Here is a 43,309-nt window from a genome sequence, read left to right as displayed (position 1 = left end):
AAGGTTATATCTGCTGAGCAAAGTCCTGCATCCACACCTTGGCTAATATCGCCAGGACAGGTAATGGTCGGATTGGTGTTATCAGGTACAGTAGAAACTTCAAAACTATCCGAAATAGTACATCCATTTGAATCTGTGACTGTAACTGTATATGTTGCTGCAGAAAGATTAGATAAATCTTCTGAAGTTTCTGAATTACTCCAAGCATATGTGTAAGGTTGTGTACCTCCAGAAATGCTAATGTCTATAGCTCCATTTGTATCGCCAAGACAAGCTACATCGGTAATACTTTCTATAGAAAGCTCTAATTCATCTGGTTGGGTAATGGTTACATTTATAGTATCTGAACAATCATTATCATCTTTTACATAAACGATATAATTATTTGCGCTTAGATTACTGAATGTACCAGTAGTATTAGTAAAATCAATATTATCTAAACTATATGTATAGGGTACATTTCCACCTGTTGCGTTAATTGTAAATGATCCATCAGATTCTCCATTACATGTAACATTTTCTCTGTCCGCAGTTACTTCTGAAAGTGAAATATTGGTAATAGTAACATCAAATCCACAAGTTAATACATCTGTGCTACCATCTGGATATGTGTATGTAGCTGTGTAAGTAACACCAGTTGTACCATCAGGAAATAAGTCTCCTGGGTTATAATTTGATGTCACAGCAAAATTTACGCCATCCAAACATGCTGTATCTAATAATACGGCATTGTAGTAAATTCTATCTACTTCAATTTTATCTCTTGCATTTAAATTAGTACCATTATCATCAAAACTAAACCTTAATCTATAAGCTCCACTTGGAATGGAACTTGGTATGGTTATGGTTTGCAATCCATTTGATGAAAGCCCAGTAACGGTATCTGAAAAAACAACTGTGTTATTATCAAGAACTTCCAATGTCCAATCGAAAATACCACTTGGAATAATAATTTCCATGTTTATAATTACTCCTGAAGTTGTATCAAAATAGGATAATGGTGCAGTAAAATTAACATCTGTACCACTAGATTGAAATAATCTTAAATTATTATTACCAATTCTTTGTACTCTATTATAGTCCCAACAGGTATTACCACTTTCGGGCAAATCAAATTCTACATTAAAAGAATAATTATCACCTGGAGAAGACGTACAGCATTGGTAAGAAAATTGAGGTGGCAACCATGAAAAAGGTGTGCCAGAACCATCTATACTACATGCTGTATCTATGGTTGGAGGACAACCATCAACAATAATTTGACATGGTATAGAGTCAGGTTCTGTAACTGTAGCTGAATTGTTTGCAGTACAGCCATTAGCATCAGTTATTAATACACTATAATTACCAGCTGCTAAACCTGTGATATTTTGATTTGTTGAGCCATTATTCCATAGGAAAGTATATGGGGCAGTACCACCGCTTACTGATAAATAAATAGCTCCTGTTGTATCTCCATTACATAAAACATCATCAATTGTACGTGTTGAAGACAATTCTTGAGATGGCTGGTCTATGGTATAATTTTGTGTAATTGTACAACCGTTAGCATCAGTTACTGTAACGGTATAGTTTCCTGCAATGACATTATTTAAATCTTCAGTTGTATCACCATTATTCCAAGAAAACGTATAAGGTGTTTTACCACCGGATACAGAAATATCTATATTTCCTGTTGCTTCTGTTCTACAAGATACATCTGTTGCAGTTCCTGTAAGTTCTAAATTATCTAAGATAATAGGGTTCATAGGAAAGTCATTTTCACATTGTGAAAACATACTTCTGATAGATAAACTATAAGAACCTTCAGGTAAATTTGTAAAATCTGGAGAACTTTGGTAAGTGCCATTATTTAATGAATACTCATATTCTGCATCTAATGGGCTAGTTACCGAAATTATAAAGTTATCGCTATTTGGATCACAATCTATATTAATAGTTGGTTCAGGTGGTAAATCAACAAAAGATAAGGTTACCGTAGCCTGATCACAAACAGATGTGTTTGGTGCAGGTAAGCATACTTCATAATCAAATACAACATCCCCAGTATATCCAGCAGAAGGCACATAAGTATACGTTCCATCAGTATTTAAATTAAAAGACTGTCCAGCTGGTGTAGGACCAGATATTAAGCTATATGTTGAATTATCAGGTACATTATTAACTAAATCTAAATCGCCACTATAGCCTGTGTCAATACAATTTAGTTCTTGTTGATCAACAGCATATTTTTGTAGTAAAAAGAATTTACCATCACCATGATCACTTGTTGCTCCAACAAATTCAATTTTAGAAATTTTAGAGCCTGTAGGTGCAATGTCATTTAAATAAAATAAACCAATTGCAATAGTTTGTCCATTTTGATTACAACGACCAGAATGCCAATAATCAGATCCGCTATTTGGTGAAGTAAAATTACAACCGGTGTAATTTCCACTATTTCTAATAAAAGTTTCACCTAATTTTTGTTCAACGCCTCCGCCAGCGGGGATACCCCATATTTCGATATAAAAACAGTTGTTTCCTCCTCGTTCTGTAACGGCTAATACGCCATCTGAGTTAGATGGAATTGCTGGATTATAAAAAATGGTTTGTTTTTGAGCGTTAGTAGTAGCAATAGCGTTAAAATCATTGCAAATGTTTTGGCCATTGGGGTTTGCATAAAAATAATGGTTCAAATTTTTATCCTGAAAAGCTGAAAGCGCTAAGGTGTTCCAATTTGAAACATTACTTGCCGAAGCTGTTGTAACACCATTTTCTATTAATCTGTTTGGACTGTGACCACTTGGTCCTAGTCTGGTCATTTCATAATCTGAAGGAACAACAAAAGTGTTGTACACTGTACTGTTTATGGTAATAGACTCAATAGTAGCTGGGTCGCTTAAGTTAGGCTGTGTATCAGACCATTGAAACGTAACACCTGTCTGTATAGAAGGCGATTGCTGTGCGGTTAGTAAACTAGAAAAAACAATAAAAAAGACTAAAAAGATAGCTTTTGTTATGTTTACGACAGAAATACAATTGTATTTATTTCTCATAATATTGTATATAAAATAACTATAAATATCTGTAATGCTTTTAGTTATAAATCGTTTATTGCCATAGAATGCTATAGCAATAACTATTTATTTCTTAATAACACTATTGTTTTTAACTAAAAAAGAGGGATATATTACTTTAAATGTAATAATGGATAGATTAATATGTTTTTGATTTGGGGTCATAATAATTTTGTATTTTTTAGTAGGTCATTATTTGGTAGGTAAAACAAAAAACGTTATCCGAAACTATTTAATCAAAAAAATATGCTTAGACACTTATAAATTCGACTAAATGCTATTGGTTTGTTGTTCATCGATAATATAATTTGTTTCATCGATTTATGTTATTGTTTAATTAGTTTTATAGTTTTTTAACACTATTAAGGTCATTATTTTATAATTTATGAGACAAATAAAGTTCTTTTTATCGAAAAAAACAACTTTTTGTCGATAAAAAACGCATTTAATCGAATATTTATGAAAAAAGTAATTTTAGTAAGACACGCTAAATCATCATGGAAGCATAATGTTATTGATCATGAAAGGCCACTTAACAATAGAGGATATAGCGATGCGGATTTAGTTTCTAACTACTTTGTAGAAAACAAATTAGATATTGATATTATTGTTTGTAGTGATGCAATACGTACTAAAACAACATTGGATATATTTATTTTAAACTTAAATATTGACAAAAGTATTGTTCATTTAAGCCATGATTTATACGACTTTTCAGGAGAAAACCTTGTTAAGGTTATTAGGAGGTGTGATGATTCTATTACCAATCTTATGGTTTTTGGTCATAATCATGCTATTACTGCTTTTGTGAATACTTATGGCGACCATTATATTGATAATGTGCCAACATGCGGCGTGGTTATTATAGAATTTGATATAGAAAAATGGAATAACCTAAAACCAGGTAAAACTATTAAAACCTTATTTCCTAGAGATTTGAAGTAATTATGTGTTTTTTCAAACATTTAGTAATTTCATAATAGTTTTTTGGCTTATAATTAAGCTTAAATAGAATATATTTGTTTTTCCAATCTAAATTTAAAAAAATCTAAATGACGAAGATAGAAACTGTAAATAACAGCTATGTCAATAGAGAGATAAGCTGGTTGCAATTTAATGCGAGGGTCTTACAGGAAGCTGCAGATGATACAGTACCTTTAATTGAGCGGTTGCGTTTTTTAGGTATTTTTTCTAATAACTTAGATGAATTTTTTAAAGTAAGATATGCTACGGTAAAGCGTATTGTTGAAGCGGGTAAAGATGGTAAAAACCAACTAGGAGGAATAAAAGCTAAGGAATTACTTGAGATTATTACTCAAATTGTTATAAAACAACAAAGTGAAAGTGTCGCTATTTTAAATACAATAGATAAACGATTAAAAGAAGAGAATATTTATATCATAGATGAAACTCAAATTGATGATGTTCAACATGATTTTATTAAAAAGTATTTTATAAGAACAGTAAGCCCTGCATTGGTTACTATTATTCTTAATGATTTAGTAGTGCTTCCTAATTTAAAAGATAGTGGTGCATATTTAGCAGTTCGAATGTTAATGCCAGGTGATAAAAAGCAATTTGCATTAATTGAAATTCCTAAATCTGTAAATAGGTTTGTTGAATTGCCAAAAGAAGGAGATAAGAGTTATATAATCATGATTGACGATTTATTACGTCATTCATTGAGCGATATATTTAACATTTTTGATTACAAAAGTATATCTGCTCACATGATTAAAATAACCAGAGATGGAGAATTAGATTTTGAAAGTGACCTGAGTAAAAGCTTTATTGATAAAATATCAGATAGTGTAAAGCATAGAGAAGTTGGTGAACCTGTTAGGTTTGTATACGACAAAACCATTCATAAGGAAACTTTAGAATACCTTATGTCTAAAATGGGTATTGATGATACTGATAGTATAATACCAGGTGGACGATATCATAATAGAAGAGACTATATGGGATTCCCTAGTTTGGGAAGAACCGATCTTATGTATGATAAAATTGAAGCGTTACCCATAAAAGGGCTTAGTTTTCAAGAAAGTATCTTTAAAGCTATTGCTAAAAAAGATTATTTACTTTATGCACCTTACCAGACGTTTTCTTATGTTGTTAAATTTTTGAGAGAAGCTGCTCTGGACCCAAAAGTAAAAACCATAAAGATTACGATTTATCGTCTTGCAGAAATTTCACATATAGCGAGTTCATTGATAAATGCAGCTATTAATGGGAAATCAGTTACTGTTTCTATAGAGCTTCGAGCTCGGTTTGACGAACAGGCCAATATTGATTACGCACAGCAAATGGAAGATGAAGGTGTGAACTTAATTTTTGGTGTAACGGGTCTTAAGGTACATAGTAAAATGTGTGTTATTGAGCGTGAAGAGGGTAAGAAAATAAAGCGCTATGGTTTTGTTAGTACAGGGAATTTTAATGAATCTACCGCTAAAATCTATACCGATTATACGTTGTTTACCGCTAATCAAAAAATACTTAAAGATGTAAATAAAATTTTTGGCTTCTTTGAAACCAATTACAAAATTAATACCTACAAGCATTTAATAGTATCTCCACATTATACACAAAAGGCGGTTTTTAGGTTAATTGATAATGAGATAGAAAGTGTTAAAAATGGAAAAGAAGGTCTTATCAGGTTAAAAATGAATAGTATATCCAGTTACACTATGATTGATAAACTATATGAGGCAAGTAGAGCTGGTGTAAAAATTCAAATGATCGTAAGAGGTATTTGTTGCTTAATTCCTGGTGTAAAAGGTATGAGTGAAAATATTGAAGTGATTAGTATTATAGATAAATTTTTAGAACACTCAAGAGTTTATATTTTTGGCAATAATGGTGATTCAAAATTATATATATCTTCGGCAGATTGGATGACAAGAAATATTGACAATAGAGTAGAGGTAAGTTGTCCAATTTATGATGAAGAGATTAAGAAAGAAATTATTGAAACGTTTAACATTAGTTGGAGTGATAATGTTAAAGCAAGAGTATTAAACGATTCTCAAGAAAATGAATATAGAATTAATGATCAAGAAAAAGTAAGGTCGCAGTTTGCTGTTTATGATTATTATATTAAAAAATTAGAAAACTAATATATGCTATCAATAAAAAAATATGCTGCCATAGATATTGGTTCCAATGCGGTTAGATTACTTATTTCAAATATTATAGAAGAAAAAGGAAAGCCTGTTATATTCAAAAAAAACTCATTAGTTCGTGTTCCTATTCGTTTGGGTGCCGATGTATTTATAAAAAACAAGATTTCTAAAGAAAACACAAAACGTATTTTAGATACCATGCTGGCTTTTAAATTACTTATGAAATCCCATAAAGTAGTAAAATACAAGGCTTGTGCAACTTCCGCTATGCGAGAGTCTAAGAATGGAAAACAAGTCGTTGATTTAGTTTTAGAGCATTCTGGTTTAAGTATAGATATAATTGAAGGCGAAGAAGAAGCGGCAATTATTGCAGCTACGGATTTGAATAAGTATATAGACCCCAATAAAACGTATTTATATGTTGATGTTGGTGGTGGTAGTACAGAGTTTACCATAATACATAGAGGAAAACAAGCTGCTTCTAGATCTTTTAAAATCGGTACAGTAAGATTGCTTAATGATATGGTTAAGAAAGAGACATGGCAAGAATTGCAAGAATGGATAGGATTGCATGCTAAAGGTTATCATAAAATTGATGTAATAGGTTCTGGAGGGAATATTAATAAAATATTTAAAGTTTCGGGTAAATCTATAGGGAAACCGCTTTCTTATTTTTATATGACATCTTATTATAACATGCTTCAGACTTATTCTTATGAAGAGCGTATAACTGAATTATCGTTAAACCAAGACAGAGCCGATGTTATTATTCCAGCCATGCGGATTTATCTTTCAGCTATGAAATGGAGTGGTGCCAAAAACATTTATGTTCCAAAAATCGGATTGGCAGATGGCATAATAAAAAGTATCTATTACGATACGGTTTCTAGCAATACACAGTAAAATTGTGCATTTTACCCTTTATAATTGTAAAATTTTAATTTTATAATATATATTCGTATCCATATAATTACTTAATAATTATATCCCAAACCTATTAATTATGAAAAAAACATTACTATTAACAGTACTACTTAGTTTTTCGTTTTACGGATTTTCTCAAGACGTAAAGTATGGTGTTAGAGGTGGTTACACAATTTCACATATAGATTTTGATGGTACACCAACAATGGAAAACAAGCATAGAAACAGTGTTTATATTGGTTTTTTAGCAAACATTAGTTTATCCAAAACCTTATCTTTAATGCCTGAATTACAGTTTTCTGCTGAAGGCGCAAAAACTGAAGCACTTAATTTAGATTATATTCAATTACCGATTTTATTAAAGTTTAGAGTAAGCGAAAAAATCCATGCTGGTTTAGGTCCGCAAATAGGAATTAAAGTACATAAATATGAAGATGGGCTTAAAAATTTAGCATATTCTGCAGTTGTTGGAGTAGAGTACCGAATAAACTATGCCATATTTGCTGATGTAAGATATAATTATGGTATTCGAAATATTTTTGATGATAATTTAGGTATAACAGCTAAGAATAGAAATATTCAATTGGGGGTTGGTTATAAATTTTAACCGTGAATAGTCTCTGTTGTTCCAAGATTACTTATAATTTTACTCTCATAATCAAGAAGTTGTTGCCATTTGGTATCAACTTCTTTTTTTTCGCCATATTGTCTAGCAAAGCCTAAAAACATGGTGTAATGATTGGCTTCACTAATCATTAGGTTTCTGTAAAACTCCGCTAATTCTTTATCTTCCAGTTCCTCAGAAAGCAGCCTAAAACGTTCGCAGCTTCTAGCTTCTATTAATGCAGCATATAATAAACGATGTATCAATTGTGTGGTTCTACTACCACCTTTAGGGAAAAACTGTAATAGTTCAATAACATAATCGTCTCGTCTGTCACGTCCTAATGTCCAGCCCCGAGCAATAATTTTATCGTGAACCATTTTAAAATGACTAATTTCTTCTTTTACCAAAGCAACCATTTCCTGTACTAACTCAGTATATTCTGGGAAACTGACTATAAGTGAAATAGCAGTGCTAGTTGCTTTTTGCTCACAAAAGGCATGGTCTGTTAATATTTCTTCAATATTTTTTTCAACAATGTTTACCCAACGTGGATCTGTTGGAAGTTTTAACCCTAGCATAGTTTATATAATATTTTTAGTAAGATTTCTTTGATTAATTTGCATCATACCGTTTTTATCAATTTTCAAAATAAAATCTTTAAACGTATCTGTATTTGGAATATGGAATGATGTATTTAAGTATATATTACTTTTGGCTGAAGCTTCATAGTCTATCCATACATATTGCATAATTGCTTTTGTCCAAAAATCAGGATTTTGAAACTTGTTAAAAAGGGCTTTACTAATACTACTTTTGTTAATTATATTACCATCCTTTAAAACTTCAATTTTAGCCTCAAAATTTTTGTAGTGCACTTTTGTTATAGTGTTTTTTTTATTTTTTACAATTTTAACAATATCATGGTTCTCCAAAGAATTGTACTTTATTTTAATTTGAAAGCCATTTTTTAAAATGGTATCTGTAGCGATTATTATAGGTTGTTCGGGAATGAATTTTATTTGTTGGCTAAATACATTTAAAAGATTCCCTTCATGTAAAACCTCGGCGTTTATTTTGTGTATTCTATCCCTTCCGTCACAGCTTATTAATGTGATTGTCAAGATTAAAAAAAATATTTCTAATCTACTTATATATAGAATTTTAAACATCTAAATCGAAAGTTTTTCTTAAAACATCAATGTTTGGATTTTTGTCCATTAATTTTTCAAATTTATCTTGTGCTGTATAGGCATATTTCTTTTCCATAATTTCATTTACAGAAATAGATAAACTGATATCAAAGTTATTTAAAGTTTTTCTAATAAAGGCTAAAAGATCGTATTGTTGACGTTCTACTTCTACTTTATTTGTGGCATTAGGAAACTCTAAATGGATCGTGTTATCTTTTACTTTAGGAATATCAATAGACAGAATAGACGCTAAATTATGCTTGCCATCTTCCCGTATTTTTTCAATAAATGTATTCCAGGCACTTATGAGTTCTTTTTCGGTAAAAGGTTCTTTTGGTAGATTTTCTTCGTCTATAACAACATCAATCTGTTTAATAAGATGTTCTTTTTTTGCTTTTATACTACTTAAGGAAAGACCAGAAGTACGCTTTGTTTCTTGCTTTAAAACAATTTTTGGAGGTGCTGCAACCTGAAACGATTCTACTACTTTTGAGTTTGTTACTGTAGTTTTAAGTTTCCCTACTTCTACTTTTTTGCTAATAGAATTGGTATCAGCAGATATATCATCATTACTTTTTTGTTCTGAAACTTTTACAGGAATAGGCGTAATACCTTTCTTTTTAAAGTAAGATGCAGGAATTATGTAATGTTTACTATTTTTTTTTTCTCCATCAAAAGTGATAGAGGCAAGCTGCATGATACATAATTCAACGAGTAAGCGTTGATTCTTACTGGTTTTGTATTTAAGGTCGCAATCGTTTGCTAAGTTAATACCTTGCATTAAGAATTGTTGCGAAGTTTTTTTGGCTTGTTCTAAATATTTGGCTTTGGTTTGGTCTCCAACTTCCAAAAGATCTATGGTTTCTGGTGTTTTACTTACCAATAAATCTCTAAAATGCGATGCTAAACCAGCAATATAGTGGTGGCCATCAAAACCTTTAGATAATGTATTGTTAAACTGAAGTAATAATTCTGGAATTTTATTTTCTAGAATAAGATCAGTGCTTGTAAAATAGGTTTCGTAATCAAGCACATTCAAGTTTTCCGTAACGGCTTGCCTTGTCAAGTTTTTACCGGAAAAGCTAACCACTCTGTCAAAAATGGAAAGGGCATCACGCATAGCGCCATCTGCTTTCTGAGCTATAATATGTAAGGCATCATCATCTGCAGTTACATCTTGTTCCTCTGCTATATATTTTAAATATATTTTAGCGTCTTTCACCGTAATGCGTTTAAAATCAAAAATTTGACAACGCGATAATATGGTTGGGATTATTTTATGTTTTTCGGTAGTTGCTAAAATAAAAATACAATGTTTTGGAGGTTCTTCTAAAGTTTTAAGAAATGCATTAAAAGCAGCTTGAGATAGCATGTGTACCTCGTCAATAATATACACTTTGTACTTTCCAACTTGTGGCGGTATTCTAACTTGGTCTGTTAAGCTTCTAATGTCATCAACCGAGTTGTTTGATGCGGCATCCAATTCAAAAATATTAAAAGCAAAATCCTCATCATGGGTTTCTGAACCATCGCTATTAATCATTTTAGCCAAAATACGTGCACATGTTGTTTTTCCGACACCACGTGGACCTGTAAATAATAAGGCTTGTGCTAAGTGATTATTTTCAATAGCATTCAATAAAGTATTTGTAATAGCCTGCTGACCAACAACGTCTTTAAACGCTTGTGGTCTGTATTTCCTGGCTGATACTACAAAGTGTTCCAATTTTACTGAATTTATTTGTATTGATACTGTTTTAATATCTAGCATCTTACGCGATGCTTTTTGATTATGTAACAAAGTTAAAAATTCGGGTTAAAATTAAGAATTCTAAGTATCCAAATTATCTATAGTTATTAACAATTTATGTACTTTTGCACTCAAGTAAATCGCCTTATCGCTTTTGTGCTGAGCTTGTTTCAGCATCTTAATTCTTTTTAACTTTAAAGTTGATTTGAGAAGGTACTGAAATAAGTTCAGCATTTGAGAGGAAAGTCCGAACACCGTAGTGCAACATAGTGGTTAACAACCACCAACCGTGAGGTTAGGAAAAGTGCAACAGAAAGTATGTACAGGTCATGCTGTAGTGAAACCAGGTAAACTCTATGTGGTGCAATGTCATGTAAACCAACGTGCCGATAATTATCGGGAGAGGGTTGCACGCTCGATTGTTGGAGGGTAGACAGCTAAAGTGTATTGGTAACAATGCACTCAGATAAATGATAAGGTATTCCGTTCTTTTTTCAGAATCCCGATAGCTATTGGGATTGAAACGAGTTTAGGATGAACAGAATTCGGCTTATAGATTTACTTTAGTATAAAAAAACCCTTCTTGTGACTCAAGAAGGGTTTTTGGTTAAAAGTTGATTGATTTTGATTATTCTTCTTTTGGCGCATAAGATAAATCTGGACGCATTTCGCCACTATACTCTTCCATACGAGATGTGTAGTTCATAACTTTACTAAAAACTTCCCATCTGTCAGGGCCAAGTAATTCATCATTAGCTTTTCCTCTCGTAGCTGAATCAATTTCATCTTTAGCAGAAATAGAAACCATATAATAGTTCTCCATTTGTCCAAAACCATTTCGATATACGCGATAATATGATTTTGAACCTTTGCTAGTAAAGAACTCTTTTACGGCCTTCATGCCTTCACGCATTTTTTTAGCATTTTCTGGAGTATAGTACATATAAAACCACTTGCGATAGTTTTCATCGGCTGGAGCATCAGCTTTATCTTCTGGCATATAGGTTAGTTCATTGTCTCTTACTACAATATAAGTGCCATGTGAGTCATAGCATTTATCAAAGCGAGTAAACATATCTCCAAATTTGTCACCCATGGCTTTTGCCATATCTGCAAAAGGTCGCTCATCTAATTCAGCCATATTCTCAATAGGTGTAATGTAAAAATATTTAAAATCGTTGCTCATTGCTGTATACCATGTACCTTGAAAGTTATGTTCAACACAGGCTGCATTGAATTCTTTGGCAATTTTTTCATATTCCATAAACTTGGAAGGTCTCACGTTATCTTGATGAATCTGATAAGCCTGTTGTGCTTGTGATACATTACAAGTCAAGCATAAAAATAATACCAATAATACTGTTGTTTTAATTGTCTTCATAATTTTTAAAATTAAGGATTGGTTATTTAAATTTGTTACTCAGCATCTTCAGTTTCTTCTTCTTCTTCAGCAGCAGCAGCGATTTCAGTAAGAGCTTGATTGATACTAGATGTATCATAGTATGCATACTCTTGAGTAATTTTACCATCAACAAATTGCACCGTTAAATGTACTGGAACAGAAATACCTTTCTCGGTTTTATTTGTTTCACCCATCCAAGTCCCCCAGTAATTTACCCAGGTTTCTTTGTTTTTATCAATAATCATTTCATAAACTTCACCTTCATCAGAAAATTTATAAGCAGAAAAATTGGAAAGCATTTGTTTCATTCCAGCCATAAGTTGATCTGGCGATGAGCCTTTGTTAGTGTTATGGAAAATCTTAGCAGAATCAGCGAAATTGGCTTTCCAAGCATCCCAGTTTTGAGCTTCATAAGCTTCAATACCTGCTTTTAAGGTTTCAATTTCTGGAGAAGCTTCAAAATAACGTTGTGGTTGGTTTTGGCAAGCAACAAAAAGAATGATAGCTAGCCCTAATAAAAAAAGTTTTTTCATTGGTTAGTGGTTTTTAATTAATTAATAGTTAACCACAATATAGATAGAAAGTTCATGCTTAAAATTAATTAAACATTAATTACGTTTAAAATTGTGTAGACACTGGGGTACTATCTTAGGGAGGAAACCAATTTACTTAAAAAAAGGGAATTATAAAAATAAAAAGAGATTAAACGATTTCAAAAAAGCTAAACATATTACCACCATAGCTCTTAGAATAACTAAAATTAACTAGTTTTGATAGGTCTGTATGTTTAGAATGTTCAACTATTAATAGGCCATCTTCTAGCAAGATATTATTTTGAAAAACGAGTTCTGGAATTTTAGAAAATTGCTCATCAGCAAAGTCATATGGTGGATCGGCAAAAATAATGTTTGCTTGTATTTTAGTTTTTTCTAAAAATTTAAACACATCACTTTTTATAGTTTGAATAGGCATATCAAACTTTTCAACTGTTTGGTTCATAAATTTGATACAACCAAAATCTTGATCTACAGATGTAATTTGTTCTGTACCTCTTGATGCAAATTCGTAACTTATATTACCCGTTCCAGCAAATAAATCCAATACAGAAACAGCATCAAAATAATACAAGTTATTTATGATATTGAATAACGATTCCTTTGCCATATCTGTAGTTGGCCGCACAGGTAATTTTTTAGGTGCTATAATTTTTCTGCTTTTATATAATCCTGATATAATGCGCATTAAAAACTTTTTAGTAATGTAAAATTTGAATAATTGGTTTTCAGTGTTTTAGTATATGTGTAAGTGTCATTTCTATTTCCAAAGCTAATGTGCCTAATGTATCTATAAGCGATGTTATATAGATTGTCATCTTTAGCAATTTTGCCAATAAAAACTAATTCTAAAGTTTCTGGGTCTAGATTTAGCTGTTCTGTGGTAAAGAGTATGTAGTAAATAAAATCTTCTTTTGTACGATACTCAAAAGTATTGTATAATAATAGTTTTGATTTTTCTACCCCAATAATTTCAAAATGATTTTCGCTAACGTTAACATATAGTTTAGCCGAATCTTCATTTTCTTCTTGGTATAAAATATCTTCTATTAAAATAGTAGAAACATGTTTAAATGTAAAAGTACCAAATCGTTCATATATAAAGTTGTTAATATTTATATATGGCACATACACATTAATACTATTATTTATACTAATTGAGTCATAAGTGATAAAATCAGACTTTAGTATTTTAGAATTAAACTTTAAATAGTCAGCTAGGTAATCTTCATTAAATAAAGATTTTGGAACTAATGTAGACAAGTCATTATCATGAATAACAATAACTTTAGAAAAGGTGTCATTTAAGGCATCTTCTGTTTTAAACTGTTCTTTTAGCTTATCTAAAACTTCTAAAGGATTTAGTTTTTTATTAAAGAACAATTCTTTTAAAACACGTACTGTATTAGAATCTTTGTTTAGTATACAAAAAGAAAATCCACTCAAACTTATTTGAATGGACAATTCTTGATTTTTTATTTTATTTGAACTATTATTCGGCAGAGCCATAAGTTTTAGGCCAGTTTCCAGTTGTATTAACTTCTTCCATAGAACCTACTTTTAGAACATCTCCATTAACACCATCTACAGATACAACTTGGTTTTCTTGCATTACAAGGTCTCTATTTTGATCAGCTAAAATGACATTCTTTTTTACAGAAGCTTCAAACACTGGTATATTTATATCATTTTGTTCAATAAATCCAGCTTCTAGTTTGAACTTTTTACCTTCTGCATTAGGTACGTTCATCATAGTTTTATAACGATTAGAGTTTTTAAATAAAGAGTCTTTAACAGGTTCAAAACCTAATGTATCTATAATTACAATATCTTTAAAAGTATCAACACCATAAGTTTTTGTTAGTACTTCGTCAATAATACTAGAATCTCTACGCTGTGTTATCGTATATTCTGCAGTATCAATAAATTTAACCAAATTATCAAAATTGTTAGCAAAATTACCTGTTACTTGTCTATGAGCAAGTTGTGCATCTCTAATATCTATTAAACTAGAAATTACTGTTTTATAACGTTTGTTTTTTAACTTATTGAATTGAATGGGTTCATATATAGACATATAGGTTTGATACCCTAAAAAACCTATTAATAGCCAAAGTGCAATATTTAAAATTGGTTTAAATTTAGTAGGAATAAATTTGTCAACTAACTTAACCAAGCCAATTGTAACTAATATCACTGCAACTGCAATAAGAATAAATGTCAACATAGTATGTTATTTAATTAAAAGATTGTTATTGGTATTTAGCAAATCTACAATTTTTTTTTAATCGTAAAAACCAAAGCGAGTAAAAATCATTCTATCTTTGGATAATTTATAATATTACACAATCTTAAATGACTGCATCAGAGTTTTATTTACTCACCAAATCACAGTTTCCGTTTCAGCCAACAATAAAGCAAGATATTGTTTTGCAACAGCTTTCTGAATTCATTTTTAGTAAAGCTCCAAATGCACTTTATGTACTTAAAGGCTATGCTGGTACTGGTAAAACAACTATTGTTGGTACTATTGTTACCAATTTATGGAAAGCTAAAAAAAGTGCTGTTTTAATGGCACCCACTGGTAGGGCAGCTAAAGTTATATCCAATTATTCAAAGAAAGAAGCTTTTACAATTCACAAAAAGATATATTTTCCTAAAAAAGAAAAAAATGGTGGCGTAAAGTTTGTTTTGCAACCCAATAAACATAAAAACACCATTTTTATAGTAGATGAAGCTTCCATGATTCCAGATACACCTGGTGAATCTAAGCTTTTTGAAAATGGCTCGTTGTTAGATGATTTAATGCAATATGTGTATTCTGGGCATCAGTGTAAGTTGCTTTTAATTGGTGATACGGCACAATTACCACCAGTAAAATTAGATATCAGTCCTGCACTTGATGAAAATAGAATTGCACTAAATTATAATAAAGAAGTTACTAGAATGGAATTAGACGAAGTGGTCCGTCAAGAACAAGATTCGGGTATTCTTGCTAATGCTACAGTTTTAAGAGAGGCCTTGTCTAATAGCTTTTACGATGCCTTTAAATTCGATTTGGCAGATTTTAAAGATATTGTCAGACTTATTGATGGTTATGAGATTATGGATGCTATTAATGATGCTTATAGTGAATTAGGAAAAGAGGAAACTGCTATAATCGTAAGAAGTAATAAACGGGCTAATTTATACAATCAGCAAATTAGGAATAGGATACTTTTTAATGAAAGCGAATTAACAACGGGTGACTTTTTAATGGTTGTTAAGAATAATTATTTCTGGATTAAACCAACTACTGAAGCTGGTTTTATAGCCAATGGCGATATTATAGAGGTTTTAGAAATTTTTAATATACAAGAGCTTTATGGGTTTCGCTTTGCGGAAGTTAAAATACGGATGGTTGATTACCCAAAAATGCGACCTTTTGAAACGGTATTGCTTTTAGACACAATTAATGCTGAAACGCCATCTTTACCTTATGAGGAATCCAATAGATTATACCAAGAAGTCATGAAAGATTATGAAAGCGAAACCAGTAAGTATAAGAAGTTTTTAAAAGTTAAAGGCAATAAGCACTTTAATGCTCTTCAGGTTAAGTTTTCGTATGCCATTACTTGTCATAAATCTCAAGGTGGCCAATGGGAAACCGTTTTTGTAGAACAACCTTATTTACCTAATGGTATTGATAAAGATTATTTACGATGGTTATATACTGCAGTAACCAGAGCTAAAGAAAAATTGTACCTAATAGGTTTTAGTGATGATTTTTTTGAGGAATATTGATTGGTTTTTAGGTGTAGTTCCAGACAAAAAATATTGGTATACCCTTGCCAAATAGAAACTTACAAGTAATCTTCATGAATCTATGTGTAAGAATCTAAGCCATTCAGAAAAATAATTTAACTTTGATTTACGAACTTTGTAAAAATTAATGGATTTAACCATAGAAACTATAATTAGTGTTTGCCTTGGTGTTGGTTTATCAGCATCGGTTGGATTCAGGGTGTTTCTACCATTGTTTGCTTTAAGTTTGGCATCCTATTTTGATGTCTGGCAACTTAATGAATCGTGGCAATGGATAGGAAGTACAGCTGCATTAATCACTTTAGGTGTGGCTACCATTATTGAAGTCTTTGCTTATTTTATACCATACATTGATAATTTATTAGATACTATGGCAGTGCCATTGGCAGCTTTAGCAGGAACAGCAATTATGTTATCTACGGTTGCCGATTTAAGCCCTGTAATTACTTGGTCCTTAGCAATAATAGCAGGAGGAGGCACTGCCGTTGCAGTGGCAGGAACATCAAGCACTGCACGATTAGCATCAACAGCAACCACAGGCGGGTTGGGTAACCCTATAGTGTCTATGGTTGAAACAGGTGTATCTATTATTATGTCCATTGTTTCTATATTTCTGCCTATTTTTGGTGGTATTCTTGTAATTATTATATTATTGATAATTTTAAAATTATATAAAAAGTTTAAATCAACTAGTGTATAAAACCTATAAAATTATACTATTTTTGAAACGTAATATTTTTAGTAGATGAAAATAATTTCAATGATTCCTGCACGTTATGCAGCATCACGTTTCCCAGGTAAGCTTATGCAAGATCTTGGTGGAAAAACCGTTATAACAAGAACTTACGAAGCTACTGTGGCTACAAATTTATTCGATGATGTTATTGTTGTTACCGATAGTAATATTATTTATGATGAGATTGTAAGTAATGGGGGAAAAGCCATGATGAGTAAAAAAACTCACGATTGTGGTAGCGATAGAATAGCTGAAGCCGTTGAGTTTTTAGATATCGATGTTGTTATTAATGTTCAGGGTGATGAGCCTTTTACAGATAGGGAATCTTTAGTAAAACTTATTGAAGTCTTTAAAAATGACTCTAGTAAGGACGTTGATTTAGCTTCATTAATGGTTCATATTACGGATCTTGATGAAATTAATAATCCTAATACTGTTAAGGTTGTTCTAGACCAATCAAATTTTGCCTTGTATTTTTCACGTAGTCCAATCCCATATCCAAGAGATAAAAATGTTGATGTTAAGTATTACAAACACAAAGGGGTTTATGCTTTTAGAAAAGAAGCTATTTTAGATTTTTATAAATTACCCATGCAATCTTTAGAAGCGTCTGAAAAATTAGAGCAATTAAGATATTTAGAATACGGTAAACGTATAAAAATGGTCGAGACCAATGTACAAGGTGTTGAAATTGATACTCCTGAAGATTTAGAACGTGCAAAAAAATTATGGAAATAAATTATCAAAACATTAAGGTTATTGGCTTTGATGCTGATGATACGCTTTGGGTTAATGAAACCTATTTTAGAGAAGCTGAAATAGAATTTGGTAAACTATTATCGCAATACGAAACACCAAATAAGATTGATCAAGAGCTTTTTAAAATGGAAATTAACAATCTTCCTTTATACGGCTATGGCGTAAAAGCGTTTACATTATCTATGGTAGAATCTGCTTTAGAATTATCAAACTATAATCTATCTTCAAAAACTATTGAAGCTATTTTGAATATAGGAAAACATATGCTTAATAAGCCTGTAGAACTCCTCGATGGTGTAGAAGATGTTTTGAAAAGTTTATCAACTAAATACAGACTAATACTTGCTACAAAAGGCGATTTACTAGACCAAGAACGAAAGCTTGAAAAATCTGGGTTAACTGATTATTTTCATCACATTGAAGTATTAAGCGATAAAAAAGAAGATAACTATTCAAAATTACTAAACCATTTAGATATTAAACCATCTGAATTTTTAATGATAGGTAATTCATTGAAATCTGATGTTTTACCATTAATCCATATTAAAGCCCATGCCATTCATGTACCATTTCATACCACTTGGGCGCACGAGCAAGTTACCGAAGAAGAAACAAATGGAAAAAATTATAAGACGATTAAGAGTTTAAGAGCGTTATTGCAATTATTGAATTAAACAGATGGATGAAGAAATTTTAATAAATCCAAGCATTTTTAAATGTATAGAATTTAAAATAATAGTATTTTTGACATTTGTAAAAGAAAACATGATAAATGAGTTATAAAAACTTTCCAATGGTGCCAAGAGTAATTTTTGGTAGAGGTAGTTTCAATCAATTAAATGATGTTTTAGCTTCAAAACGCTTAGGCATAAATGCACCTTTTATTTTTTTAGTAGATGATGTATTTAAAAATAACTCTTGGTTAACATCTAGGATACAATTGTCCTATGATGATAAAATTATTTTTGTTTCAGCTGAAGAAGAACCTAAAACCTCACAAGTCGATGATCTTGTAGAAGACATTATTTTAATGTCTAAGCAACGTCCTTCTGGTGTTATAGGTATAGGCGGTGGGACATTATTGGATTTGGCAAAAGCCGTTTCTATAATGTTAACAAACGAAGGAAGTGCTAAAGATTACCAAGGTTGGGATTTAGTTAAAAGTAAAGCCATATATCATGTTGGAGTACCAACCATATCTGGAACAGGAGCAGAAGTTTCAAGAACTACAGTGCTTACTGGCCCTGAAAAAAAACTAGGTATAAATTCAGATTTTACGCCCTTTGATCAAGTTATCTTAGATTCAGAACTTACTAGAGGGGTTCCTAAGGATCAATGGTTTTATACCGGTATGGATTGTTATATTCATTGTATAGAATCTTTAACAGGTACCTATTTAAATGCATTTAGTGAAAGCTATGGAAACATGGCTTTAGATTTGTGTAAACAAATATTTTTAGAAGACCATCTTTCTGATATTGAATCTCAGGAAAAATTGATGATGGCTTCGTGGCATGGCGGTATGAGTATTGTTTATTCCCAAGTTGGGGTGGCCCATGCTATGAGTTACGGTTTATCTTATCTACTAGGAACAAAACACGGTATAGGTAACTGTATTGTTTTTGACCATTTAGAAGAATTTTATCCTGAAGGCGTTAAGCTTTTTAAGCAAATGAAAGCCGAACATGGTATTGTATTGCCAAAAGGGCTTTGTGCAGATTTAAGTGATTCAGATTTTAATGTCATGATTAAGGTTGCTTTAAGTCTAGAACCACTTTGGGAGAATGCTTTAGGTAAAAATTGGAAAAAAATAATTACTCCAGAAAAGTTAAAATCACTTTATCAAAAAATGTAGTATGCAATGGTTGGCCAAGCTTATTTATTATAAAATTTTAGGTTGGCATGTTGTTGGTAATACAAGTTTTTCAAAAAATACGATAAAAAAAGCAGTTATCATTGCTGCTCCCCATACCAGTTGGCACGATTTCTACATCAGTATATTATTGCGTGCAATTATAAATATAAAAACAAACTTTGTTGGAAAGAAAGAATTGTTTGTATTCCCAATTGGTTTGTTTTTTAAAGCCTTAGGAGGAGCTCCTTTAAATAGAGAATCTAATGAAAATAAAGTTGAGGCTATTGCTAAGTTATTTATGGATAATGAGGAGTTTAGAATTGCTTTTGCTCCCGAAGGTACTAGAAAAAAAGTAAAAGAATGGCGTACAGGTTTCTACTATATAGCAAAACGAGCACAAGTCCCTATCATTATGTTTACCCTCGATTTTGAGAATAAAGAGAATAGAATTTCAGAACCGTTTTATCCTACGGATAATATAGCAGCAGATTTTCAATATATGCACAATTTTTACAAAGGTGTAAAAGGTAAAATTCCTGAATATTCTTAATTGTCTTGAGCAGTATAATGTGGCATAGTAATTGTTTCCTAGATAGTATAGCATATGAAACATAAAGTAAACAATTATTTGTTCCTAAAAAGAAACATCAGCTATTCCAAAACGCAAAAGCTACTTCGTTAAACGAAGTAGCTTTTTTTTATGAATTAAATTTATAATCTATTTAATCTCTTTTATAGCATTATCAATACGTGTTCTTAAATGTTGTTTGTGGGCTCTCGAAGCTATATTGCCAGAAGGTGCAGCCATTGTTCTTATAGCCTTTAAATTATATAAAGCCATAGATTTTGAATTATGTGTAAACTTACTGTTTTGTTTTCCCGTTAACATACCTATCATCATGTTTACATATTCCAGTTGTAGGTTTTGCCTAAAAGAATTTACATTGCTATAAATATCCGATTTAAAAATAGCATTGTTCAAGTCTGACATAAATGTAGATAAGCTGTACTTATTACCGTATAATTCAGAATCGGTTATGCGTTGCAATGTATTTGGATGAAGCAAGTGTTTTAGTACAATTTTTTGATATCCTAATACTTGTTTATGGATCTTGGGATCTTCTGGAGCATCCCTAAAATCAAACCCTCTACGTTGTTTGGCCAGATAATTATATAAATCATTAGGTGCATTAAAGGCATTAGATGCAAATACATAGTTTTTTAAAGCATTCATTGCTCTTTTTTGGTCTTCTAAGCTCACAGGCGTATAAGGCTGTTTTCCACCTTTTTGCCCAGCCATGGCCCGATTAACATAAACCCCACCTATATATCTGGAAATAATATTTGAAGCACTTGCTTTTTGTCCGCTAAGACTTAGGTAAACACGTCGTAATTCTTCATAAGACTCATCATTCTTAATGAATTTAGTTTTAGCTGTTTTCATTAAATCATTGGCTAATTCAATACGATCAATAGCATAAGCTATAGCATCACTAGATAGATCGTTGACCATTACCCTTGGATCAATGGCTTTTCCGGGAGAGCGCATATCATCAGCATCATTACCAAAAATAAGTTCTGGTCTTGTAGATAAACTTAATAAATCAAGTTTTTCTTTATCTGTTTTAAATGGCGTATAACCAAATTGTATGGCCCACATATCATAAGGGCCAATAGTAACATCGTCATATTGTCCTTGCTTACTTCGGTCTCTAGTTATGTTTAAGGTTGCATAATCCATGACTGATGCTGTTAAGCATTTTCCTTTTATGAATTCTGGATTTCCCAATTGTTCAGGGGTAAATAACTGACTAGCTTTCATGTTATGGTTTAAACCTAAGGTATGGCCAACTTCATGCATAATCAATGCTAGCATAGATTCCCTTTTAATACGTTCCATTTCTAAATCTGAAGCATCAGTTGCAGAGGCTACGGCATTAGCAAACATTAAATCCTCATGCATTAAATGCCCTAATGAACAACGCATATCTTTATGATATTCAATATGTTCTTCGGAATGGTTTGAATTAGTTCCTTCAAGTAATTTATCATAAAATACTCTAGTTGTAAAATGTATAAACTCAAGCATAATGTCTGCTCCTAAAATTTGTCCTGTTTTTGGGTTAAAAAATCGAGGGCCGTAACCACCAAAAAGTGGATCTGGAGAAGAGGTCCATCGTAATACATTATATTTTATATCTCCTGCATCCCAATCGGCATCATCTGGCTGAACGTTTACTTGTATCGCATTTTTAAAGCCTGCTTTTTCAAAAGCAACGTTCCATTGTAAAACGCCTTCTTTAATAGTTTCTCGCCATTCTAAAGGTGTTGAGTTTTCAATCCACCAAGTAATAGGTTCTACGGGTTCAGATAGTTCTGCTTCAGGATCTTTCTTTTTTAAATGCCATCTGTGCACTAGATCACGATAAGCAATTGTTTTTGTTGATGTTTGGTCATCAACCTGAGTTGTAAAATATCCAACTCTTGGGTCATCATACCTAATTTCATAGTCATTATCAGGCATAGCTATTAGACTATGGTGTACTTTAATACTAACATTTCTGCCGTCAGAAATAGCATTAGACCCACTATTTAAAACCGATGGTGATGAATACACATATTCAATAACTAAATCTGTGTTTTCTTCATAATTTTTAATGGCATTAATCTTTGTTTTAGTTTTGCTCAAACTGCCTAATTTAAAAGCTTTTGAAGATTTTCCAGGGTGGCTAGGGCTTTTTATTTGAGATAATGTTTCGCTTAAAAATAATCCGTCTGCCTTAATTAAATAAAGTCCTTCTTTTGGATCTTGTGCTTCTATTTTTAAACTAGCCATATTGCCATTGCTAATATTGGCGTTTTTGGATTTTGAAAGTGGATTTTCTGGATCAAAATAAAATGATGTGTTTTGTGTTACAAATTCTATTTTATTAAAATACTTTTCAATTTTAAATACTTTTGAACCCTTATATATACCCCTTGCAGTACTGCCAGCATCTTTAACGCCATCAGCTATTTGGCTAAAATAAATATACTCTTTGTCTAATTGACCTTCTGAAATTAGCATTTGTATTGCCCCTGTTATAGTATCTTGGTAAATCGTAAATAAACCTTCAATTTTTTTACTACTTTTTGTTAAGTCTTTAATTGTTTTATCTTTTGACTTTTTAACTGGAGGCTTAGCTATTACTTCTGTTTGGTTTTTCTTTTTTTTCTTCTTTTTAGTTTGAGCATCAATATGCTGAGGCGCTAAAAATAGGAGCGAGGTAAATACTAAGCAAACAAATTTGAATGCACTTAATTTTTGTAGTGTCATAATATTAGAAAACGATTATAGGAGTTATCCTAGTTACTTGAATTAGTCTCAGTAAAAGTAAAAAGAAACTAAGGCTTACTTATATAAAGAAAAGTTAAAATAATTAATAGAGTGCTTGTTAATACCTTCTGTTATATTTCTTTATCTTTAGCCATTATGATACAAGACACAAAAATTGCCGTATTGATAGATGGAGATAATATCCCATCAAAATATATTTCTGAAATGATGGAAGAAATTGCCAAATATGGGACACCAACTATAAAAAGGATTTATGGCGATTGGACTAAACCACATTTATCTAAATGGAAAAATGTATTGCTTGAAAATGCCATAACGCCTATACAACAATATGGATATACTACTGGTAAAAATGCCACCGATTCAGCAATGATTATTGATGCTATGGATATTTTATATTCTGAAAAAGTGAATGGATTTTGCTTGGTGTCATCTGACAGTGATTTTACAAAACTGGCTACACGCTTACGTGAAGCAGCTATGGTTGTTTACGGTATGGGAGAAAAGAAAACACCAAATCCGTTTATAGTAGCTTGCGATAAGTTTATTTATTTAGAGATTCTTTCAACTGAGGACGATAGTGATAAAGATGATAAAAGCGGAAAACCTAAAAAGACTAATTTATATAATATCACACCTAAAGTCATAAGGCTGCTTAAAAATTCGGTTGCTGATGCTGCCGATGATGATGGTTGGGCATTTTTAGGTGATGTTGGGTCTTTAATTTTAAAAAAGCAGCCAAACTTCGATTCGCGTAACTTTGGTTTTCAAAAACTAACACCACTTTTTAAATCACTTCCACAATTTGAAATTGAACAACGCGATAAATCTAATGGGCGATTTAAATTGATTTATGTGAAGAATAAATAATTATTTATTCTGTTGTTTCTTCCATAGTATGATAAACGTTTTGCACATCATCATCCTCTTCAAGTTTTTCTAATAGTTTTTCTACATCTGTAGCTTGCTCTGTGTTTAATTGTTTTGTTACTTGCGGAATACGCTCAAAACCGGAAGACAAGATTTCAATATCTCTACGTTCTAATTCAGCTTGAATGGCTCCAAAGCTTTCAAAAGGCGCATAGATTAGAATACCATCGTCATCTGCAAAAACTTCTTCTGCACCAAAATCTATAAATTCAAGTTCTATGTCTTCGGGGTCTAAGCCTTCTGCATTAATTCTAAAATTACAGGTATGGTCAAACATAAAAACCACAGAACCAGAAGTACCTAAACTGCCATCACATTTATTAAAATAACTACGTACGTTAGCTACTGTTCGGGTATTGTTATCTGTTGCTGTTTCAACTAAAACAGCTATACCATGCTGTGCATAGCCTTCAAAAATAACTTCTTTATAATCGCCTTGTCCTTTTTCACTTGCTTTTTTTATAGCACGTTCCACATTGTCTTTTGGCATGTTTACAGACTTGGCATTCTGAATAACAGCTCTTAAACGTGAATTACTATCTGGATCTGGTCCACCTTCCTTTACAGCCATAACAATGTCCTTTCCAATACGTGTAAAGGCTTTGCTCATAGCAGACCAGCGTTTCATTTTTCTTGCTTTTCTAAACTCAAAAGCTCTTCCCATAATTTGAATTATTTTATTTTAATTCCCTTGAAGTAGAATTATTTTTTTGAAATTTCAACAAAGTTAAAAACCTAATGCTTAATAGCAAATTATTCCTCAGGTTCTACAATGTTTTCTATAGCTTCTGCTAATTTAAAATCTTTATTGGTAACACCATTTGCATCGTGTGTAGATAATGAAATAGTTAACACATTATAGACATTAGACCAATTTGGATGATGGTTTAAGGCTTCACATTCAAAAGCAATCCTGCTCATAGCACTGAAACAATCTTTGAAATTTTCGAATTCAAATTCGGCATGAATGGCATTGTCATAAAATTCCCAATCTGGAAAGCGAAGTAATTTTTTTTCGATGTCGTCTTCTGAAAATTTAACCATAATTTATTGAAATGATAATTTTTTACAAATTAATCATTTACTTGTTTATTGACAACTATATTTTTAATTCTGAAATTATGTCTTGACTATAAAGTTGAAGATGTTTTGGAAGTTTGTTGAACTTTGGTAAAACGGCTAAATATCTATCATCATTTGTAGTATAAACACGTTTGTAAATCGCTTTTTCTTCAAACGGAAACGCATTGACAATTTCCTTAATAAAATCATCATGGTGTACTAAATCATTACTTCCTAAATGAAAAATACCAAATTTATTTCTGTTAATGATGTAATGGATTTGCTGTGTTATTTTAGAATCTGTTGTTACATTCATTATTAAATTAGGGAATACCTCAATAGGCTCTTTGTCTTTTATATATTGAATGATTTCTTGTACTCTTGGCGATTGTGACCCAAAAACCATAGGTAATCTTAAAATAGCAATTTGCTTTTTAGGCAAACGTAATAGCATATTTTCTATTTTTATTTTGAAATGTCCATAAATGCTATTACTATAGGTCTTATCCTGTTCGTAACTTGGATACTTTATATAGGCATCAAAAACATTGGCTGATGACAAATAAAGAAGCTTGATTTTATTTGTAAAGACATATTCTGCTAGATGCTGATGTATCAATACTTGTTTTGAAAAATTGCCGCGGAGCGCAGAAATAATAATGGTAGGCTTTACAATATCTAAGATTTCATAAATATCATCTTCTTCAATATTGTACTGAAAAAAGTGTTTATTCTTTTCAAATACAGCATTTGAAATGTTATAAGTTCCGAAAGTCCTAAAATAGGAGCAGAGTTCTTTATAAATGGCACCGCCTAAAAAACCACTTGCTCCTAAAATTAAAATTTTATGTTTACTTTCTTTCCTCATGACCATTTTCATTCGCAACTTTTTAGCTAAAAAGAATTAGCTTTTATAAAATGGTAATTTTATAACGGTAGCTGGTATTGCTTTTTTACGAATTTGAATATTGATTTTACTACTTACATCACTAAAAATAGTGGGTACATAACCTAAACCAATACCTTTGCCTAAAGACGGCGACATGGTTCCTGAGGTCACCTTACCAATAATTTTGCCTTGATTGTCTACAATATCATAACCTTGACGCGGAATACCACGTTCATCTAACTCAAAAGCGATTAGTTTGCGTTCTGGTCCACGTTCTTTTTCTGCTTTTAAAGCCTTTGAATTCGTAAAATCTTTAGTGAATTTTGTTATCCAACTTAAGCCAGCTTCAATAGGCGAGGTGGTATCATCAATATCATTTCCGTAAAGGCAATACCCCATTTCTAAACGCAAGGTATCACGAGCGGCTAGGCCAATGGGTTTGATGCCGAAATCTGATCCTGCTTCTAAAACCTCATCCCATACTTGTTTTATTTCTGAATTTTTACAGTAGATTTCAAATCCGCCACTTCCGGTATATCCTGTTGCAGAAATTATAACATGTTCAATACCAGCAAAATCGCCAACTACAAAATTATAGAATTTTATAGCAGATAAATCATGGCTCGTTAGACTCTGCATGGCTTCAATGGCTTTTGGGCCTTGAATGGCAAGAAGTGAATAGTCTTCACTTAAATTACGCATTGTGGCACCAACAGTATTTTTAGATTGAATCCAATTCCAATCTTTTTCTATATTACTAGCATTAACAACTAATAAATATTGCTCTTCTTTAATTTTATATATGATTAAATCATCAACAATACCACCTTCATCATTTGGTAAACAACTGTATTGAGCTTTTCCAATAGTTAATTTAGAAGCATCATTACTCGATACGCTTTGTATTAATTCAAGTGCATGTTCACCTTCAATTAAAAATTCGCCCATGTGCGATACATCAAACACCCCAACTGCATTACGAACCGTTTCGTGTTCAATATTAACACCTTCATATTGTACTGGCATATTATAGCCTGCAAAAGGCACTATTTTAGCTCCAAGAGCTTCGTGAGTTTCTGTTAAGGCTGTGTTTTTCATTGAGAATGATTTTTTTATCATTCCCTCTAAGGAGGGAATCTCATTATTTAACGAAAAACAAATGTATTGAAAATTTATATGAACACTTTCGCGGAAAGTTGAAAAGGTTTGTTAAAATTGTGATGTTTTATTTAGATATTAAAAATGTATATGAAGGCTTCGTGTAACGTGTTTGTACAAGATTAATTTCATGGTTATGCAACTAATTTTATCAATAAGTGAGAACAAGCAATTAATTTATACTTTGTTAGCTATAGTATCTGGTTGTTTTATTATTGACATAGAGAATTATAAAGTTCTATCGTTTTATTAAAAAGTGTTTCATGAGTTTTAAACTCTCCTTTATACTGTTTTTTAAATTCTTCACATTTTAAAAGATATGGTATAATGTGCTTTTTCATATCCTTTTTTCCTTTTATGTCATAGAATTTACCATTAGGCATTTTAATAGTATAATGATAAGCTCCCATTTTTGAACCTCCTTGTTTCCAATCCCCTAATGCGTCTCCAGGAGTAAATTTTGTAGATGACTTAGTTCTATAAGAATCATTAGAGTATGTTTTAATCTTTCCATCAACAGATCTAGGTAAAAATCTTACATAACCATCTGGTTTACTTGCTTTAAGAGGTATTCTATCTCTAGTAGTACCTTCTTTATAGAAAGTAGTCACATTAGGGCATTCTTTCCTTTTTTCATATTTAACCATCTTACCATCTAATTTCTTATAATTCATCCTCTTTAGATATCCTTGACCGGTTGTCCAATAGTTCAAATTTTTGCAGAAAGTTGTGTCATTATCAACAATAAAATAATCTTGAGAAAAAGATGAATACCTAAATAAAATCACTAATAGAAGAAATAAAAATATTTTTTTCATTTTGTTTATGCTTTTGTTTATTGTAGCCAACGCAAAGATAAAGTTCTGTTTAAATAAACTGTATTGATTGTTAAACGAATTGAGTTAAAAATTATTACAAAGTCAAACTTGCTTAAGCTAATAAAAACCCTTTCAAATCCTCATAAGTAGAAATAACAACCGATTCTTTTTTTCTTCCCATAACCGATTGTATTTGTTGAGGTAAAGGTTGTTCTTCTTTAATAACTTCCTCTACAACATCTAAAAATTTAGTAGGATGCGCTGTTTCTAAAAACACACAATGTGTGTTTGGATTTTCTTTTAGATGTGCTTTACAACCTAAATAGCCAACAGCACCATGCGGGTCTGCCACGTAGTTAAAGTTGTTATATATTTCTAACATGGCTTCTCGTGTTTCATCATCTGTGAAACTATAAGAGGATATGTTTTCTTTTAAACTCTCGAAGTTGTTTTTATAAATCTCTTGGATACGAATAAAGTTGCTTGGCGCACCTACATCCATAGCATTACTAATAGTTTGAACTGATGGTTTTGGTTCGTATAACTGAGAAATTAAATAACGTGTTACCACATTATTAGTATTATTAGAGGCTACAAAATGTTTAATTGGTAAGCCTAACTGTTGCGCCATCATACCTGCGCATACATTTCCAAAATTTCCACTTGGTACAGAAAACACAATGTCATGGTGCTCATTTTGCAATTGCTTATAAGCAAACATAAAATAGAATAATTGAGGTAACCAACGTGCTACGTTTATAGAGTTTGCAGAGGTTAACTGCATTTTATTGGTTAACTCTTCATCTAAAAACGCCGTTTTTACCATAGCTTGACAATCATCAAACGTACCGTTGACTTCTAAAGCCTTTATGTTTTGCCCTAAAGTGGTTAATTGCATTTCTTGAATATTGCTCACTTTTCCGCTAGGGTATAAAATTACCACATTAACACCTTTGACACCTAAAAAACCGTTGGCCACCGCACCACCAGTATCTCCAGAAGTCGCTACTAAAACGGTCACTTCGTTTGTGTTGTCTTTATTGAAATAGCCTAAACAGCGTGCCATAAAACGAGCGCCCACATCTTTAAATGCCATAGTAGGGCCATGAAACAACTCTAATGTTGAAATGTTATCGTTTAGATTAACGACTGGAAAATCAAAGGATAAGGTTTCTTCAACTATTGTTTTTAAAACGTCTTCAGGAATTTCTGGAGACACAAATTGTTTTATAGCTTCAAAAGCAATTTCTGTATGGGAGAGACTATCAATATCATCAAAAAAAACCTTTGGTAAAGGGGTAATGCTTTCTGGAAAATATAGACCTTTATCTGGAGCCAATCCTTTTATAACGGCATTTTTAAAAGAAGTATTGGGTGCTTTATGGTTGAGTGAATAGTAATTCATTTATTAAATTATTTTTACACCATTGGTGTTGATTTTTGACACATGTATATCAAAGGCTATATCTGTTTTTGAATATACATTTTGCATAGCCTCTCTAACTTTGTTGGCTGCTTCTAAACCTTTGCATAATGAAAATATAGAAGGGCCAGAACCTGAAATTCCTGCGCCGAGAGCACCATGAATTAAAGCGGCTTCTTTTACAAGCGAAAACTTAGGAATCAACTGACTTCTATGGGGCTCTACAACAACATCGTTTAAGGAATTACTGATTAATTTATAATCACTGGTATGTAAAGCATGAACTAGGCTTCCTAAATTTGCCCACTGCTCAATGGCATGACCTAAAGGAACTTCTTTTGGTAGAATGGCTCTAGACTCCGAGGTTTTAATTTCGATTTGTGGATGAATAATAGTCGCATATAAATCATCTGGCGATGGGATTTCTAAAATCTGCAACGGCGATATACTTTTAACCAAAGTAAAGCCTCCAAAAAGAGCAGGAGCTAAGTTGTCGGCATGCTCGCATTTACTCGCTAAGGCTTCGCCTTTAATAGCAAATTCAGTAAGTTGGGTTTTATTGAATGGTTTTCCTAATAATTCATTCATACCAAATACACTGCCTACAGCACTTGCAGCGCTACTACCAATACCACTTCCTGGCTTTATGTTTTTATAGATTTCAATTTCAAAACCAAAATCGACATCAATAGCTGCATACATAGCTAATGCTGAAACTCCAGCGACATTTAATTCTGCTTCATAAGGCAAGTCATAACCTTCAATTTTAGTTATATGGATTCCTTTTTTATTGGTTTTTCTAATGATCATGTCATCACCAACATTATCCAAGCAAAAGCCCAATACATCAAAACCACAAGCTACATTAGCTACGGTTGCTGGAGAAAATATTTTTATTTCGTTCATGTTTTGTAGACTTTAATCATTTCCAAGTCTAATAATATCTGCAAATAACCCAGACGCTGTTACATCTGCGCCTGCACCAGCGCCTTTGATAATCATAGGTTGTTTTGGGTAACGTTCTGTATAGAACATCACAATATTATCGCTACCTTCTAGATTGTAAAATGGATGTCCCTCAGGAATTTCCTGTAAACCAACACTAGCTTTCCCATTATCAAACTTTGCTACATATTTTAACTGACAATTATTCAGTTTTGCGGAAGCATACAAACTTTGATAATGTGCTTCGTCAGCAATTAAAGTTTGGTAAAAATCATCTACCGTATCACTTTTTAGTCCAGATTCTGATAAAAATGATGTGTTTTCAATATCTTCTAAATTCATTTTAAAACCACTTTCTCTGGCAAGTATTAAAATTTTTCGAGCAACATCAACTCCACTTAAATCAATCCTTGGGTCTGGTTCAGTATAACCTTCAGCTCCAGCTTGTTTTACAATATCGTAAAACTTAGTTTTATCTGTAAAGTTATTAAACACAAAGTTTAAGCTTCCTGATAAAACGGCTTGAATGGTGTTTACTTTATCGCCCGATGCTATTAAATTACTCAGTGTGTCAATTACAGGTAAACCTGCACCAACATTAGTTTCAAATAAATATGGTGCGTTGTATTTTAATGATAATCGTTTTAATTCTTTATAGTTATTATAATCACTTGAACATGCAATTTTATTACACGCTACTATGGCAATACTTTCTCTTAAATATTGAGGATATAAGTTTGCTACATCTGCATTGGCTGTAACATCAACAAAAATACTATTGCGTAAATTCAATGCTCTTGTTTTTTCAAAAAAGTCTTGTAATGATGCTTTTTCTCCATTGGCTAATTGTGTATTCCAATCTGTTAAATCAAGACCGGTTTCATCAAAAACCATAGTTCTTGAATTTGATAATCCTGCTACTCTAAGATTAATTTTAAGATTGTCTTTTAAATATTTTTTTTGCTGTTTTATTTGTTCAACCAAACGTTCACCAACATTTCCAACACCTGTAATAAATACATTGAGTTGTTTTGTTTTCGACTCAAAAAATTGCTCATGTAATGTGTTTAGAGCTTTCTTTATATCTTTTTCATCAATAACAGCCGTTATATTCTTTTCTGAAGCACCTTGGGCAATTGCTCTTATATTAATATTGTTTTTTCCTAAGCTACTAAACATTTTGCCACTAATGCCTTGGTGATTTTTCATATTATCACCAACTAATGCTATAATGGATAAGCCTGTTTCTATAATAATGGGCTCAATTTTCCCTAAAGCAATTTCATTTTCAAAAACGGCATCTATAGCATTTTTAGCATTTTTAGATTCTTTGTCTTCAATGCCTAAACAGATAGAATGTTCTGAAGACGCTTGAGTTATCATGATAACATTTATCTTTTCTTGAGATAAGGTTTCAAACAACCGCTTTGAAAATCCTGGAATACCAACCATCCCACTTCCTTCTAAAGTCAATAAAGCTATATTATTTATGTTACTAATACCTTTTACTGGATTAGAAGATTTTATGTCCTCATTAGAAATTACTGTTCCGGCAGCATCAGGCTCCAAAGTATTCTTGATATGAATTGGAATATCTAAACTCAATACAGGTTGTACTGTTGGAGGATATAACACTTTGGCCCCAAAATGCGATAATTCCATAGCTTCTTGATAAGAAATCTTTTCAATTGGGTAGGCTTGTTTTACCAATTTGGGATTAGTAGTAAACATACCGCTAACATCGGTCCATATTTCCAATTGTTCAACATGTAAAGCTGCAGCAATAATAGCAGCTGTAAAATCAGAACCACCACGGCCAAGTGTTGTTTGTTCACCAGTTTTAGAACTAGCTACAAACCCAGGTAAAATAGTAATATTTTGAGGCGCTGAACTAAAATAGTCTTTAATATTTTGATTTGTAATTGAATAATCAACTTCTGCTTTTGTATAATTGGAGTTGGTAATTATTAATTTTTGAGTGTTTTTCCTACCGGCAGACAAGCCTCTGTTCATCATTGTTCCTGCTATAATGAAAGAGGATAATCGCTCGCCATAACTTACCAATTTATCAGAAGTTTTAGGTGATAATTCATTAATCAAAAATATGCCTTCTAATAAGTTTTTTAGGCTGTTATGTCGTCCTTCAGCATATTTAAGAATAGAAAGATTATTATCTGGATTTAACGCTTTTATAATACTTAAGTGTTTTTCTTTGATGAACTCAAATGTTTTAACAAAATTTCGGTCCTTATTTTGCGCCTGCTTGCCTGCTAAAAGCAATTTATCGGTAATACCACCAACTGCAGAAACTACACATGCTATGGAATCATCTTTTCCATAGTTTTCTAATATATTGATGACGTTATTTATGTTTTTTGAAGAACCTACTGAAGTTCCTCCAAATTTTAAAACCTTCATGTTTTAATGCATTGAATAATTAAAAATAATATTTAAAATATTGTAATTTTTGAAATTACAACGATAGCCTGAAGAATATATAACTAGCAACCCCAAAGGGTTGTCATATTTGTAGTTGTACCAAAAAAAGTAACTGTTGCTTCTGTTAAAGAAGCAATAATTGTGTTAGTATTTTGGTTTAAATGAATCATTATAGTTATATAATATATTCCAAAAGTATTACTTTTAGACTTATAAAAAAACTAAAACAAATTTTTTATAGTATTCTTATATTGTAACGATTTTCATAGAAAAAAAACGACAAACAATAATAAGAATTGAAAAATCAATAATTACTTATACATGAAAGTATTTTCTAAAGAACAGATTTACGAAGGCGATAAACTAACTGCAGAGCGGCAACAAATTTCGTCTACCGATTTAATGGAGCGTGCAGGCACTCAAATCTTTAATTGGATGCACGCACGTATGCAAGGTGCTCAAGTACCTATTCATGTATTTTGTGGTATTGGAAATAATGGAGGCGATGGCTTGGTTTTGGCTCGGCACATGGTAACACATGGTTATAATGTGAATACTTATGTTATTAACTGTAGCGATAAACGTTCTAAGGATTTCCTGGTTAATTATGATAGAATTAAAAATGTAACAAAAAAATGGCCTACACTTTTAAGTTGTTCTGAGGATTTTCCAGAAATACACCCTGATGATATTATTGTTGATGCGGTTTTTGGAATTGGTTTAAACCGATCTGTAGATGATTGGGTAAAAGGGTTGTTTGTGCATTTTAGAAACAGTAAAGCCTTTACATTGTCTATAGATATACCATCGGGATTGTATACTGATAAAGCTGTTGAAGATGAAAATGCTGTGGTTTGGGCTGGGTTTACATTAAGTTTTGCCTCGCCTAAATTAGTGTTCTTTTTACCAGAAACTGCTAAATATACTGTGCAATGGGAAGTTTTGGATATTGGATTGGATCAAGAGTTTTTATTTAATACGCAAACTGAAGTAGAATTAATTGGTAAGCACGAAGTACTTCCAAATTATATCCCAAGGGAAAAATTTGCCCATAAAGGACAATTTGGTCACGCCTTAATCATTGGTGGAAGTTATGGGAAAATTGGTGCCGTTACTTTAACAAGTCGGGCTGTTTTATCAACTGGAGCAGGATTGGTTTCCGCGTATATTCCAAAGTGTGGATATAACGCTATTCAAGCTTCATTTCCTGAGGCCATGGTTATTACAGATACAGATGAGGAAAAAATAACGGACATCACATTTGATATAGAACCTACAGTTATTGGCTTTGGAATAGGAGCGGGAACAAACACAAAAACAGCATATGCTTTTGAAACTTTTTTAAAGTCAAATAAAGTGCCACTAGTAATAGATGCAGATGGTATAAATTTACTTTCCAAAAAGAAGACTTTATTAAAATTATTGCCAGAACAAACTATTTTGACACCACATCCCAAGGAACTGGAACGATTAATAGGTACATGGAAAAATGATTTTGATAAACTTAAAAAGGTTAAGACCTTCTCAAAAAAGCATAACCTTATTCTAATTATTAAAGGAGCCAATACCATTACGGTTTTTGATAATAAACTTTATGTGAACACTACAGGAAATCCTGGATTAGCAACGGCAGGAAGTGGCGATGTACTAACAGGCGTTATTACGGGATTAATTTCGCAACGTTATAATCCATTAATAGCTGCTATATTTGGTGTGTATTTACATGGCAGGTCTGCGGATATAGCTGTGGAAGATTTTGGATACCAAAGCTTAATAGCAAGCCATATTATTGATTATTTGGGAGAAGCCTATATAGATTTGTTTAAACAACCCGAACAACCTCCAAAACACCTAGATGATGAGGATACTTCAAAATGAATAAACTAAAAAAAGTCGCAAATAGCGACTTTTTTTAGTTTATGTAGTATTCTTTTATAAGTCTAGCGATAAAAACAAATCAACAAGTGCTGGATTTGATGGTCTAGGCGCATTGGCATCAACAATATTACTTTCCGTATCAATTAATATAAATCTAGGAATTCCCTCAATTTGATAATCTCTAACAAATGAAGACTGCCAATCTTTATCCGCAAACAATTGCATGCCGCCCAATTCTTTTTCGTTAACCATGGTTTTCCATTTATCATAATCAGCTACCCTGTCAATAGAAAGGCTAACAAACTCAATGTTTTTATCGTGATATTGCTCTTCTATTTTTTTAAGTGATGGAATTTCTCTAACACAAGGTCCGCACCAAGTTGCCCAAACATCAATATAAACATACTTTCCTTTTAAATCGGTTAAAGATGTGGTGCCACCGGCATGATTTTCATAGTTGTTAAACTGTGGCGAAGGCTTGCCTTTAGCTAAAGCAGTAATTTTATTATACTTTTCGGTGATTAAAGCATTCTTTTTTTCGTCAGTTGAATGTTTTAAAAATGCTTGATAAAATGCTTCAATATCTTTAGAACGGTTCATGTTATAATTCGCGTAGTCGTATAATAACGTATTCTTTATGAGTGTGCTTTTGATTGAATTCACCGTTTTTATAAAGGCCATATCATCAGCAATAGAATCTTTTTCAACTAAAGTTTTTGCCTTTTCGTTGTAATAGTCTGTTAAGATAGCTTTATAGGCATTTGAAAAACTAAAATCTGACTCATTAGAATAGTCAAAATCATCAAATTCATTTAAAAATCCCTCTGAAACCGTAAATGTGCTATTTTTGGAAAAATAACGATGGACGTTTTCATAGTCTTTTAATTTGTTTAGGTAGTCATATTGTAGATTTCGTTTTTCCTTGGTTAAATAATCACTAGAAATACCTTCTGTACTATTCAATAATGAATCTTGAGAACTTTTAATGGCTAAAAGTTTGTCTTTTAATGCTGTTTCACCTAGTGAATAGACAGCACTACCGTTTCCAAACAATTTTTTCTCATTTTTTCTTTTTGCTGCTAAATAGTTATTTACTTCAGAACCAGTTCCTCTTATAGATAATGTATTTGAAAAATCTTTAGCATCATAGTTTATGATAAGATTATAGCCTGGTTCAATACTTAAAAAAATGGGATTAACACCATCAAAAAGCACATAAGAGTTTATATCTGTACTTAGTGTATCTTGAAAAATTCCATCATTGGAAATAGTTATATTTTCAGTAAAGCTTCTATCAAGGCTGTTTATAGATACATCTCCATTTAGTTTATTTGTTATTTTACCAGAAATAACAGCATAATCGACTTTAGGGTCTTCTTTGCACGCTATTAGGGCCAATGCAAATGCTAAAAAAAGTAGTTTCTTCATTTTATAAATTTATTTTGCTGCTAAAATAACATTTGCAAAATTATCATCTTAATTTTTGATAAATTATTAACACTTTTTAGAAGATAAACCTATATCGTATTTGCTTATAGTTTTTTAAGATGTCTGGTTTTTAATAATTGCTAATTGTATAGTATTTTACTTATTTGATGCTATTTTTTTGCGTATTCCATAATGATTTCTCATTTTTGATAGAAATATGATAATTGATAAACGTGAAACATATTATATCATCTAAAATACTTGATTTAGGAACTATTAATAGTATACTTTCTGATGAAAAAAAACTCGAACTATCCCGAACATCTAAAGATAAGATTATAGCATGTAGAACCTATTTAGATGCTAAACTAAAAACAAGAAGTAAACCTTTATATGGGATTAATACTGGTTTTGGTGCATTGCATAATGTAAAAATTTCTAATAAAAATTTAACCGTACTTCAAGAAAATCTAGTCATGTCCCATGCCTGTGGAACAGGGGAGCGCGTACCTAATAAAGTTGTTAAGCTCATGTTGCTTTTTAAGATTCAATCGCTGAGTTATGGACATAGCGGCGTGCAATTGGAAACCGTAGATAGATTAATTGATTTTTATAACAACGATATTTTACCGATTGTATATACACAAGGTTCCTTGGGGGCTTCTGGTGATTTAGCACCATTAGCACATTTGGCATTACCCCTAATTGGTAAGGGTAATGTTGTATATGAAGGAAAAGAACATGCTATAGAGACTGTTTTAAATGATTTTAATTGGCAAGCTATAGAATTGCAGTCTAAAGAAGGTTTGGCTCTTTTAAATGGCACCCAATTTATGAGTGCTTATGGTGTGTATTTGCTATTGAAGTCTTATAAATTATCCTATTTAGCAGATTTGATTGGTAGTATGTCTTTGGATGCTTTTGATGGTCGGATAGAACCTTTTAACGCCTTAGTACATTTGGTTAGACCACATAACGGACAACTAAAAACAGCTGAACGCTTACGGGGATTTTTGGATGGTAGTGAATTAATCCAACAAAAAAAGAAACATGTACAAGATCCGTATTCGTTTCGTTGTATGCCACAAGTACATGGTGCTACTAAAGATACTTTAGCATTTGTTGAAAAAACATTTAAAACGGAAATTAATGCGGTAACTGATAACCCGAATATTTTTTCTGAAGACGATTTGATTATTTCTGGAGGTAATTTTCACGGACAGCCTTTAGCTTTGGCTCTCGATTATCTTAAAATAGCGATGGCGGAGTTAGGAAATATTTCAGAGCGTAGAACATTTCAATTAGTATCTGGCCTTCGTGGATTGCCTGTGTTTTTAGTGAATAATCCAGGGTTGAATTCTGGTTTTATGATTCCGCAATATACTGCTGCTAGTATTGTAAGTGCTAACAAGCAATTAGCAACACCTGCAAGTGTAGATTCTATTGTCTCATCAAACGGGCAAGAAGATCATGTTAGCATGGGAGCAAATGCAGCCACACAAGCCTATACTTTAGTGAATAATGTGGAACGTATTTTAGCTATTGAGTTATTTAATGCATCACAAGCTCTATTTTTTCGAGTACCGAAAAAATCTTCAGCGTTTATAGAGTCTATTTTAAGTTTATACAGACAAGATGTTCCTTTTGTGGAAGATGATCGGGTTATGCATGATGATATTCAAGCATCTATTGATTTTATAGAATCTTTGGACGTGGATAGTCGAGAGTTGTATTAATTAGAGTTTATAAGTTAATTTATGGTAATCAACAATTTTAGGAATAATGTTCAATGCAAACAATTGGTTTTGAACGTTCATTACTGTTTTTTTATCAATCAATTCTTGCGACCATTCAGTAATACTCAACCATTCCTTCACATCATCTAATTGTTGCTCGTAACGATTTGCAATGGTTTTATCAATTCTAGGAATATCTTTAAATTCTTTGGTTGTTTTATTGATAATTTCTAAAATAGTTTTTAAATCATCTTTGTTAGATTCAATAAACGCTTCGCTTACAGCAATAACGAAACATGGCCATGGCGATGGGCAATCACCAATACGCCTAAATGTACCTTCGTCAACCAAAGGTTTTGTTGTGAATTTTTCCCATAAAAAATAATCCGCATCACCAGCAGTTAGACCTTTAACAGCTCCATTCAAATCTTTTATAACTTCAAAATCTAAATCATCATCTAAATTCCAATCATTATTTTCAGCATTTATGTAAGCCATTAAATGTGATCCGGATCCATATCTGCTTATAGCAGCTTTTGTACCTTTTAAATCTGCAATGGCTTTGTAAGGTGAATCATGAGCTACATGAACGCCCCAAACTAAAGGCGTTTGCACAAAAGTTTGTACAATTTTACTAGGGTTTCCAGCAATAATGTCTTTAATAACACCTTCAGTTAAAATAACAGCAATATCTATCTCGCCATTCCTAAGGCCTTTGCACATAGCGCCCGTACCTCCTGGATAATCATGCCATCTCAAATTGATGTTTTTGTCTTTATATTCGCCATCTTTTAGTGTTAAGTACCATGCTAAATTAAAATGTTCTGGCACACCGCCAATATTAACTTTCTTCATTAAATCAATCTGTTTATTCTACAATTTTACCTAGTGTATATGTAATTAAATGTTCTATAACTTTATATGGATTTTTACTAAATGTTCCAGAAGCTCTATTCGCAATAATAGCGTTTAAGGATATGGCATGATGCCCCAACAAGCTAGATAAACCATAAATGGCAGAAGTTTCCATTTCTAAATTAGTAATACAGTGCCCCTTAAAATTAAATGTATCCATTTTAGAATTTAAATTAACATCTTGAATTGCTAATCTTAAAACACGACCTTGTGGCCCATAAAAACCTCCTGCTGTTGCCGTTATACCTTTGTGTGTTTTATTGCTTTCAAACTTTTGTTCTAGTTTTTTGCTCCCTTTAATAAGAATTGGCCTGGCTTTATTTTTGTACCAATTGGTTTGTTCTATAAAGGCGTTTTCAATATCCGAATTAGTAATAGAGTCCGTTTTGTAAGAATGAAGCATGCCATTAATATCTAATCCATAAGTACTTATAAGAAAAGCGTCTACAGGAATATCTTTTTGCAGGGATCCCGATGTTCCTATTCTAATAATATCAAGACAAGTAAGTTTATCTTTTATTTGCTTAGTCACTAAATCGATATTAAAAAGCGCATCTAATTCGTTTAAAACAATATCAATATTATCGGGTCCAATACCTGTAGAAATTACAGTAATTCGTTTACTTTTATAGGTTCCTGTGTGTGTTCTAAATTCTCTTTTTTGGGTTTTAAATTCAATAGTATCAAAATGTTTAGATACAGCATCAACACGGTTTGGGTCACCAACAAAAATGATGGTTTTTGAAACGTTTTCGGGTTTTAAATTTAAATGATATATACTACCATCAGGGTTTAGGATAAGTTCAGATTCTTTAATGGGCATTTAAAACAGTTTTAACTAGTTTGTTTTCTGATTTACTGAATTGAAAATCAATTTTTTTAATACCTCCAAAAGTCATATTATTATCAATTTCTAAAGCAAAATTATGCTGCCCTAATAAAGCTTCATGACCTTTTCTGTTTAATACTAAAACGTCTTTTTCAATAGTGTAAAAGATACTAAGTTGGTCTATAATTCTTGATAATTGTAAGTCGCCATAGCCATAAAATCCTTGATAATTCAATGCATACCCCAGTAAATGGTGCTTAGAAGTAATGGTGTATTTATTTATGATTTCAAGTATGTTTCTTTCAAGGGTATTTAATCCTTGTATGGAGTCTGGAAAACGTTTTAAATGTGCTTTTAAGCAGTTGCTTAAATATTTAAAGTTTGAACTTTTAACAATAAATGGTTTAAGTAAATTATGGTCTTTACCACAGTAAATACCCCAAACGGTAGTTGCTAAATAAATATCTTCATCATTTAATCTTACTTTATCTCTATAATGATTGAATAGTTGTGAAGTGTTTAGTTCTGATAATCCTTTTAAATCATTACTACCAGAAATTCTACCGCTACACACTAAATATAAAGGAAGTTTTATCTTTTTTTGTTGAATAAGACTAATTACCGCAATCATATTTATATGGCAAAATAAATCGTATTCAAACCATAAAACAATTTCGGAATAAATATTATCGGCGTTATTTAATTTTGCTAGCTCAGATTCAACCTTAATTAAATCCAATTCTATATCATAACATGTGCTTAGAAAAGCCCCTCTTAGTTCTATAAATTCAGTAGTATGAATCTGTTCTATGGTAGGGCCTTCGCAAAACATTTCTTGCCAAGTTAATTTTTCGCCTTGAATTTCTAATTCATTTAGACGAGATGATAAGACACCTCCATTGGTAATATGAAGTGGTTGTTTGTTCATAATTATCCACCTACACGTTTTACATTAAATCCTTTATCTTTAAGCATCTGCATTATTTTATCACGGTAATCCCCTTGAATAATAATTTTATCATCTTTAAAACTACCTCCTACACTGAGTTTGGTTTTAATTTCTTTTGATAGTATTTTAAAATCTTCCGTTGCACCAGTATAACCTTCAAGAATGGTTATGGGTTTACCTTTTCGTTTTTCATATTTGCAAATTATAGGATCTTCTTGCATCCAAATACCCAGAGCACCATTGGTTTCAGAAGGCGTTTCTTCTTCAACATGATCTGGGAATAAATTTTTTAACTGGTCTTGTAAATCCATCTATTTAGTTTACAGTCGCAGTCTCAGTTTAGTTTAATACAAACTGATACCGCAAAACTTATTCTTTTTTAAGTCCTAATTCTATTAAACGTTCATTTAAAAATTCGCCTGCTGTAATGTCATCAAAGGCTTTTGGACTATTATCGTCTATACAGCTTTCTAAAACATCTAATTTCATATCGCTAATTGGGTGCATAAAAAACGGTATAGAATAGCGTGATGTTCCCCAAAGTTCCTTAGGTGGGTTTATAACACGATGTATGGTAGATTTTAGTCTATTATTAGTGTGTCTTGACAACATATCGCCTACATTAATCATAAGTTCATCAGGTTCAGCAATAGCATCAAGCCATTCACCTTTATGATTTTGAACTTGTAATCCACGACCTTGAGCTCCCATTAAAAGGGTAATTAAATTAATATCGCCATGTGCTGCAGCACGAACGGCTTCTTTAGGCTCTTCTGTAATAGGCGGGTAGTGTATAGGTCTTAGAATAGAATTTCCATTATATATATATTCATCAAAATAGGTTTCTTTTAAATCTAAATGTAAGGCTAAAGCTCGTAGAACATACTTTGCTGTTTTTTCAAGCATTCTATAGGTTTCTTTCCCTATTTTATTAAACTCAGGCAACTCATTGACAATAACATTTTCTGGGTATTCTTGTTTTAGTTTTTCATCATCTTCCACATACTGCCCAAAGTGCCAAAACTCTTTTAAGTCACCTTCTTTTTTACCTTTAGCACTTTCTTTCCCAAAAGATACATAGCCACGTTGCCCTCCAATACCTGGGATTTCATATTTGCGTTTAGTTTCTGTGTCTAGGCTAAAAAAGTTTTTAACTTCATCATATAGATTATTAACTAAAGTATCATCTAAAAAATGACCTTTAAGTGCTACAAAACCAATGTCTTCATAAGCTTTTCCTATAGCATTTACAAAGTTTTGTTTTCTAATAGGGTCGTTAGAAATGAAATCTTTTAAATTAACACTTGGTATGCTATTCATGTCATTTTTTGTTTAGAAATGTACGTATTACAAATGTACAAAAACATTGTAAAGTTTTACTAATTGAGATTTGTGTAAATTTTTAATTAATATTTACTTTTTATGGTATATTTGATAATGAAATGATGCTATTTTTATGAAAACTACAAAAGCTTCAGTCTGCATGACATACACTACAAAAGATCTAGATACAGATAAATTATTAGCATTATACAGGAATATGCTAAGACCCAGATTGATAGAGGAGAAAATGCTTATTCTTTTACGTCAAGGAAAAATAAGTAAATGGTTTTCTGGTATTGGACAAGAAGCTATTGCAGTTGGTGTAACCATGGCTTTACATGACGACGAATATATATTACCAATGCATAGAAATCTTGGTGTTTTTACGACTAGAAATATTCCACTCTATAGATTATTTGCACAATGGCAAGGTAAAGCATCAGGGTTTACTAAGGGGCGCGACAGATCATTTCATTTCGGCACACAGCACTATAAGATTGTGGGTATGATTTCGCATTTAGGTCCACAATTGGGTGTTGCTGACGGGATTGCATTAGCTTCCAAATTAAAACATAAAAATAAAGTTACTGCTGTTTTTACTGGTGAGGGTGGTACTAGTGAAGGTGATTTCCATGAGGCATTAAATGTAGCATCAGTATGGCAATTACCTGTTTTATTTTGTGTTGAAAATAATGGATACGGATTATCAACACCTACCAGCGAACAATATAACTGTAATGATATTGCAGATAGGGGATTAGGTTATGGTATGGAATCTCATATTATTGATGGTAATAATATTATTGATGTGTATAGTACAGTTAGAGCACTAGCTGAAAGTATTCGAAATAATCCTAGACCGATTCTATTAGAATTTAAAACCTTTAGAATGCGTGGTCATGAGGAAGCCAGTGGTACAAAATATGTTCCACAAGAGCTTATGGATAATTGGGCTATGAAAGATCCCTTAATGAATTTTCAAGCTTATTTAAAAGAAATTAATATTTTAAATGAAGAAGATGAAGTCTCTATAAAAGCTGCTATTGTAAGCGAAATTAACGAACATCTAGACGTTGCTTTTAATGAAGAAGCCATTATACCATATAAAACCATAGAATTAAATGATGTATTTAAAAAGTTTGAATATCAAGACATTAACAATAATTCAAATTTAAATGAAATTAGATTTATTGATGCTATTTCTCAAGGTTTAAGGCAAAGTCTGGAGCAACATAATGACTTGATTATTATGGGGCAAGATATAGCAGAATACGGTGGCGCTTTTAAAATAACAGATGGTTTTGTGGAGCAATTTGGGAAAGATAGAATACGAAATACACCAATTTGCGAGTCGGCTATTGTTGAAACCGCTATGGGATTATCTATTGCGGGCATAAAGAGTGTTGTTGAAATGCAATTTTCGGATTTTGTAACATCTGGATTTAATCCCGTGGTCAACTATTTGGCTAAGTCACATTATAGATGGAA

The 43,309-nt window shown here is 31.9% G+C and carries 38 protein-coding genes and 1 other RNA gene (1 of these 39 only partly in view); 15 read left to right on the top strand and 24 right to left on the bottom strand.

The genetic code is table 11. The annotated features are described in order from the left end of the window. Nucleotides 1-3,038: Ig-like domain-containing protein (locus tag ABD941_RS13250; protein ID WP_345274623.1), on the bottom strand; the 3,038-nt coding region annotated here is incomplete at its 3' end. 480 nt (nt 3,039-3,518) lie between these two features. Here ABD941_RS13250 and ABD941_RS13245 point away from each other — a divergent pair. The 4 genes from ABD941_RS13245 to ABD941_RS13230 all read left to right on the top strand — a co-directional run bounded on the left by ABD941_RS13245 (nt 3,519) and on the right by ABD941_RS13230 (nt 7,712). Further along, on the top strand, nt 3,519-4,004 hold the full coding sequence (locus ABD941_RS13245; RefSeq protein ID WP_345274622.1) for a SixA phosphatase family protein: 486 nt from the start codon (nt 3,519-3,521) through the stop codon (nt 4,002-4,004). A gap of 107 nt (nt 4,005-4,111) precedes the next feature. Next, complete coding sequence (gene ppk1, locus ABD941_RS13240; RefSeq protein ID WP_345274621.1) at nt 4,112-6,175, top strand: polyphosphate kinase 1; 2,064 nt, start codon at nt 4,112-4,114, stop codon at nt 6,173-6,175. 3 nt (nt 6,176-6,178) lie between these two features. Continuing rightward, nucleotides 6,179-7,084, top strand: coding sequence for a Ppx/GppA phosphatase family protein (locus ABD941_RS13235; RefSeq protein WP_345274620.1), 906 nt, complete (start codon nt 6,179-6,181; stop codon nt 7,082-7,084). Nucleotides 7,085-7,184: 100 nt separating this feature from the next. Beyond that, a complete protein-coding gene (locus ABD941_RS13230; RefSeq protein ID WP_345274619.1) occupies nt 7,185-7,712 on the top strand; it encodes a porin family protein in 528 nt (175 codons plus the stop codon). Here ABD941_RS13230 and ABD941_RS13225 read toward each other — a convergent pair. The 3 genes from ABD941_RS13225 to dnaX are packed head-to-tail and all read right to left on the bottom strand — an operon-like array spanning nt 7,709 to nt 10,628. After that, a complete protein-coding gene (locus ABD941_RS13225; protein WP_345274618.1) occupies nt 7,709-8,290 on the bottom strand; it encodes a MiaE family protein in 582 nt (193 codons plus the stop codon). The two genes, ABD941_RS13230 and ABD941_RS13225, sit on opposite strands and share 4 nt — an antisense overlap. A gap of 3 nt (nt 8,291-8,293) precedes the next feature. After that, complete coding sequence (locus ABD941_RS13220) at nt 8,294-8,833, bottom strand: DUF4738 domain-containing protein (RefSeq protein ID WP_345274617.1); 540 nt, start codon at nt 8,831-8,833, stop codon at nt 8,294-8,296. 40 nt (nt 8,834-8,873) lie between these two features. Continuing rightward, entirely contained in the window at nt 8,874-10,628 is a 1,755-nt protein-coding gene (gene dnaX / locus ABD941_RS13215; protein WP_345274628.1) for a DNA polymerase III subunit gamma/tau, read from the bottom strand. A gap of 220 nt (nt 10,629-10,848) precedes the next feature. Between dnaX and rnpB the strand changes: the two genes are divergently transcribed. Continuing rightward, an RNA gene (gene rnpB, locus ABD941_RS13210) (RNase P RNA component class A) lies at nt 10,849-11,221 on the top strand. 59 nt (nt 11,222-11,280) lie between these two features. Here the strand turns inward: rnpB and ABD941_RS13205 are convergent. The 5 genes from ABD941_RS13205 to ABD941_RS13185 all read right to left on the bottom strand — a co-directional run bounded on the left by ABD941_RS13205 (nt 11,281) and on the right by ABD941_RS13185 (nt 14,835). After that, nucleotides 11,281-12,033: a hypothetical protein gene (locus ABD941_RS13205; RefSeq protein ID WP_345274616.1), complete on the bottom strand. Its 753-nt coding sequence runs from the start codon at nt 12,031-12,033 to the stop codon at nt 11,281-11,283. Nucleotides 12,034-12,068: 35 nt separating this feature from the next. Continuing rightward, nucleotides 12,069-12,587 carry a nuclear transport factor 2 family protein gene (locus ABD941_RS13200; RefSeq protein WP_345274615.1) on the bottom strand — a complete coding sequence of 173 codons (519 nt, stop codon included), beginning with the start codon at nt 12,585-12,587 and terminating at the stop codon, nt 12,069-12,071. Between the two features lie 169 nt (nt 12,588-12,756). Continuing rightward, nucleotides 12,757-13,296, bottom strand: a complete 540-nt coding sequence (rsmD, locus tag ABD941_RS13195; RefSeq protein ID WP_345274614.1) for a 16S rRNA (guanine(966)-N(2))-methyltransferase RsmD — start codon at nt 13,294-13,296, stop codon at nt 12,757-12,759. Further along, nucleotides 13,296-14,117: a DUF3822 family protein gene (locus ABD941_RS13190; protein WP_345274613.1), complete on the bottom strand. Its 822-nt coding sequence runs from the start codon at nt 14,115-14,117 to the stop codon at nt 13,296-13,298. The genes rsmD and ABD941_RS13190 overlap by 1 nt, the downstream gene beginning before the upstream one ends. Next, nucleotides 14,101-14,835 (bottom strand): hypothetical protein, encoded by a 735-nt coding sequence (locus ABD941_RS13185; protein WP_345274612.1) that lies wholly within the window; start codon nt 14,833-14,835, stop codon nt 14,101-14,103. Before ABD941_RS13185 ends, ABD941_RS13190 begins: the two co-directional genes overlap by 17 nt. Before the next feature lie 128 nt (nt 14,836-14,963). On the opposite strand from ABD941_RS13185, the gene ABD941_RS13180 reads away from it, so the two are divergent. The 6 genes from ABD941_RS13180 to ABD941_RS13155 all read left to right on the top strand — a co-directional run bounded on the left by ABD941_RS13180 (nt 14,964) and on the right by ABD941_RS13155 (nt 20,312). After that, a complete protein-coding gene (locus ABD941_RS13180; RefSeq protein WP_345274611.1) occupies nt 14,964-16,391 on the top strand; it encodes an ATP-dependent DNA helicase in 1,428 nt (475 codons plus the stop codon). A gap of 148 nt (nt 16,392-16,539) precedes the next feature. Further along, nucleotides 16,540-17,112, top strand: a complete 573-nt coding sequence (locus ABD941_RS13175; RefSeq protein ID WP_345274610.1) for a DUF4126 domain-containing protein — start codon at nt 16,540-16,542, stop codon at nt 17,110-17,112. A gap of 45 nt (nt 17,113-17,157) precedes the next feature. Further along, nucleotides 17,158-17,886: a 3-deoxy-manno-octulosonate cytidylyltransferase gene (gene kdsB, locus ABD941_RS13170; RefSeq protein ID WP_345274609.1), complete on the top strand. Its 729-nt coding sequence runs from the start codon at nt 17,158-17,160 to the stop codon at nt 17,884-17,886. Next, nucleotides 17,877-18,581, top strand: coding sequence for an HAD family hydrolase (locus ABD941_RS13165; protein ID WP_345274608.1), 705 nt, complete (start codon nt 17,877-17,879; stop codon nt 18,579-18,581). The genes kdsB and ABD941_RS13165 overlap by 10 nt, the downstream gene beginning before the upstream one ends. Nucleotides 18,582-18,679: 98 nt before the next feature. After that, complete coding sequence (locus ABD941_RS13160) at nt 18,680-19,762, top strand: iron-containing alcohol dehydrogenase family protein (RefSeq protein ID WP_345274607.1); 1,083 nt, start codon at nt 18,680-18,682, stop codon at nt 19,760-19,762. A 1-nt stretch (nt 19,763) separates the two neighbouring features. Continuing rightward, nucleotides 19,764-20,312 carry a 1-acyl-sn-glycerol-3-phosphate acyltransferase gene (locus ABD941_RS13155; protein ID WP_345274606.1) on the top strand — a complete coding sequence of 183 codons (549 nt, stop codon included), beginning with the start codon at nt 19,764-19,766 and terminating at the stop codon, nt 20,310-20,312. 168 nt (nt 20,313-20,480) lie between these two features. Here the strand turns inward: ABD941_RS13155 and ABD941_RS13150 are convergent, their stop codons facing one another. Next, on the bottom strand, nt 20,481-23,078 hold the full coding sequence (locus ABD941_RS13150) for a zinc-dependent metalloprotease (RefSeq protein ID WP_345274605.1): 2,598 nt from the start codon (nt 23,076-23,078) through the stop codon (nt 20,481-20,483). 156 nt (nt 23,079-23,234) lie between these two features. Between ABD941_RS13150 and ABD941_RS13145 the strand changes: the two genes are divergently transcribed. Then, nucleotides 23,235-23,969 carry an NYN domain-containing protein gene (locus ABD941_RS13145; protein ID WP_345274604.1) on the top strand — a complete coding sequence of 245 codons (735 nt, stop codon included), beginning with the start codon at nt 23,235-23,237 and terminating at the stop codon, nt 23,967-23,969. Nucleotides 23,970-23,973: 4 nt separating this feature from the next. Here ABD941_RS13145 and ABD941_RS13140 read toward each other — a convergent pair whose 3' ends face one another. From ABD941_RS13140 to thrA, 8 genes are all read right to left on the bottom strand, one after another. After that, nucleotides 23,974-24,693, bottom strand: a complete 720-nt coding sequence (locus ABD941_RS13140) for a YebC/PmpR family DNA-binding transcriptional regulator (RefSeq protein ID WP_345274603.1) — start codon at nt 24,691-24,693, stop codon at nt 23,974-23,976. An 89-nt stretch (nt 24,694-24,782) separates the two neighbouring features. Next, nucleotides 24,783-25,073, bottom strand: a complete 291-nt coding sequence (locus ABD941_RS13135) for a 4a-hydroxytetrahydrobiopterin dehydratase (protein WP_345274602.1) — start codon at nt 25,071-25,073, stop codon at nt 24,783-24,785. A 55-nt stretch (nt 25,074-25,128) separates the two neighbouring features. Beyond that, nucleotides 25,129-25,959, bottom strand: coding sequence for a sugar nucleotide-binding protein (locus ABD941_RS13130; RefSeq protein WP_345274601.1), 831 nt, complete (start codon nt 25,957-25,959; stop codon nt 25,129-25,131). A gap of 36 nt (nt 25,960-25,995) precedes the next feature. After that, nucleotides 25,996-27,078, bottom strand: a complete 1,083-nt coding sequence (gene gcvT, locus ABD941_RS13125) for a glycine cleavage system aminomethyltransferase GcvT (protein ID WP_345274600.1) — start codon at nt 27,076-27,078, stop codon at nt 25,996-25,998. 272 nt (nt 27,079-27,350) lie between these two features. Beyond that, entirely contained in the window at nt 27,351-27,956 is a 606-nt protein-coding gene (locus ABD941_RS13120; protein WP_345274599.1) for a hypothetical protein, read from the bottom strand. Nucleotides 27,957-28,068: 112 nt separating this feature from the next. Then, on the bottom strand, nt 28,069-29,361 hold the full coding sequence (gene thrC, locus ABD941_RS13115; protein ID WP_345274598.1) for a threonine synthase: 1,293 nt from the start codon (nt 29,359-29,361) through the stop codon (nt 28,069-28,071). A gap of 3 nt (nt 29,362-29,364) precedes the next feature. Continuing rightward, complete coding sequence (locus ABD941_RS13110) at nt 29,365-30,285, bottom strand: homoserine kinase (protein ID WP_345274597.1); 921 nt, start codon at nt 30,283-30,285, stop codon at nt 29,365-29,367. Between the two features lie 12 nt (nt 30,286-30,297). Further along, on the bottom strand, nt 30,298-32,742 hold the full coding sequence (gene thrA / locus ABD941_RS13105; RefSeq protein ID WP_345274596.1) for a bifunctional aspartate kinase/homoserine dehydrogenase I: 2,445 nt from the start codon (nt 32,740-32,742) through the stop codon (nt 30,298-30,300). Between the two features lie 342 nt (nt 32,743-33,084). On the opposite strand from thrA, the gene ABD941_RS13100 reads away from it, so the two are divergent. Continuing rightward, nucleotides 33,085-34,641, top strand: coding sequence for an NAD(P)H-hydrate dehydratase (locus ABD941_RS13100; RefSeq protein WP_345274595.1), 1,557 nt, complete (start codon nt 33,085-33,087; stop codon nt 34,639-34,641). Between the two features lie 54 nt (nt 34,642-34,695). On the opposite strand, the gene ABD941_RS13095 is transcribed toward ABD941_RS13100, so the two are convergent. Beyond that, on the bottom strand, nt 34,696-36,069 hold the full coding sequence (locus tag ABD941_RS13095; RefSeq protein WP_345274594.1) for a TlpA family protein disulfide reductase: 1,374 nt from the start codon (nt 36,067-36,069) through the stop codon (nt 34,696-34,698). A 227-nt stretch (nt 36,070-36,296) separates the two neighbouring features. Here ABD941_RS13095 and hutH point away from each other — a divergent pair, with 227 nt between their 5' ends. Next, nucleotides 36,297-37,805 (top strand): histidine ammonia-lyase, encoded by a 1,509-nt coding sequence (gene hutH, locus ABD941_RS13090; RefSeq protein WP_345274627.1) that lies wholly within the window; start codon nt 36,297-36,299, stop codon nt 37,803-37,805. On the opposite strand, the gene ABD941_RS13085 is transcribed toward hutH, so the two are convergent. From ABD941_RS13085 to ABD941_RS13065, 5 genes are read right to left on the bottom strand one after another with little or no spacing between them, the layout of a single operon-like run. Next, nucleotides 37,806-38,660 carry a substrate-binding domain-containing protein gene (locus tag ABD941_RS13085; protein WP_345274593.1) on the bottom strand — a complete coding sequence of 285 codons (855 nt, stop codon included), beginning with the start codon at nt 38,658-38,660 and terminating at the stop codon, nt 37,806-37,808. A gap of 13 nt (nt 38,661-38,673) precedes the next feature. Next, nucleotides 38,674-39,543 (bottom strand): nucleoside phosphorylase, encoded by an 870-nt coding sequence (locus ABD941_RS13080; protein WP_345274592.1) that lies wholly within the window; start codon nt 39,541-39,543, stop codon nt 38,674-38,676. Continuing rightward, nucleotides 39,533-40,477, bottom strand: coding sequence for a DUF1835 domain-containing protein (locus ABD941_RS13075; RefSeq protein WP_345274591.1), 945 nt, complete (start codon nt 40,475-40,477; stop codon nt 39,533-39,535). The genes ABD941_RS13080 and ABD941_RS13075 overlap by 11 nt, the downstream gene beginning before the upstream one ends. Nucleotides 40,478-40,479: 2 nt before the next feature. Then, a complete protein-coding gene (locus tag ABD941_RS13070; protein ID WP_345274590.1) occupies nt 40,480-40,809 on the bottom strand; it encodes a translation initiation factor in 330 nt (109 codons plus the stop codon). 58 nt (nt 40,810-40,867) lie between these two features. After that, nucleotides 40,868-41,818: an isopenicillin N synthase family dioxygenase gene (locus ABD941_RS13065; protein WP_345274589.1), complete on the bottom strand. Its 951-nt coding sequence runs from the start codon at nt 41,816-41,818 to the stop codon at nt 40,868-40,870. A gap of 163 nt (nt 41,819-41,981) precedes the next feature. Here ABD941_RS13065 and ABD941_RS13060 point away from each other — a divergent pair, with 163 nt between their 5' ends. Further along, nucleotides 41,982-43,309: the 5' portion of an alpha-ketoacid dehydrogenase subunit alpha/beta gene (locus ABD941_RS13060; protein WP_345274588.1), read on the top strand. The gene runs 649 nt beyond the window's last position; the window shows 1,328 of its 1,977 coding nt (coding positions 1-1,328); its start codon is at nt 41,982-41,984; its stop codon lies beyond the right edge, outside the window.

Origin of the sequence: Flaviramulus aquimarinus, from assembly GCF_039543205.1 — a bacterium.
GTDB lineage: Bacteria > Bacteroidota > Bacteroidia > Flavobacteriales > Flavobacteriaceae > Flaviramulus_B > Flaviramulus_B aquimarinus.
The sequence above is the reverse complement of the archived record's forward strand: the minus strand, read 5'-3'. Positions and strand labels throughout refer to the sequence as shown.

What these genes read in the sequence shown, in the direction of transcription:
- ABD941_RS13245 (WP_345274622.1), top strand. Translation starts at nt 3,519, where the DNA reads ATGAAAAAAGTAATTTTAGTAAGACACGCTAAATCATCATGGAAGCAT.
- ppk1 (WP_345274621.1), top strand. Translation starts at nt 4,112, where the DNA reads ATGACGAAGATAGAAACTGTAAATAACAGCTATGTCAATAGAGAGATA.
- ABD941_RS13235 (WP_345274620.1), top strand. Translation starts at nt 6,179, where the DNA reads ATGCTATCAATAAAAAAATATGCTGCCATAGATATTGGTTCCAATGCG.
- ABD941_RS13230 (WP_345274619.1), top strand. Translation starts at nt 7,185, where the DNA reads ATGAAAAAAACATTACTATTAACAGTACTACTTAGTTTTTCGTTTTAC.
- ABD941_RS13225 (WP_345274618.1), bottom strand. Translation starts at nt 8,290, where the DNA reads ATGCTAGGGTTAAAACTTCCAACAGATCCACGTTGGGTAAACATTGTT.
- ABD941_RS13205 (WP_345274616.1), bottom strand. Translation starts at nt 12,033, where the DNA reads ATGAAGACAATTAAAACAACAGTATTATTGGTATTATTTTTATGCTTG.
- ABD941_RS13200 (WP_345274615.1), bottom strand. Translation starts at nt 12,587, where the DNA reads ATGAAAAAACTTTTTTTATTAGGGCTAGCTATCATTCTTTTTGTTGCT.
- rsmD (WP_345274614.1), bottom strand. Translation starts at nt 13,296, where the DNA reads ATGCGCATTATATCAGGATTATATAAAAGCAGAAAAATTATAGCACCT.
- ABD941_RS13190 (WP_345274613.1), bottom strand. Translation starts at nt 14,117, where the DNA reads ATGGCTCTGCCGAATAATAGTTCAAATAAAATAAAAAATCAAGAATTG.
- ABD941_RS13185 (WP_345274612.1), bottom strand. Translation starts at nt 14,835, where the DNA reads ATGTTGACATTTATTCTTATTGCAGTTGCAGTGATATTAGTTACAATT.
- ABD941_RS13180 (WP_345274611.1), top strand. Translation starts at nt 14,964, where the DNA reads ATGACTGCATCAGAGTTTTATTTACTCACCAAATCACAGTTTCCGTTT.
- ABD941_RS13175 (WP_345274610.1), top strand. Translation starts at nt 16,540, where the DNA reads ATGGATTTAACCATAGAAACTATAATTAGTGTTTGCCTTGGTGTTGGT.
- kdsB (WP_345274609.1), top strand. Translation starts at nt 17,158, where the DNA reads ATGAAAATAATTTCAATGATTCCTGCACGTTATGCAGCATCACGTTTC.
- ABD941_RS13165 (WP_345274608.1), top strand. Translation starts at nt 17,877, where the DNA reads ATGGAAATAAATTATCAAAACATTAAGGTTATTGGCTTTGATGCTGAT.
- ABD941_RS13160 (WP_345274607.1), top strand. Translation starts at nt 18,680, where the DNA reads ATGAGTTATAAAAACTTTCCAATGGTGCCAAGAGTAATTTTTGGTAGA.
- ABD941_RS13155 (WP_345274606.1), top strand. Translation starts at nt 19,764, where the DNA reads ATGCAATGGTTGGCCAAGCTTATTTATTATAAAATTTTAGGTTGGCAT.
- ABD941_RS13150 (WP_345274605.1), bottom strand. Translation starts at nt 23,078, where the DNA reads ATGACACTACAAAAATTAAGTGCATTCAAATTTGTTTGCTTAGTATTT.
- ABD941_RS13145 (WP_345274604.1), top strand. Translation starts at nt 23,235, where the DNA reads ATGATACAAGACACAAAAATTGCCGTATTGATAGATGGAGATAATATC.
- ABD941_RS13140 (WP_345274603.1), bottom strand. Translation starts at nt 24,693, where the DNA reads ATGGGAAGAGCTTTTGAGTTTAGAAAAGCAAGAAAAATGAAACGCTGG.
- ABD941_RS13135 (WP_345274602.1), bottom strand. Translation starts at nt 25,073, where the DNA reads ATGGTTAAATTTTCAGAAGACGACATCGAAAAAAAATTACTTCGCTTT.
- ABD941_RS13130 (WP_345274601.1), bottom strand. Translation starts at nt 25,959, where the DNA reads ATGAGGAAAGAAAGTAAACATAAAATTTTAATTTTAGGAGCAAGTGGT.
- gcvT (WP_345274600.1), bottom strand. Translation starts at nt 27,078, where the DNA reads ATGAAAAACACAGCCTTAACAGAAACTCACGAAGCTCTTGGAGCTAAA.
- ABD941_RS13120 (WP_345274599.1), bottom strand. Translation starts at nt 27,956, where the DNA reads ATGAAAAAAATATTTTTATTTCTTCTATTAGTGATTTTATTTAGGTAT.
- thrC (WP_345274598.1), bottom strand. Translation starts at nt 29,361, where the DNA reads ATGAATTACTATTCACTCAACCATAAAGCACCCAATACTTCTTTTAAA.
- ABD941_RS13110 (WP_345274597.1), bottom strand. Translation starts at nt 30,285, where the DNA reads ATGAACGAAATAAAAATATTTTCTCCAGCAACCGTAGCTAATGTAGCT.
- thrA (WP_345274596.1), bottom strand. Translation starts at nt 32,742, where the DNA reads ATGAAGGTTTTAAAATTTGGAGGAACTTCAGTAGGTTCTTCAAAAAAC.
- ABD941_RS13100 (WP_345274595.1), top strand. Translation starts at nt 33,085, where the DNA reads ATGAAAGTATTTTCTAAAGAACAGATTTACGAAGGCGATAAACTAACT.
- ABD941_RS13095 (WP_345274594.1), bottom strand. Translation starts at nt 36,069, where the DNA reads ATGAAGAAACTACTTTTTTTAGCATTTGCATTGGCCCTAATAGCGTGC.
- ABD941_RS13085 (WP_345274593.1), bottom strand. Translation starts at nt 38,660, where the DNA reads ATGAAGAAAGTTAATATTGGCGGTGTGCCAGAACATTTTAATTTAGCA.
- ABD941_RS13080 (WP_345274592.1), bottom strand. Translation starts at nt 39,543, where the DNA reads ATGCCCATTAAAGAATCTGAACTTATCCTAAACCCTGATGGTAGTATA.
- ABD941_RS13075 (WP_345274591.1), bottom strand. Translation starts at nt 40,477, where the DNA reads ATGAACAAACAACCACTTCATATTACCAATGGAGGTGTCTTATCATCT.
- ABD941_RS13070 (WP_345274590.1), bottom strand. Translation starts at nt 40,809, where the DNA reads ATGGATTTACAAGACCAGTTAAAAAATTTATTCCCAGATCATGTTGAA.
- ABD941_RS13065 (WP_345274589.1), bottom strand. Translation starts at nt 41,818, where the DNA reads ATGAATAGCATACCAAGTGTTAATTTAAAAGATTTCATTTCTAACGAC.